The 57671-nt window shown below is 65.1% G+C and carries 46 protein-coding genes and 1 pseudogene (2 of these 47 cut by a window edge); 24 read left to right on the forward strand and 23 right to left on the reverse strand.

Going from position 1 to position 57671, the window contains the following annotated elements; genetic code table 11:
• On the forward strand, nt 1-628 hold the 3' portion of the coding sequence (locus VK92_RS31735) for an alpha/beta hydrolase (protein ID WP_048022507.1). 305 nt of this gene lie to the left of the window's left edge; only the last 628 of its 933 coding nucleotides appear in the window; its start codon lies beyond the left edge, outside the window; its stop codon occupies nt 626-628.
• Nucleotides 629-751: 123 nt separating this feature from the next.
• Here VK92_RS31735 and VK92_RS31740 read toward each other — a convergent pair whose 3' ends face one another.
• Nucleotides 752-1966 carry an FAD-dependent oxidoreductase gene (locus VK92_RS31740; RefSeq protein WP_048022508.1) on the reverse strand — a complete coding sequence of 405 codons (1215 nt, stop codon included), beginning with the start codon at nt 1964-1966 and terminating at the stop codon, nt 752-754.
• 166 nt (nt 1967-2132) lie between these two features.
• Between VK92_RS31740 and VK92_RS31745 the strand changes: the two genes are divergently transcribed.
• Nucleotides 2133-3077 carry a LysR family transcriptional regulator gene (locus VK92_RS31745; RefSeq protein ID WP_048022509.1) on the forward strand — a complete coding sequence of 315 codons (945 nt, stop codon included), beginning with the start codon at nt 2133-2135 and terminating at the stop codon, nt 3075-3077.
• 127 nt (nt 3078-3204) lie between these two features.
• Entirely contained in the window at nt 3205-3966 is a 762-nt protein-coding gene (locus VK92_RS31750) for an SDR family oxidoreductase (RefSeq protein ID WP_048022510.1), read from the forward strand.
• 80 nt (nt 3967-4046) lie between these two features.
• Here the strand turns inward: VK92_RS31750 and VK92_RS31755 are convergent, their stop codons facing one another.
• Complete coding sequence (locus VK92_RS31755; protein ID WP_048022511.1) at nt 4047-4832, reverse strand: AraC family transcriptional regulator; 786 nt, start codon at nt 4830-4832, stop codon at nt 4047-4049.
• Nucleotides 4833-5050: 218 nt separating this feature from the next.
• On the opposite strand from VK92_RS31755, the gene VK92_RS31760 reads away from it, so the two are divergent.
• The 6 genes and pseudogenes from VK92_RS31760 to VK92_RS40995 all read left to right on the forward strand — a co-directional run.
• The gene (locus VK92_RS31760; RefSeq protein ID WP_048022512.1) at nt 5051-6727 is read left to right on the forward strand and encodes a cyclic peptide export ABC transporter; all 1677 of its coding nucleotides are present in this window, start codon (nt 5051-5053) and stop codon (nt 6725-6727) included.
• Nucleotides 6724-7554 carry an ABC transporter ATP-binding protein gene (locus VK92_RS31765; RefSeq protein ID WP_082160830.1) on the forward strand — a complete coding sequence of 277 codons (831 nt, stop codon included), beginning with the start codon at nt 6724-6726 and terminating at the stop codon, nt 7552-7554. Before VK92_RS31760 ends, VK92_RS31765 begins: the two co-directional genes overlap by 4 nt.
• Entirely contained in the window at nt 7551-8525 is a 975-nt protein-coding gene (locus VK92_RS31770) for an ABC transporter substrate-binding protein (protein ID WP_048022513.1), read from the forward strand. Before VK92_RS31765 ends, VK92_RS31770 begins: the two co-directional genes overlap by 4 nt.
• The gene (gene fhuB / locus VK92_RS31775; RefSeq protein ID WP_231600540.1) at nt 8518-10542 is read left to right on the forward strand and encodes a Fe(3+)-hydroxamate ABC transporter permease FhuB; all 2025 of its coding nucleotides are present in this window, start codon (nt 8518-8520) and stop codon (nt 10540-10542) included. The genes VK92_RS31770 and fhuB overlap by 8 nt, the downstream gene beginning before the upstream one ends.
• A 191-nt stretch (nt 10543-10733) precedes the next feature.
• Nucleotides 10734-12896, forward strand: coding sequence for a TonB-dependent siderophore receptor (locus VK92_RS31780; protein ID WP_224052391.1), 2163 nt, complete (start codon nt 10734-10736; stop codon nt 12894-12896).
• Between the two features lie 117 nt (nt 12897-13013).
• Nucleotides 13014-13205: pseudogene (locus VK92_RS40995) on the forward strand (integrase core domain-containing protein); the annotation flags it as partial.
• Between the two features lie 196 nt (nt 13206-13401).
• Here VK92_RS40995 and VK92_RS31785 read toward each other — a convergent pair.
• From VK92_RS31785 to VK92_RS31795, 3 genes are all read right to left on the reverse strand, one after another.
• On the reverse strand, nt 13402-16500 hold the full coding sequence (locus tag VK92_RS31785; protein ID WP_048022515.1) for an efflux RND transporter permease subunit: 3099 nt from the start codon (nt 16498-16500) through the stop codon (nt 13402-13404).
• Nucleotides 16497-17618: an efflux RND transporter periplasmic adaptor subunit gene (locus VK92_RS31790; RefSeq protein ID WP_048022516.1), complete on the reverse strand. Its 1122-nt coding sequence runs from the start codon at nt 17616-17618 to the stop codon at nt 16497-16499. The genes VK92_RS31785 and VK92_RS31790 overlap by 4 nt, the downstream gene beginning before the upstream one ends.
• 76 nt (nt 17619-17694) lie before the next feature.
• Entirely contained in the window at nt 17695-18312 is a 618-nt protein-coding gene (locus VK92_RS31795; protein ID WP_048022517.1) for a TetR/AcrR family transcriptional regulator, read from the reverse strand.
• 96 nt (nt 18313-18408) lie between these two features.
• Here VK92_RS31795 and VK92_RS31800 point away from each other — a divergent pair, with 96 nt between their 5' ends.
• The 5 genes from VK92_RS31800 (at nt 18409) to VK92_RS31820 (ending at nt 24503) form a co-directional block, all read left to right on the forward strand.
• Nucleotides 18409-19875: an efflux transporter outer membrane subunit gene (locus VK92_RS31800; protein WP_048022556.1), complete on the forward strand. Its 1467-nt coding sequence runs from the start codon at nt 18409-18411 to the stop codon at nt 19873-19875.
• Between the two features lie 236 nt (nt 19876-20111).
• Nucleotides 20112-21044, forward strand: a complete 933-nt coding sequence (locus VK92_RS31805) for a helix-turn-helix transcriptional regulator (protein ID WP_165589121.1) — start codon at nt 20112-20114, stop codon at nt 21042-21044.
• A 375-nt stretch (nt 21045-21419) separates the two neighbouring features.
• Nucleotides 21420-22889, forward strand: coding sequence for a catalase (locus VK92_RS31810; protein WP_048022518.1), 1470 nt, complete (start codon nt 21420-21422; stop codon nt 22887-22889).
• A 66-nt stretch (nt 22890-22955) separates the two neighbouring features.
• Complete coding sequence (locus VK92_RS31815) at nt 22956-23597, forward strand: HD domain-containing protein (RefSeq protein WP_021156918.1); 642 nt, start codon at nt 22956-22958, stop codon at nt 23595-23597.
• Nucleotides 23598-23756: 159 nt separating this feature from the next.
• Nucleotides 23757-24503 (forward strand): glucose 1-dehydrogenase, encoded by a 747-nt coding sequence (locus tag VK92_RS31820; protein WP_048022519.1) that lies wholly within the window; start codon nt 23757-23759, stop codon nt 24501-24503.
• A gap of 390 nt (nt 24504-24893) precedes the next feature.
• Here VK92_RS31820 and VK92_RS39095 read toward each other — a convergent pair whose 3' ends face one another.
• Nucleotides 24894-25916, reverse strand: a complete 1023-nt coding sequence (locus tag VK92_RS39095) for a hypothetical protein (RefSeq protein ID WP_131723259.1) — start codon at nt 25914-25916, stop codon at nt 24894-24896.
• 503 nt (nt 25917-26419) lie between these two features.
• Here VK92_RS39095 and VK92_RS31830 point away from each other — a divergent pair.
• Together VK92_RS31830 and VK92_RS31835 are read left to right on the forward strand one after the other, a co-directional pair.
• A complete protein-coding gene (locus VK92_RS31830) occupies nt 26420-27340 on the forward strand; it encodes a LysR family transcriptional regulator (RefSeq protein WP_048022520.1) in 921 nt (306 codons plus the stop codon).
• Between the two features lie 161 nt (nt 27341-27501).
• Nucleotides 27502-27783 carry a hypothetical protein gene (locus tag VK92_RS31835; RefSeq protein ID WP_048022521.1) on the forward strand — a complete coding sequence of 94 codons (282 nt, stop codon included), beginning with the start codon at nt 27502-27504 and terminating at the stop codon, nt 27781-27783.
• A gap of 345 nt (nt 27784-28128) precedes the next feature.
• Here VK92_RS31835 and VK92_RS31840 read toward each other — a convergent pair whose 3' ends face one another.
• A complete protein-coding gene (locus VK92_RS31840; protein WP_021156897.1) occupies nt 28129-29187 on the reverse strand; it encodes a porin in 1059 nt (352 codons plus the stop codon).
• A gap of 456 nt (nt 29188-29643) precedes the next feature.
• On the opposite strand from VK92_RS31840, the gene VK92_RS31845 reads away from it, so the two are divergent.
• A complete protein-coding gene (locus VK92_RS31845) occupies nt 29644-30381 on the forward strand; it encodes a helix-turn-helix transcriptional regulator (RefSeq protein WP_048022522.1) in 738 nt (245 codons plus the stop codon).
• Nucleotides 30382-30444: 63 nt separating this feature from the next.
• Here VK92_RS31845 and VK92_RS31850 read toward each other — a convergent pair whose 3' ends face one another.
• From VK92_RS31850 to mdlC, 10 genes are all read right to left on the reverse strand, one after another.
• The gene (locus VK92_RS31850) at nt 30445-31128 is read right to left on the reverse strand and encodes an ABC transporter ATP-binding protein (protein WP_053076260.1); all 684 of its coding nucleotides are present in this window, start codon (nt 31126-31128) and stop codon (nt 30445-30447) included.
• Nucleotides 31129-31498: 370 nt separating this feature from the next.
• Nucleotides 31499-32731 carry an MFS transporter gene (locus VK92_RS31855; protein WP_196481676.1) on the reverse strand — a complete coding sequence of 411 codons (1233 nt, stop codon included), beginning with the start codon at nt 32729-32731 and terminating at the stop codon, nt 31499-31501.
• Nucleotides 32732-32864: 133 nt separating this feature from the next.
• Entirely contained in the window at nt 32865-33917 is a 1053-nt protein-coding gene (locus tag VK92_RS31860) for a carbon-nitrogen hydrolase family protein (RefSeq protein WP_048022524.1), read from the reverse strand.
• Between the two features lie 152 nt (nt 33918-34069).
• Complete coding sequence (locus VK92_RS39100) at nt 34070-35029, reverse strand: helix-turn-helix domain-containing protein (RefSeq protein WP_165589123.1); 960 nt, start codon at nt 35027-35029, stop codon at nt 34070-34072.
• A 68-nt stretch (nt 35030-35097) separates the two neighbouring features.
• On the reverse strand, nt 35098-36258 hold the full coding sequence (locus VK92_RS31870; protein WP_048022525.1) for an alpha-hydroxy-acid oxidizing protein: 1161 nt from the start codon (nt 36256-36258) through the stop codon (nt 35098-35100).
• 124 nt (nt 36259-36382) lie between these two features.
• Nucleotides 36383-37555 carry a 4-hydroxybenzoate 3-monooxygenase gene (locus VK92_RS31875; RefSeq protein WP_048022526.1) on the reverse strand — a complete coding sequence of 391 codons (1173 nt, stop codon included), beginning with the start codon at nt 37553-37555 and terminating at the stop codon, nt 36383-36385.
• Between the two features lie 114 nt (nt 37556-37669).
• A complete protein-coding gene (locus VK92_RS31880; protein WP_048022527.1) occupies nt 37670-39016 on the reverse strand; it encodes an MFS transporter in 1347 nt (448 codons plus the stop codon).
• Nucleotides 39013-39138: a hypothetical protein gene (locus VK92_RS43345; RefSeq protein WP_258025663.1), complete on the reverse strand. Its 126-nt coding sequence runs from the start codon at nt 39136-39138 to the stop codon at nt 39013-39015. The genes VK92_RS31880 and VK92_RS43345 overlap by 4 nt, the downstream gene beginning before the upstream one ends.
• A 141-nt stretch (nt 39139-39279) precedes the next feature.
• On the reverse strand, nt 39280-40716 hold the full coding sequence (locus VK92_RS31885; RefSeq protein WP_048022528.1) for an aldehyde dehydrogenase: 1437 nt from the start codon (nt 40714-40716) through the stop codon (nt 39280-39282).
• A 70-nt stretch (nt 40717-40786) separates the two neighbouring features.
• Nucleotides 40787-42376 carry a benzoylformate decarboxylase gene (mdlC, locus tag VK92_RS31890; protein WP_048022529.1) on the reverse strand — a complete coding sequence of 530 codons (1590 nt, stop codon included), beginning with the start codon at nt 42374-42376 and terminating at the stop codon, nt 40787-40789.
• A gap of 310 nt (nt 42377-42686) precedes the next feature.
• On the opposite strand from mdlC, the gene VK92_RS31895 reads away from it, so the two are divergent.
• Nucleotides 42687-43616: a LysR family transcriptional regulator gene (locus VK92_RS31895; protein ID WP_021156881.1), complete on the forward strand. Its 930-nt coding sequence runs from the start codon at nt 42687-42689 to the stop codon at nt 43614-43616.
• A gap of 172 nt (nt 43617-43788) precedes the next feature.
• Here the strand turns inward: VK92_RS31895 and VK92_RS31900 are convergent, their stop codons facing one another.
• Both VK92_RS31900 and VK92_RS31905 read right to left on the reverse strand, forming a co-directional pair.
• Nucleotides 43789-44883: a potassium channel family protein gene (locus VK92_RS31900; RefSeq protein ID WP_021156880.1), complete on the reverse strand. Its 1095-nt coding sequence runs from the start codon at nt 44881-44883 to the stop codon at nt 43789-43791.
• Between the two features lie 82 nt (nt 44884-44965).
• Entirely contained in the window at nt 44966-46300 is a 1335-nt protein-coding gene (locus tag VK92_RS31905) for an NAD(P)/FAD-dependent oxidoreductase (RefSeq protein WP_048022530.1), read from the reverse strand.
• A 224-nt stretch (nt 46301-46524) separates the two neighbouring features.
• Here VK92_RS31905 and VK92_RS31910 point away from each other — a divergent pair, with 224 nt between their 5' ends.
• The 4 genes from VK92_RS31910 to VK92_RS31925 all read left to right on the forward strand — a co-directional run bounded on the left by VK92_RS31910 (nt 46525) and on the right by VK92_RS31925 (nt 50105).
• Complete coding sequence (locus tag VK92_RS31910) at nt 46525-47379, forward strand: helix-turn-helix domain-containing protein (RefSeq protein ID WP_048022531.1); 855 nt, start codon at nt 46525-46527, stop codon at nt 47377-47379.
• 126 nt (nt 47380-47505) lie between these two features.
• A complete protein-coding gene (locus tag VK92_RS31915; protein WP_048022532.1) occupies nt 47506-49173 on the forward strand; it encodes an ATP-binding domain-containing protein in 1668 nt (555 codons plus the stop codon).
• A 160-nt stretch (nt 49174-49333) separates the two neighbouring features.
• Nucleotides 49334-49777, forward strand: coding sequence for a hypothetical protein (locus tag VK92_RS31920; protein ID WP_048022533.1), 444 nt, complete (start codon nt 49334-49336; stop codon nt 49775-49777).
• A gap of 91 nt (nt 49778-49868) precedes the next feature.
• A complete protein-coding gene (locus tag VK92_RS31925; protein WP_048022534.1) occupies nt 49869-50105 on the forward strand; it encodes a hypothetical protein in 237 nt (78 codons plus the stop codon).
• A 56-nt stretch (nt 50106-50161) separates the two neighbouring features.
• On the opposite strand, the gene VK92_RS31930 is transcribed toward VK92_RS31925, so the two are convergent.
• On the reverse strand, nt 50162-51721 hold the full coding sequence (locus VK92_RS31930) for a methyl-accepting chemotaxis protein (protein WP_021156877.1): 1560 nt from the start codon (nt 51719-51721) through the stop codon (nt 50162-50164).
• 231 nt (nt 51722-51952) lie between these two features.
• Between VK92_RS31930 and VK92_RS31935 the strand changes: the two genes are divergently transcribed.
• Nucleotides 51953-53467, forward strand: a complete 1515-nt coding sequence (locus VK92_RS31935; RefSeq protein ID WP_048022535.1) for an MDR family MFS transporter — start codon at nt 51953-51955, stop codon at nt 53465-53467.
• Between the two features lie 59 nt (nt 53468-53526).
• On the opposite strand, the gene VK92_RS31940 is transcribed toward VK92_RS31935, so the two are convergent.
• A complete protein-coding gene (locus tag VK92_RS31940; RefSeq protein WP_042973007.1) occupies nt 53527-54525 on the reverse strand; it encodes a quinone oxidoreductase family protein in 999 nt (332 codons plus the stop codon).
• Between the two features lie 131 nt (nt 54526-54656).
• Between VK92_RS31940 and VK92_RS31945 the strand changes: the two genes are divergently transcribed.
• Entirely contained in the window at nt 54657-55529 is an 873-nt protein-coding gene (locus VK92_RS31945) for a LysR family transcriptional regulator (RefSeq protein WP_048022561.1), read from the forward strand.
• Nucleotides 55530-55542: 13 nt separating this feature from the next.
• On the opposite strand, the gene VK92_RS31950 is transcribed toward VK92_RS31945, so the two are convergent.
• On the reverse strand, nt 55543-56628 hold the full coding sequence (locus VK92_RS31950) for a porin (RefSeq protein ID WP_048022536.1): 1086 nt from the start codon (nt 56626-56628) through the stop codon (nt 55543-55545).
• 119 nt (nt 56629-56747) lie between these two features.
• On the reverse strand, nt 56748-57671 hold the 3' portion of the coding sequence (locus tag VK92_RS31955; RefSeq protein ID WP_048022537.1) for an MFS transporter. It continues 441 nt past the right edge of the window; 924 of the gene's 1365 nt are visible here — the last part of the coding sequence; its start codon lies beyond the right edge, outside the window — the gene reads right to left on this strand; it ends in the stop codon at nt 56748-56750.

The raw sequence follows: 57671 nt of genomic DNA on the forward strand, positions 1-57671 counted from the left end.
CGACTGGGTCACGCAGGGCCGGCTGCAGGCCACCGCCGACACGCTGATCGAGCGCCGCGAGATTCCGCCCGTCGTGATCGTGATGCCGCAGGGCGGCACCGACTGGTACGTCGACCGCAAGGAGAAGATGCAGAGCGCGTTCCTCAACGACCTGCTGCCCGAAGTCGAAGCGCACTTCGCGGTGTCGAACCAGCGCGCGGGCCGTGCGATCGGCGGCGTGTCGATGGGCGGCTTCGGCGCGCTGCGCTTCTCGCTGCTAGAACCGGGGCTGTTCTGCGGCGCGATGCTGCTGAGCCCCGCGATCTACGCGAACGAGCCGCCGCTCAATTCCGCCGCGCGCTACGTCGGCGTGTTCGGCGACCGGCAGTTCGATCCGCGCGTGTGGCACGAACTCAACTACCCGGCGCTGATGCGCGGCTATTTCGCGCGCAGCTGGCGAATCCCGATGTTCATCGCGGCCGGCGACGACGACCTGACCATCCAGGCCGAATCGAGCGTGCTGTACACGCACCTGCGCCGCGCGCAGAACCCGGCCGAACTGCGCATCGTCGATGGCGGGCATACGTGGGACGTCTGGCGCGGGCTGCTCGGGACGGGGCTGAAGTACGCGCTCGAGTGCGTGAAGTGATCGCGCGCCGGCGCGACCCCGCCCGTTTTCACCCGGCCGGACGGTGACCGGCCGGCCGCAGGCCGTCGCCCCGTCCCATGCGCTGCGCACGCCGTCCCGGCGCGCCCGGGCCCGACGGCGGGTTCAAAGCCACGTGCCGCCCTGCCGCTCGTCCGGCTCCCCGGCGAGCGCATCGAAATCGTGAATCCAGTCCAGGTGATGCAGCACGCTGTCGCGCTCGGCCAGACGCGCATTGCGTGCCTGCGCGGCCGGCCCGTCGGGCAGGTGCAGCACATCGGCCACGGAAATCGACGCGTACTGCACCTTGCGCGTGCGGCCGCGACGCAGCCGCTCGTACGCTTCCTGCGCTTCGCGCCAGTTGCCCGGCCCGGCCTGCGCCAGTTGCGCCGCCAGCACCACCGCATCCTCGATCGACTGGTTCGCGCCCTGCCCGTGGTGCGGCACCAGCGCATGCGCGGCGTCGCCGATCAGCGTCACGCGCCCGCGGCTCCAGCGGCCGAGCGGCGGCCGATGGAACAAGCCCCAGCGCTGGCTGATCGGCACCGCGGTGATCATCTGCACCACCGCCGGATGCCAGTCCCTGAATACACGCAGTTGCTCGCCCTCTTCCGACGGCATCACCCAGTCGCGCGACGGCCACGGTGACGGATGACGCTCGACCAGCAGGAAATTCTGGTCGCCGTCGTCGCCGATCGGATAGTGCAGCAGGTGCCCGTGCGGCCCGATCCAGTACTGCAGCGTTTCGGGATCGGGCAGCAGGCTCAGCCGCGCGGCCGGCACCACGCCGCGAAACCCCGAACAGCCCGAATACAGCGCATCGTCGTAGCCGAGCATCCAGCGCCGCGTGATCGAGCGCGCGCCGTCCGCGCCGACCACGAGATCGGCGTCGATGCGCACGCCGTTGTCGAACACCAGCGTGACGCGATCGGCGTGCTGCACGAGATCGGTCAGCCGGTGGCCGAGATGGATGCGGTCGAGGCCGACCGCCTTCGACAGCACGGCCTGCAGATCCGCGCGATGCACGCCCCAGTACGCGCCGCCGAATTGCCGGCGATAGTCGGGCTCGCCGCGATGATGGCCGATCACCGCGCCGCTGCGGCCGTCGCGATAGACGAGCCCCGGGATGTCCGCGCACACCGCGTCGAAGGCCGCACGCAGGCCCATGCGTTCGTAGAAGCGCGTCGCATTGGCCGACAGCGCGACGGCCGCGCCGACTTCGCGCAGCACCTCCGTCTGTTCGTAGATCTGCGCGTCGATGCCGTGCTCGCGCAGCGCGAGCGCGAGCGTCAGGCCGCCGATCCCGGCGCCGACGATCGCAATCTTCAGGTTCGTCTGCATGGTGAAGGTGTCTCCGATATTCCGATGTGGGGTGTGCGACGTGCGCAGCGGCCATGCCGATTGCATGGGCCGTATCGGTATTCTCGGGAGCCGACTTTCATTCCACAATAAAATGAAATGAATCTGCATCATCACCGGATGCAATGAACCGGGCGAGGCAAAACCCATGGAACTGAGCGATATCGACCTCAACCTGCTGCTGCTGTTCCAGCGGCTGATGCAGGAACGGCGCGTGTCGAGCGTCGCCGAGCAGATGAACATGAGCCAGCCGGGCGTGAGCAACGCGCTCGCGAAGCTGCGCCGCCGGCTCGGCGATCCGCTGTTCGTGCGCGGGCCGGGCGGCGTGGTGCCGACGCCGTTCGCGCTGCGCCTGGCGGAACCCGTGTCGCACGCGCTCGCGACCCTGCACGCCGCGCTCAATCCCGAGACCGGTTTCGATCCGCTGCGCGCCACGCGCACGCTGACGATCGGCATGACCGACATCGGCGAAGTCGTGTTCCTGCCCGCGCTGCTCGAACACCTGTCGCACGCGGCGCCGGGCATCGCGCTCAATACCGTGCGCAACACGAGCATCAACCTCGGCGACGAAATGGCCGACGGCCGCGTCGATCTCGCGATCGGCCTGCTGCCGCAGCTCAAGGGCGGCTTCTATCAGCGCCGGCTGTTCGATCAGCGTTATGTGTGCCTGTTCCGGCGGGGGCATCCGCTCGAGGACACGCCGCTGACGGTAGACGCATGGCGCAATGCCGAACATCTGGTCGTGGTGTCGGCCGGCACCGGTCACGGGCAGGTGGACGAATGGCTGAAGCGCCGTCGCGTGACGCGACAGGTGCGGCTGACGGTGCCGCATTTCATGAGCGTCGGCTACATCCTGCAGCGCACCGACCTGATCGCGACGGTGCCCGAGCATCTCGCGCAACAGCTCGCCGCACCGTTTTCGCTGGGCTGGCGCGCACTGCCCGTCGCGCTGCCGGGTACGCCGATTCACATGCTCTGGCATGCGCGGGTCAACCAGGACGAGGGGAACCGGTGGCTGCGCGACGTCGTGGTCGATCTGTTTGCGCAGACCGGCACGCGGGCACGCAGGGCCGCGCCCGGCCGGACGAAGTAGTCAGCCGAGCGTGCGTTGCGATGTCGCCCGGACATGCGCGCCGCGCATTTCGACTACATTGCCGAATGCGGCGATGATCCCGGTCACCGGCCGCCTCGTCCTCTTTCAACCAGCAGGAAATCAAGCCATGTCTGTCTCGATGAAGAAATTCGCAGCCGTCACCGGCGCCGGCTCCGGCATCGGTCGCGCAGCGGCCGTCGCGCTCGCCCAGGCGGGATTCACCGTCGCGCTGCTCGGTCGCACGGAGGCCTCGTTGCGCGAAACGCAGGACGCGATCCGCGCCGCCGGCGGCGATGCGCACGCGTTTCCTGCGGACGTCACCGACGAAGCATCGGTCGACCGCGCGTTTGCGCAGATCGCGCAGCAGTTCGGCCGGCTCGACGTGCTGTTCAACAACGCCGGCCGCAACGCGCCGCCGGTTCCGCTCGACGAATACGAATTCGACGTGTGGAACGGCGTCGTCGCGACGAACCTGACCGGCGTCTTTCTGTGCGCACGGGCCGCATGGCGCCTGATGAAAACGCAAACGCCGCAGGGCGGCCGCATCATCAACAACGGCTCGATCTCGGCGCATGCGCCGCGCCCCGATACGATCGCGTACACGGCCACCAAGCATGCGGTGACCGGCATCACCAAGGCGCTGGCGCTCGACGGCCGCCGGTACAACATCGCGTGCGGCCAGATCGACATCGGCAACGCCGCGACGTCGCTCACGGAACGGATGACGCAAGGCGTCCCGCAAGCCGACGGCAGCCTCGCGCCCGAAGCGCGGATGGACGTCACGCACGTCGCGAACGCGATCGTCCAGATGGCGAACCTGCCGCTCGACACGAACATCCTGAACATGACGATCATGGCGACGGCCATGCCGTTCGTCGGGCGAGGGTAAGCGCGCGGCGACATCGAATCCCGTTCGGGCCGCCTGCGTCCGCGGCGCCGCATCGCCGGGCCGGCCCGAATCAGCCCTGCTCAGGTCGCCGCGAGATATCGCTGCGGCGATTCGCCCGTGATCCGTCGGAACATGACGATGAACGCGCTCGCGCTGCGATACCCGAGGTCTTTTGCCACCTGCGCAACCGACTGGCCGAGCGCGAGGCGCGTGATCGCTTCCGCGACGCGCATCTGCTGCCGCCAGGCCACGAACGTCAGCCCCGTCTCGGCATGCAGCCGGCGCGCGAGCGTACGGCCGCTCGCGCCGAATTGCTCGCCCCAGAAGTCCAGCGTGAGATCGCTCGCGGGGTCGTTCATCATGTGCTCGCACAGCTTGAGCAGGCGCTCGTCGCGCGGCAAGGGCACACCCGGCTCCGCGAGGCTCGGCGTTTCCGCCAGCACTTTCATCAGCAACGACGCGGCAAGCCCGGCACGGCTCGTGGCCGTATAAGTGTCCGCCCCGTCGACCACCGTGAGCGCGAGTTCTCGCAGCAACACCGACACGGCGACGACCGCCGGGTCTTCCCAAGGCCACGGAAACACTTCGGGTTCCACATAGACGCTGCATAGCGCGGTGTCGCCCACCGCGTGCAGTTCGTGATCGACGTCCGACGGCAGCCACACCGCCCGCGACGGCGGGAGCGTCCACGTTCGGGCCGGCGTGAGCACGCGGACGACGCCCTTGGCTGCAAAGACGAGCTGGCCATGGCGATGCTGATGCCAAGCCACGCGTTCGCCTTGACGGTAGTTCACGAGGGTCGCCGCCACTTGGCGCGGCAGCGGCACCCGCGCCAGCGGATAGCGCTTGAGCAGGAAGGCCTTCATCGGAGACGGTCGAAAGGAAGTGCGCCATGATATTTCAAATTCACCAAATTCTGTCAAAAATTCGATATCGTGTGTCTACCTTTCGGCTGCGCGAGGCATTAATCTCCTTATCCATCAACGGTTACGGCCAACCCCGTTCTTCAAATTTAATACGTCTCATTCTTATCTATGAGACACAACACGTGCAGCCAGCACGTCCGCACGACCTCCGACGACTTATGCCTCCGATTGCCTCATTGCTCCGCTACTCACGCTGGTTGCTGCCGGTCGCGCTGCTCGCGAGTCTCGCGAGCGGCTTCGCGAACGCGGCGCTCGTGGCACTCATCAACCAGGCGTTGCAAGCATCAGGCGCACAGCTGATGCACCTGGGCATGCGCTTCGTGCTGCTCGCCGCGCTGGTGCTCGTGACGCGCATCGGCTCGCAGGCGCTGTTCATGTATCTCGGTCAACGCGTCAAGGCTCAACTGCGCATGCAGACGATCGGACGCATTACCGCCGCGTCGTTCCGCGACCTGGAGCGGTGCGGCGCGGCCCGCGCGGTGGGCGCGCTGACCCAGGATCTCGACAGCATCGTCGTGTTCTTCGTGAGCCTGCCCTCCATTGCGATGCAGGGCGCCGTGATCGTCGGCTGTCTCGCGTACCTTGGCATGCTCTCGCTGCCGATCCTCGCGGTCGCGCTGGGCGTGCTCGGGGCCGGCACGCTCGGCACGCAGCTGGTGAGCGCCCGTGCGCTGCGTCATCTGCGCGCCTCGCGCGACCGCGAGGACACGCTGCTGAACCAGTTTCGTGCGTTGTTCGACGGCGCCAAGGAACTCAAGCTGCATCGCGCACGCGCGAACGCGTTCGTCGGCAGCGAGCTCGCACCGCACGTGGAAGCGGTGCGCGTGCAGCGCACGCGCGGCTATGTGCTGCACGCGCTCGCGGCAAGCTGGGGCAATTTGCTGCTGTTCGGCTTCGTCGGCCTGACGACTTTCGTGCTCGCGCATCTGTTCGGCGCCGACGCACACGTCATGTCGGGCTACGCGCTCGTGTTCCTCTATCTGATCATGCCCGTCGAAGGATTGCTCGCGGCGCTACCGTCGCTCAACTCGGCGCGCGTTGCGTTCGAGCGCATCGGCGCGCTCGAAGCGGCGCTGCCTGCCGAACCAGGCAATCACGCCGGTTCCGCCCCCGCCCCGGCCGAAGGATTCTCGCGCATCGCGTTCGAAGGTGTCGAGCATCGCTATGTGCGCGAAAGCGACGACGGCCTGTTCACGCTCGGGCCCGTCGATCTGACGTTCGACGCCGGAGAGCTCGTGTATCTCGTCGGTGGCAACGGCAGCGGCAAGACCACGCTCGCGAAGCTGCTCGTCGGCCTTTACGCGCCCGAGCGCGGCCGTCTGCTCGTCGACGGCGTCGCCGTGGACGACACGACGCGTGCCGCGTATCGACAGCGATTCTCGGTGGTCTTCAGCGATTTTCATCTGTTCGATTCGCTGCTCGGCCTGACCGGCGAACGCGAAGGGATGGCGCGTACGTTGCTCGTCGCGCTGCAACTCGACCACAAGGTGCGCATCGAGCGCGGCACGTTCTCCACGCTCGCCCTTTCGCAAGGTCAGCGCAAGCGCCTCGCGCTGCTGGTCGCATTCCTGGAGGATCGACCGTTCTACGTCTTCGACGAATGGGCGGCCGATCAGGACCCGGCCTTCAAGGACGTGTTCTATCGCACGCTGTTGCCCGCGCTGAAGGCGAACGGCAAGACCGTGCTGGTCATCACGCACGACGATCGCTACTTCGATCTCGCCGACCGTCTCGTCAAACTCGAGAACGGACGCATCGCCGCGATGACCGCGGACACGGCCGGCGCGGACAACGTGCAGCATACGGGCGGCAACGACATGGCGAGCGCGGCATGAGCGATATCGTGCGCGACGAAGCAGCCCGCTCCGCATGCGGCGACACCGGCAATGCCACGACGTTCTCGCTCGAACGCGTGTCGTACGTCGCCAGCGGCCGTCCCCTGCTGCAATCGATCAATCTCGCGATCGAACCCGCATGCGTGACCGGGCTGGTCGGGCACAACGGTTCGGGCAAATCCACGCTCGTCAAATTGCTCGCTCGTCAGCTCGCCCCCACTGCCGGCACGATTCGCTATGCGGGCAAGCCGCTCGCCGACTGGGGCGCACGCCAGTTCGCGCGCCAGGTCGCGTATCTACCGCAGCAGACGCCGCCCACCGACGGCATGACCGTGCACGAACTGGTCGCCCTCGGGCGTTATCCGTGGCATGGCGCGCTCGGACGCTTCGGGGACGAAGACGCCGCGCACGTCGAGCGCGCGATGCGTGCAGCGGATGTGCTCCGTCACGCCGATCGCCCCGTCGACGTACTGTCGGGCGGCGAGCGTCAACGTGCATGGCTGGCGATGCTGGTCGCACAGGACTGCCGCTGCATGCTGCTCGACGAACCGACGTCGGCGCTCGACCTCAACCATCAGCTCTCCGTGCTCGAACTCGTGCGCACGCTCTGCGCGACGAGGGCGATGAGCGCCGTCGTCGTTCTGCACGACGTGAACATGGCCGCGCGGTTCTGCGACCGTATCGTCGCGCTGCGCGAGGGCCGTCTGCTGATGCGCGAGCGCGCCGCCGACATCATGGACCCGGTACACCTCGAATCGATCTACGGCGTGCCGATGCGCGTGAGCGCCGATCCGGTCAGCGGGCGGCGCCTGGGGTTTCCGGCATGAACCTGCTCGTCGCGAATCCGCGCCGCCGGCAACTGCTCGTCGCGCTCACCGCGCTCGCCGGCTCAGGCCCATGGTTCTCCGCGCGATGCGCCGCTGCCGCGGTCACACGGTTCCCGCACCGCATCGTGGTGCTCAACTGGGAACTGACGGAAACGCTGCTCGCGCTCGGGCGCGCGCCCGTCGGCATTCCGTTGCCCGACTGGTATGCGAGCGGCATCGTGACGCCGCCGTTGCCGTCCGGCGTCGCCGATGTCGGCCTGCTCTATCAGCCGAATTTCGAGGTGCTGCTCGCGCTCGCGCCGGATCTCATCATCGTCACGCCGGCCCATGCGGCGCTGATGACGCCGCTCCGACGCATCGCGCCGACGCTCACGCTGGGCACATACATGAGCGCTGCACGGCCGCTCGAAGTGCTCTGCGACGAAACATCCGCGATGGGGCGCGCGATCGATGCGCCGCTATGCGCCGCCGAGCTGATCGCCGCCGCGCAACGGGAATTCGCGTCGGCGGCCACCCGGATCGCGAGCACCGGGGTTCACCCGGCGCGCGCCGTGATCGTCGCCGAAGCACTCGACGAGCGACATTTTCGCGTCTACGGCACGGGTAGCCTGTTCGACGACGTGCTCGCGCGCATCAGTGTCGACAATGCCGCCCATCCTCGCGACGCGGCGAGCCGCGCGGCCTCCACGCCATGGCGCACTTCCGTAACCGGTTCGGCCACCGTCGCGCTGGAACGCCTGTTCGATGTCCCGCATGCGGACATTCTGCTGATCGGGCCGCTGCGCGCCGACGTGCGTGCCGCGCTGAGCCGGAGCCCGTTGTGGCGTGCGCTGCCTGCCGTGCGCGAGAAACGCGTCGCAGTACTGCCGGTGATCGCGGCCTTCGGGGGACTCGTGTCGATGCAGCGCTTCGCCGCGGCCGTCTCGATCGCCCTCGCCACACTCGAGCACGGCGGAGGCGGCCTTGCGTAACCTCGTGCTGGCCGGACGCGTCGCGCGGACAAGCGATCGGCGCCTGGCGCTGGTCGGCGCCATGGCCGTACTCGCCGCCTGCCTCACCGCCACGGACGTGCATCGCGCACTGGCGGGCGCATCCTTTTGGCACGCGCTCGCGGCCACCGCCGACACGCAGGACGTGGGGGCCTTGCTCGTCCACTACAGCCTGCTGCCGCGCGTCGCGATGACGCTGCTGTGCGGCGCCGCACTCGGTCTCGCGGGCACGCTGATGCAACAGGTGCTGCGCAATCCGCTCGCCGAACCCATGACGCTCGGGGTGTTCCCGGGCGCGTATCTCACGCTGTCCGTCGCGACGATCTGGATGCCCGGCTGGTTGGCCATGGGTCGAAGCACGCTGGCGCTGGCGGGCGGCGCGGCCGCGATGCTCGTCGTGTTCGCGCTGGCATGGGCGCAGCGTATGTCGCCGCTCGGCGTGATCCTCGGTGGCATGGTGGTGAACCTGTACTGCGGCGCAATCAGTCTCGCGATCTCGGTGGTGCATTTCGACAGGCTTGCGGGCTTGCAGATCTGGGGCGGCGGCGCGCTCGACCAGAACGGCTGGCAACCGACGCTGCATCTGGGCATGCAGCTCGCCGCCTGCGCGGGCGGCGCCGCACTGCTCTATCGTCCGCTGAATCTGTTCGACGCAGGCGATACGACGGCGCGCCATCTCGGTGTCGCGGTCGGATGGGTGCGCGGCGCCGCGTTGTTCGTCGCGGTCGCGCTCACGGCGTTCGTGGTCGCCGAAGTGGGCGTCATCGGCTTCATCGGCCTGGCCGCACCGTTGCTGGCCCGCCTGGCCGGCGCGCGGCAATTGCGCGCGCGGCTCGTGTGGTCACCGCTCACCGGCGCGGCGCTGCTGTGGCTCACCGATGAAATCGTGCGCACGGCCGCGCGGGCCGACCTGTTTTCCGCGCACGTGATCGCAACCGGAAGCGCGACCGCGATCGTGGGCGTGCCGCTGCTCGTCGGGTTGCTGCCGCGTTTGCGCACGCGGCCCGATGCGCATGCGGCAGCGGGCCCCCGGCAGGATCGCCGCGCGCCTCGTGCGATCGCGCTGGTGTGGGCCATGCTGCTGCCGCTCGCCTGCCTGCTGTCGCTGGCGGTCTCTCGCGGCCCCACCGGCACGAGCGTCGCAACGCTCGCGCAAATCGAAAGCCTGCTGTTCTGGCGCGGCCCCCACCTCGTCGCGGCGCTGGCGGCGGGCGCCCTGCTGGCAGTCGCGGGAACATTGCTGCAACGCATGAGCGCGAATCCGATGGCGAGTCCCGACGTGCTCGGTGTGGGTTCCGGCGGCATGTTCGGCATGGTCGCCGTGCTGTTTCTCGGTCACCGCCTGGTTCCCGCCGCGCTGGTGGCAGGCTGCGTGGCCGGCACGTTCGCGACGTTGGTGCTGCTCGTCTGGTTCGGACGGCGCGCGCGATTCGCGCCCGAGCGCCTGCTGCTCGTCGGGTTGTCGATCAGTGCGCTGTTCAACACGGTAGTCGGCGCGCTGATGTCGAGCGGCGATCCGCGCGCGGGCGTGCTCGTCGATCTGCTGATCGGATCCACCTACTACGTCGCGCCTGGCATCGCATGGAGCGTCGCGGCACTGGCGCTCCTCACGCTCGCCGTTGCACCGCTGACCGGACGCTGGCTCACCGCTCTTGCGCTCGGCACGGACGTCGCGGCGAGCGTCGGCGTGCCCGTGGGTCGCGCGCGCTTCGCATTGCTGCTGCTGGCGGCCATGTCAACGGCGGCGGCTACCGTGATTGTCGGGCCGTTGTCGTTCGTCGGGCTGATCGCGCCGCATATCGCACGGTTTTCCGGTGCGCGCCGCCCCGTGCCGCAGCTCTATCTGGCCGCGACCCTCGGCGCGCTGCTGATGGTGACGGCGGACTGGCTCGGGCGGCAGATCGCTTTTCCGCAGGAAATCGCGACCGGCCTCGTCGCCACGCTGCTTGGCGGACCGTGGCTCGTCGCGCTCGTGATGCTGCGCGGGTTGCGGCGGTAATTGCGTCACGGGTCGCGGGATCGGCCACGATGTCGGTCCGGCAATTGTTCGGTAGTGCATGGATTCAAGACAGACGAGGCCGTCAGATGCCCGTCGATAAAGATCGTCCCCCCCATTTTTCAACCCGCCGCTGGCGGGAGGAAGCAGTTCGACGTTTTTCAACATCGGGATGATCAACCATGACAACGAGAATGGACCACCCTCGCGCGCGGCGCGCGACGACGGGACGATGCAGCGGTGCCCCGCTCGCCTTTTCGGCGCTGTGCCTCGCCTCCTCGTGGGCGAACGCGCAAGGCTCGCCCGCCCCGGTTGGCGACACGCTGCCCGTCTTGACGGTGGTGGGCACAAAGGACGCCGACGCGACAACCGAAGGCAGCGGCAACTACGCTGCAAAGTGGGCCACCATCGGCGGAAAAGTCGCGCAATCGATCAAGGAGACGCCGAACTCGGTCTCGGTACTCACGCGCGAGCGGATGGACGACCAGAACGTCACGACCATCCAGCAGGCGTTGCGCTCCGTGACCGGCGTCAGTTCGATCGACTACGGCGACGGTACCGCGTACTTCCGCGCGCGCGGCTCGCAGCTCGGCATTGAATTCGATGGCGTCCCGACACTGAGCGGCCTGCAGTACCAGTTGCAATTCGATCTGGCGATGTACGACCGCGTCGAAATCCTGCGCGGCCCGGCAGGCTCGATCGATGGCATGGGCGAGCCGGGCGGCGTCGTCAATCTCGTGCGCAAGCGCCCCCAGGATCAGTTCCACGTCGGCACGGAAACGCAGGTCGATTCGTTCGGCAGCGTGCGCCAGATGATCGACGTCACCGGGCCGCTGAACAAGGACGGCACGCTGCGCGGGCGCGCCGTTCTCGTGGGCGGCACCGGTACGCAATCCATAGAGCGCACGCGCAGCAAGGAGGTAATGGCCTATGGTGCGCTCGATTGGGACCTCACGCCGCGCACGACGCTGTCGTTCTCGGGCGGCTATCAGGTCTCGCCGATTTCCGGCATCGATTACGGTGCGGGCGGCGTGCTGAACAGCACGCGTACCGCGCTCACCGGGCGTGTGCCGAGCGAATATACGCGGAACTTCAGTCCGAGCTGGAACTACGCGTACACCTCGTTGCAGGAGGTCAACGCCAACCTCGTGCATCGGTTCGAAAACGCGTGGCAATCTTCGACCACGCTGTTCTACCGCCACGAACTCTCCAAGGCCTACTACGCGTACTCCGGCCCCGGCGCGACCGCAAACGGCCTCGCGCGCTTCGGAGACCAGCGGCAGCGCACGAGCTATGACTGGTTCGGCGCGGACACCAACGTATCCGGCCCGGTGCGCCTCTGGGGGCAGACGCATACGCTGACCATCGGCGCGAACTACGCCGTGATGACATCGGGCGCGCAGTCGGGTTACCGCGCGTTGAGCGGCCCGTACGGTGGCGCCTACAGTCTCTACGATCCCAATGCGGTCCCCGCGGTGGACGTACCGTACACGTTCGGCACCAATCACCGCACCGTGCAATACGGCGTCTATGCGCAGGCGCGTATCAAGCTCGCCACGCCGCTGACGCTCGTGCTCGGCGGCCGCGAGGCGTTCCTGCAGGACCGCACGCAGTCGACGTTGCCGAGCGTCGCGGACTGGACGACCAACGCACAGGTCAATCATCGCTTCCTGCCGTCCGCCGGCTTGCTGTGGGACATCGTGCCGTCGCTGACGGCCTATGCCAACTATGCGCGTTTCCTCGATGCGCAAACGCAAGGCACGTACTCGGGGCCGGGCCTGCCGCCGCGCTCGGGTGAGCAGTACGAAGTAGGCGTAAAAAGCAGCCTGCTCGATGGCCGCCTGAATGCGAACGCCGCGCTGTTCCGCATCAACGACGACAACCGCGCCGTTGCCGATCCTGCCCATCAGTTCTATTACGTGGCCGCAGGCAAGGCACGCAATCAGGGTATCGAACTCGAACTCACTGGCCAGCCGACGCCGGACTGGAATCTCTATGCTGGCTACACGTATCTGAACGCACACTACGAGAACGACTCGCCCGATCTCACCGACGGCACGGATCCGAAGCATTTGTTCAAGCTGTGGACCCGATATACGCTGTCGCAAGGCCCGTTACGCGGATTCTCGATCGGGGGCGGCATGCTCGCTCAAACGCGGATTTCGCGCGGCGTCGAACAGGGTGCCTATGCGGTTTTCGACGCACAAGCGGGATATCGTTTCAACAAGCACGTGACGGCGTCCTTGCAATTGAATAACGTGTTCAATCGCAGGTACTACATTCGTCCGCCCAGCACCTACTACAGCGTATTCGGCGATGCGCGCAACGTGATGTTGACCGTGCGTTCGGATTTCTAGGGGCCGCCGCGCGACGAATACGTCGCGCGACGTATGGTGACCCTGATCCCACGGAATAGCCTGACTTCTTCAAAAGTCACCCGCCTTCAAACATCCGGATCCGGACCGATTCTTCGAAACGGATTCGTCGAAAGCTTCAACGGCAAACTGCGAGCCGAATTGCCAAACCGCGAACGGTTCCGCAGTCGCGCCGAGGCCAAGGTGCTCATCGGACGCCGGCCCCACAGCGCCCATCGCTACCGACCTCCGGCCACGGTCCGTCGAGCCTCGCTGGATTCCGGCAATATCGATGCGAAACTCACTGCCTGATTGATCACGGAATTCCGCCGCAGGTCGCATTGTTCGTGCACGGCATTTCGCGCCAACCGGCGCGCGAAGCGTGCGCCACTGCCCGAAAAAATGAATCGTGGCCATTGCGCGAAGTTGCTTTCCGGCCGGACGCGTCGTGTTGCTGCTTCACATCGACGGCCCCGGGCGAGACCATCATCGCCCGGGGCGCACATGTCTACGTAGTCACGCTGACGCTGGGTTCGAGCGCAGAGTGACTTTCCCCTGCCCCAGGCCGGATCTTGAACCAGATCGAGTACATGGCCGGCAAAAACACCAACGTAAGAATCGTTCCGGCGAACGTTCCTCCGATCAGCGTATAAGCCAGCGTGCCCCAGAACACGGAATGGGTCAGTGGAATGAACGCCAGCATCGCGGCAACCGCCGTCAGGATCACGGGCCTCGAGCGCTGCAGGGTGGCCTCCACTACCGCATCGAACGGCGCCATGCCCGCACGCGTGTTCTCTTCGATCTGGCCGATCAGGATCAGCGTGTTTCGCATCAGGATGCCGGAGAGCGCAATGAGCCCCACCAATGCGTTGATGCCGAAGGGCTGATTGAACAGCAGGAGTGTCGGCACCACGCCGATCAAACCCAGCGGGCTGGTCGCGAACACCATCATGGTCGCGGCAATCGAGCGCGTCTGGAAAATGATGATGAGCAGCGTCAGCGCAATCATGATCGGGAACAGCGGCGCGAGCGCATTGGTCGCCTTGTTGGCCTCCTCGATGGAGCCGGCCTCCTCGATCCGGTAGCCGCCCGGCAGCTTCGCGATGATCGGCTGCAATTGCGCGAGCATCGCGGTCGATACGTCGGGCGGTTGCAACCCTTCGGCGATATCGCCGCGCACGGTGATCGTCGGCGTTCGATCGCGACGGCGCAGGATCGGATCCTCCATGCGGATGTCGACCTTGCCGACCTGCGAGAGCGGCACCCGCTGCCCTGCGTTACCGATCAGCGTGAATCCCTCGATCCGTTGCGGGTCGAGCCGGGTGTCTCCCGCCGAACGCGCGACCAGTTCCACCGAACGAATGTCCTCGCGCACGTGCGTGACGGGAATGCCGGTCAGCAGGAATTGCAGTTGCTGCGCGACCGAGCTGGACGTCAGCCCGAACGACCCGAGACGCGTCTGATCGAGCGTGAAATGCACGGTGGGAACGCGCGGCCCCCAGTCGGCGTTCACCGTTCGCATCATCGGGCTGGCGTTCATGGTCCGCTCGACCTGCGCGGCGATGGTGCGCAACGTCCCCGCGTCCGGGCCCATGACCCTGAACGCGACGGGGTAAGGCGAGTAAGGGCCGAACACCAGCTGCGTGACGCGAACCTGCGCGCCGGGCACCAGTCCTTCGGCGACGACCTTGCGCAGACGGAACTTGAGCGCTTCCCGCTGGTGCTCGTCGTTCGTGCGGATCACGATCTTCGAGAAGGACGAATCCGGCAGTTCCGGAGACATGGCCAGATAGAAGCGCGGCGCGCCCTGCCCGATGTACGAGGTCACGATCTGCGCTTCCGGCTGCTTCGCAAGCCACGCCTCGACCTTTTCCGTCGCCGACGTGGTCTGCTCGATCGAAGTCCCGTAGGGCATCTGCACTTCGACGAGCACCTCCGGGCGATCGGACGTCGGGAAGAACTGCTTCTTCACCAGCCCCATGCCCATCACGGCGATCACGAACGATGCCACCACGATCCCGGCGACCATCCACTTGCGTCCGATCACGCGCCCGAGGAAACGGCGAAAGCGCTGGTAGTTCCGCGTGTTGTAGATCGCTGCGTGGCCGCCTTCGATCACGGCAATGTCGGGTAACAGCTTGACGCCGAGGTACGGTGTGAAGACGACGGCCACGACCCACGACGTGATCAGCGCGATGCCGACGATCCAGAACATGTTGCTCGTGTATTCGCCTGCCGTCGAGCGCGCGAACCCGTTCGGCATGAAACCGACCGCCGTGACCAGCGTGCCCGACAGCATCGGCGCGGCCGTGTGGCTCCACGCGTAAGCCGACGCCTGGACGCGGTTGTAGCCCTCCTCCATTTTCACGACCATCATTTCGATGGCGATGATCGCGTCGTCGACGAGCAGGCCCAGCGCGAGAATCAGCGAACCGAGCGTGATGCGGTCGAAGCTCTTGCCCGTGGCGGCCATCACGACGAAGACCCCCGCGAGCGTCAGCGGCACCGCCGCCGACACGACGATGCCGACGCGCCATCCCATGCTCGCGAAGCTCACGACCATCACCACGAGCAGCGCGACGAAGAACTTGACCATGAATTCGTCGACGGCCGAATGGATATTGACGGCCTGGTCGGTCACCTTCGTGAGGCTCATGCCCAGCGGCATCCCGGCATTGATCGATGCGACCTCCGCGTCGAGCGCCTTGCCGAGGTTGAGCCCGTTCCAGCCGTCCCGCATCACGACGCCGAGCAGCAACGCCGGTTCGCCGTTGTTGCGAATCTGGAACGTGGCCGGGTCTTCGTAACCGCGTTCGACGGTCGCCACGTCGGACAGCTTCAACGTGCGGCCCTGAACGACGATCGGCGTGTCACGAATGGTCTGCAGCTTGTCGAACGCGCCTTCGACACGAATGAATACCTGCGCGCCCGCCGTATCGATCGAACCGGCCGGCGTCAGAACGTTCTGGTTGTTCAACGCGGCAAAGATCTCCTGGGGCGTCACGCCGAGCGTCGCGAGGCGGTCATGCGAAAACGAGACATAGATCCGTTCCGCCTGCTCGCCGATGATGTTCACCTTCTTGACGCCCGGCACATGCAGAAGCCGCTGGCGCAAGCCTTCGGCGTCGCGCACCAGCACTCGTTGCGGCTCGCCTTTTGCCTTGAGTGCGAACAGCGCGAACGTTACGTCGGAGTACTCATCGTTGACGAGCGGGCTAATCACGCCGGGCGGCAGGTTGCCCGCTTCGTCATGCAGCTTCTTGCGTGCCTGATAGAACTCCTCGGGCACGTCCGCGGGCGGCGTACTGTCGAGCAAGGTCACCGTGGTGAAGGCCAGCCCCGGACGCGTATAGGTCTCGGTCCGGTCGTACCAGCGCAGTTCCTGCATGCGCTTTTCGAGCGGCTCGGCCACCTGGTCCTGCATTTCCTGCGCGGTCGCGCCGGGCCATGCCGTGATGACCGTCATCGACTTGACGGTAAAGGGCGGATCTTCGGCCCGCCCCAGTTTCAGGAAGGCAACCACGCCGGCGATCGAGATCAGGATGATCAGAAACAGCGTGACCGAGCGCTCCCGCACCGCGAGCGCCGACAAGTTGAAGCCGCTCATTGCGCCGCTCCTTGCGCGGAGACGGATGCCGCGATCATCTTGTCGTTGGCGAGACGTACATGCTCGCCGTCGTGCAACAACTGGGCTCCGAGCGCGACGACCTGGTCGCCGTCGCGAAGGTCGCCCGTCACCGTCGCACTGTCGTCGCTCAACGCGATGACACGCACCTTGCGCCAGGTCACGCGCGACTGGGCCCGGTCGACCGTCCAGACCCCGGTGCCCGTGCCCGGATCGAACACGGCGCCGACCGGAACCACCATGCCGGCGGGTGCGTGGCCGGCATCGCCGTCAAGATCGAGCGTCACGGTCGCGCCGAGCGGCGCATTCGACAGCGCGCCCTGGAGGACGTACCGCGCCTCGTAGGTCCGTGTCAGCCGATCGGCGGAGTCGGAGAGCTGACGCAGGACGGCGGGAACAGGCTTCTGGGCCGCGCCGTACAGCGTCGCCTCGGCGATCGAGCCGGATGCGGGACGCAGCGTCTCGGGAAGCTGGACGACGGCCTCGCGGGGGCCGGCATGCGCGAGCCGCACGACGATTTGTCCCGGCGCGACGACCTGGCCGGGCTCCGCCAGCGTCTCGACCACCACGCCGTCGGCGTCCGCCATGACGACAGCGTAGCCGGACGCATTGTTGGCGAGCACGGCCTGCGCCTGCGCCGCGACGAGCTGGGCCTTGGCGGAGTCCGCGGCTGCCTTCAGCTGGTCATAGGTCGACGCCGAGACCGCGCCTGCCGCGACGAGATCCCGATAGCGCGCCTCATCGGCGGCCGTCTGCGTCGCGCGCGCCTGCGCGGCATCCACGAGCTTCTGCTGCGCACGGGCCTGCAGCCCCAGGTCGATCGGATCGATGCGCATCAGCGGCTGGCCGCGCTTGACCGTCTGGCCAGCGTCGACCAGCCGCTCGATGACCTTGCCCTGAACCCGGAAACCGAGATCGCTCTGAACGCGGGCGCCCACGACACCCGAAAACGACCGGCTCGCCCCTGCCGCGCCGTGAACGGCGCTCATACGTACAAGTGGCGCCTCGGTACGCGGATCGGCGGCCGGATGCTCGCCGCATGCCGCGAGCGCAAGCGAAGCCACGCCCAATGTGTAGACAAAATGATGGCGCCGGAACATGAGGTCCCCTCTCGCAAAGAACAGGAGCCCTCATTCTGATACCAGTGACCAATTCAGTCAACAGTCACAACACGATTCATGGAGCGAGACTTCTGAGGACCAGGTTCGCAAGCTGGGTCGTCGCCTCTTCCGCACCCTCGAGGTTGTACTGGAGCAGCAGCGGATTGAAATAGGGCTTCATCACCAGGAAGATCGCGTTCACCGCCTCGTCCTGCGGGGTCTTGCGTTCGAATTCGCCGGTTTCGCGCCCGAGCCGCAGGATCTCGGCGACGAGTTGCCGGATCTGGTCCTCATAACCCTGGACCGATGGCCAGGGTGATGCGGCCGACACGGCGGCGATGTCGTAAAGCTTGCGATCCTGGAAGAAGAGCTCGCTTCCGGATGAAAGCAAGGTCTTGAACATACAGCGAAATTTTTCCGTCGCACTGTGTACGCCGTCGATGTTTTCCCTGACGGCGGTGATCATCGCCGCGAGGCGATTCGCGCAGATGACTTGACCGATCGCCTGTTTGGAATCGAAGAATTTGTAGATATAGGCTTTTGAAAACCCGATTTCCTTCGCGAGGTCGGAAACGGTGGTCTTTTCGTAGCCGTAGCGGCTGAAGTATTCCGTTGCGGCGTCGACGATCTGGGCGCGAACTTCGTGGTCCGAGGGGCCGCGGGACGGGGAGGCGGAGGGAGTCGGTTTGTTCATGTCTCAAGCTTAGCCCCTCACTCGCGAGTTGACAACTTGTGACCATATTGTATATTGGTCACACCATCCGCCCTCCGTTGCGCTCCCGAAATGATCATGCCCCTGCACCGTTCACTTGTTCTCCTGACCAGCGTCGCCGCCCTTTCGGCGTGCGCCGTGGGTCCCGACTACCACCGCCCGGATGCGCCGCTGGCGCAGCACTACATGACCCAGCCGCCCGCCGGCACGGCAAAGGCTCCGGTTGCCGATCTGTCCGCGTGGTGGGAAAGCTTCAACGACCCGCTGCTCACGCGTTACGTTTCGCTGGCGCTGGCGCAGAATCTGGACCTGGCCCAGGCCGTCGCGCAAATCACTCAGGCGCGTGCGCGCCTCGGCACGGCCAACGCGGCGCTCCTCCCGTCGGCTTCGGTTTCCGCGTCGGCGGCCCGTGCCTATCAGTCCGTCGACACGCCGTTGGGCCAGTTGCTCAATGCCACGCCGGGTTACGCGCGCTGGGGCACCGAGTACGAAACCAACCTGGAGGCCGGTTGGGAGATCGACATCTTTGGCGGTCTGCGCCGTCAGCGTGAAGCCGCGCTCGCCGATTACTCTGCGACGCAGGCGGCGGCGGTCGCCACCCGCCTTGCCGTCGCGGCCCAGACCGCTGATATCTACGTCACGATCCGGGGGCTTCAGACTCGCCTGGACATCGCGACCCGGCAGGTGCAGACGCAGCAGGCGCTGCTCGCGGACGTGAAACTCCTGTATTCGAAGGGTGCGGCGGCCGACTATCAGGTTCAGCAGGCGCAAGGCGCGCTCGACCAGGTTCAGGCCGGCGTGCCCGTCCTGCTCGCGGCGCTCGATGCAGCGTCGAACGCCCTCGACGTGATGCTCGGCTCCCCTCCCGGCACGCACCGCGCGGAGCTGAGCCCGCCGTCCGTGATCCCCGTTGCGCCGTCGCTCGCGGAAATGGGCACGCCGGCCGATCTGCTGCAAAGACGTCCCGACCTGATCGCCGCCGAACGTCACCTCGCCGCGGCCAATGCGCGCATTGGCGCCGCGATCGGCGAGTACTACCCGACGGTCTCGCTGAACGCCTTCCTCGGCAGCGCGACCGCCGCCGCCACCGGCACGTTGTTCTCGGGCGGCGCCAACCAGGCGGCCGGCCTCGTCGGGCTGCGCTGGCGCCTGTTCGATTTCGCACGCATCGGCGCCGATGTCGAAGCGGCGAAAGGCGCCGACGCGCAAGCGCTCGCGGCCTATCGGCAGGCCGTGCTCCGCGCGTCCGAGGACGTCGAAAACTCGCTCTCGTCATTGGTGAACCGACAGGCGCAGGCGGCCACGCTGTCGCATGCCGAGTCGTCGTTTTCCCGCGCCAAGGATGCGTCGATGACCGCGTACCGCAGCGGTGCGGCGAGTTTCATCGACGTATTGCACGCCAACGAGACGCTGCTCCAGGCCGCCGACGCGCGTGCGCAAGCGCAAACGGAATCCGCACGTGCGGCGATCTCGACGTTCAAGGCGCTCGGCGGCGGCTGGGATCCGGCAGCGCACGTCGGGCAGACATCGCTGACTTCACGCTGACGAAGCCGCCCAGCATTGGCGCGCGCGACGAAACCCACGCACTTTCCGGGTTCGCGCGAGTGCGAACCGCACCATTGCCGTGCGCGTCGCGCCCGCAATCGAGCAGCGTCTCGCGCGTCACAGCACCCATCGCGCGGCCGTCATCGAATTGCGCTAAATTGGGCCTGATTTCGTTTGAACCCGCCGTCGGGTAAAGGCACGCAATGCCCGTACGGGCGCACTCCAGGGCGCGAAGAATGAACGACAAGGATCCTGTCGATTTCGGGCAACCCGTTGCAGACGACACGCTCGCCAGACGGTTTCTCCTGCGAGATGCGCCCACCGTACGGGCCGGCGTTTTCTCCCACGGGCAACCGATCTCGTTCACCCGGTTGATCAACCCGCGGCCCCAACCGGGGCGCTCGCTCACGCCGCAGCCGGAAGAAGCCTTTGTCTTCCAGATGCCGCTGATACTCGGCCCCGATCCCGGCCTCCGTTATTCAAGCGGCAACCTCGATGCTTCCGCATCGTGCCGTCCCGGCAGTTGTTATCTGCTCGACCTGCGCGCGAGCCCGACGCGCCGTCTCGACATGCCGTTCGATACCATGCGGCTCTATCTGGCCCAGGGCGCGATCGAGGAGTTCACCGATCAAAAACGGCGCCGGCGCATAGGCGGGCTCGTGCAGCCGCATCTCGGCGCCAGCGACCCGGTGCTGTTCAGTCTGTCGCATACGCTGCAGGCGGTCCTGCAGCAGCCCGACCTGACGAGTGCGCTGTTCATCGATTACCTCGCGCTGGCGTTTTGCGAACACGTTGTCACACGCTATGGCCGAGCCGATCCGGCGCTCCGGCCACGCCGCTCCGGACTCGCTCCGTGGCAGATGCGGCGCATCGAGGATTATTTCGCGTCCCACCTGCACGACAATCCGTCGATCGCCGATCTCGCGCGCGAGTGCAATCTCTCCACCAGCTACTTCGGCGAAGCCTTCAAGCAGACCACCGGCAGCACGCCCCATCAGTGGCTGCTCAAGCGCCGTATCGAGCGCGCGAAATTGCTGTTGCGGGAAACCGATGCGAGCCTGGCCAGCATCGCATCGGACTGCGGATTTTTCGACCAGAGTCATTTTTCGCGCGTGTTCTCGCGTCTCGAGGGATGCGGGCCGAAAGACTGGGCGCAGCGGAACCGATAGCACCGGACAAATGCAAACGTCGTGAGCGGCGCGCGTGCGCCCGCTCGATACGCGTCGACTCACCACGCCCCCCGCCTCCCGATCCGAATTCAGCCACTGCCCCCGGTATTCGACGGTCGTCCGCGAATCGTCCAACGAATCGTTGTTTTATACAAGATCGCGCGGGCACCCCGCAGGTACGCTTCTCTCACATCGAATCGCCGATGCCTCCGTGGCTCGTCACTCGTTGATCGGGTGGCCATCGCGGTCCGGACGTTTCATTTCGGCGCACCTGCCGAGACAGCACGTAGGTTTTCCCGTAAAGCCCCGCGCGGCCGCCCGCCCCGAAACGGCATGGCGCTGCGCCGGTCCCCCCAACCCTCCTGGAGTCGACGCATGAAGAATCGCGATACGTCTGCGCGTCTTGATCACGCAACGGGTGCGCCCGTCACCGACAATCTGAACATCGAAACGGCCGGCCCGCGCGGTCCCGCGCTGCTGCAGGATATCTGGCTGATCGAGAAACTCGCGCACTTCGACCGCGAGGTCATTCCCGAACGACGCATGCATGCCAAAGGATCGGGCGCGCACGGCGTATTCACGGTGACGCACGACATCTCGCGCTACACCAAGGCAAAACTCTTTTCGGAAGTCGGCAAGGCAACGCCGGTATTCATGCGCTTCTCGACCGTCGCCGGCGAGCGCGGCGCCGCGGATGCCGAGCGCGACATCCGCGGCTTCGCGGTGAAGTTCTATACGGAAGAAGGAAACTGGGACATCGTGGGCAACAACACGCCCGTGTTCTTTTTCCGTGACCCGCTGCGTTTTCCCGATCTCAACCATGCGATCAAGCGCGACCCGCGCACGGGACTGCGCAGCGCAAACAGCAACTGGGACTTCTGGACGCTCCTGCCGGAAGCGCTTCACCAGGTCACGATCGTCATGAGCGACAGGGGTATCCCGCGCAGCTATCGCCACATGCATGGATTCGGCAGTCATACGTTCAGCCTCGTCGATGCCGACAATCGGCGAACGTGGGTGAAATTCCACTTCCGTACACAGCAAGGCATCGCGAATCTGACCGACGGCGAAGCCGAACAGCTCGTGGGCAAGGATCGCGAAACGCATGGCCGCGACCTTTACGAAAGCATCGAACGCGGCGACTTCCCGCGCTGGACCCTCTTCATTCAGGTGATGAACGACGATGAAGCCAGGGCGCTGCCGTTCAACCCGTTCGACCTGACCAAGGTCTGGCCGAAAAGCGATTTCCCGTTGATCGAGGCAGGCGTGCTCGAATTGAACCGCAACCCGGGCAATTATTTCGCCGAGGTCGAGCAGGCGGCGTTCTCGCCCGCGAACGTCGTGCCCGGCATCGACTTTTCGCCGGACAAGATGCTGCAGGCGCGGCTGTTCTCTTATGGCGACACGCAACGTTATCGGCTGGGCGTGAACTTCAATCACATTCCCGTCAATGCGCCGAAGTGCCCCTTCCACAGCTACCACCGCGACGGCGCCATGCGCACCGACGACAACCTCGGCGGCACACCGTCCTACTACCCGAACAGTTCCGGCGAGTGGGAAGTGCGGCCCGGTCTTCACGAGCCGCCGCTGCGGATCGAAGGCGACGCCGCACATTGGGACCACCGCGTGGACGTCGATCACTTCGCGCAGCCCGGAAATCTGTTTCGCCTGATGAGCCAGGCGCAACAACAATTGCTGTTCGATAACACCGCTCGCCAGATGGCCTCCGTCCACGCGCATATCCAGGAGCGCCACATCGTCAATTGCGCGAAGGCCGACCCCGAGTACGGCGCGGGCGTTCGCGAGGCGCTGGCAAGAATCGGGGCAACGACTGCGACGAAGTAGCCGGCCATTCGCGTGCGGCGTCCGCCACGACGCCGGCATCCGCTCACATTTCGATGGAGAACCGTCATGTCGCAGGTCATTCAGGATGTCGCCGTGCCCGACAGTCAGCTTGCGCGGGAAATTACCGAGTTCGTGCGCGACACGTCCACCCCGCTACTCTTTCATCATTCGAGCCGCGTCTATTTGTTCGGCGCCCTGGAGGGCGCGCGCCGCGGCCTGAAATTCGATCCGGAACTGTTGTACGCGGGCGCCATGTTCCATGACATCGGCCTCACCGGCGCGTACAGCAGCGCCACCGAACGCTTCGAAGTCGACGGAGCCAATGCGGCCCGCGAGTTTCTCTCGGGCCGGGGCATCACCGCGGCCGACATCGATCTCGTCTGGACGGCCATTGCGCTGCATACCACGCCCGGCATTCCGCGCCATATGCACCCGGTCGTTGCACTGGTGACCGCCGGGGTCGAGATGGATGTGCTCGGACTTTCATACCACGCGTTCTCGCACGAGGAACGCGAAGCCGTCACGCGTGCGCATCCGCGTCCGCCGCACTTCAAGGAAGAGATCATTCAGGCGTTCTACAACGGCATCAAGCACAAACCGGAGACCACGTTCGGCAACGTGAAAGCCGACGTGATCGCCGACAAGGAGCCTCATTTTCATCGGGGGAATTTCTGTTCCGTCATCCGCAACTCGGCATGGCCGGGTTGACGATGCAGTGTCCCGCGCATCGATGCCCGGCCAGTCGCGCCGCGCCAACCGATCGCGACCGCATGCTGGTCCGCATAGGCAGAAAACACCGGCGATCGCATCGTGCGAGGCGGCAGGCCGGTGTCCATCAACGGAATCATTCACACTGAGGTGAACATCATGGGCAAGCTTGCAGGGAAAGTCGCCGTTGTAACCGGTGCGTCGAAGGGTATCGGCGCCGCCATCGCCAAGGCGCTCGCGGCAGACGGCGCGTCGGTCGTCGTGAACTACGCAAGCAGCAAGGCCGGCGCGGACGACGTCGTGTCCGCCATCACCACGGCCGGTGGGAAAGCCGTTGCCGTGGGCGGCGACGTGTCGAAGGCGGCCGACGCGAAAGGCATCGTCGATGCGGCGATCGAAACGTATGGCCGCCTCGACATCCTCGTCAACAACTCGGGCGTCTACGAGTTCGCACCGATCGAAGCGTTCACGGAAGCGCAATACCGCAGGCAGTTCGACATCAACGTGCTCGGGGTCCTGCTCACGACACAGGCCGCCGTCCAGCACCTCAGCGAAGGCGCCAGCATCATCAATGTCAGCTCGGTCGTCTCGACGCTCACACCGGCGACGACCGCCGTCTACAGCGGCACGAAAGGCGCGGTGGATTCCATCACCGGCGCGCTCGCACGTCAACTCGGGCCGCGCGGTATTCGCGTGAACACGATCAATCCGGGCGTGATCGTGACCGAAGGCGCGCAAAGCGCCGGGGTGATCGGATCGGAGTTCGAGCATTCGGCGGTCAGCCAGACGCCGCTCGGGCGCGTGGGCAGACCGGACGACGTCGCATCGATTGCGGTTTTCCTCGCCTCCGACGACGCAAAGTGGCTGACGGGCGAGCACATCGTCGCCAGTGGCGGCATGCGCTGACGCAGGTTCGCGAAACCGCGGGCGTACGGTCGGCCTCGACATCGACAAACAGAAATGTGACGGTCGTTCCGGATCGCCCGCGGTTCAGTACGTTGCCGCGTGAAATCGAAGCGTGACGACTGCAGTCGCTGAAACGAAACGACGATGCCCACACCTCCAGAAGCGTGACCCGCATGCGCGGGTCGCTGCTCGCCGCCACGCTGCAAACCGGCGGACGCCGGTGCGACAAGCCGTTTGCGATCGCCAGCTCGACATCATGCTCCGTATTGCCCTGCCGCCACAAAGCAGCCATTCGAATCGCGGCTTAAAGCTTCAACTTTCTATTTGCCCACTCAACGCACGTACGCTTTATCCAGACGCACTCTGCATTGCCAACTGCCCAAGCGGGATTCATGTCAAAGGCAAAACGCGCCGGGCAACGGTATAACCAAGCGAAATTTCCACATCAGGTGCATGTTGACAGACATCGGGATCGTTCCATGCACTTGCCAGCGGTAGCCAGCCTGACAGAAAGCCTGTTCCGCCGCAGATGGCGCCCCCACCGTCGCCGCCGAACGTCAGTCCTGCCTGGGTCGTCAACTCCATCTTGTACGGATCGGAGGCAATGTGCAGACCGAATGCGTTCTCGACGCGATGGAATTCCCAGTCACGACGAAAGCCAGCCTCTGGCCGTTCAAGCTGGCCGGAGGAGAGAGCCCACTGGCGTCGCCACGTGGCTTCCTCGGGGCTGATGTCGGTTGGATAGCGATCGCAGGGCACATGATCGCCCCACCGAAACAGCGTGGTCGCGCCAGTACCGCAAAGATATTCCCATTCGTCCGGAGTCGGCAGACGGAATCCCGCTTCGATGAAGTTCGTCGCAATTGCCGCATGTGACAGGTCGTTCTCATCGGCCCGCTCAGCGATGATGTGACCGCTATCGGTGACCGTCACACGGGTGGTGACGTCACCGAAGCTGGTCACGCCGCGCGGATGCTGCTGCAACAGCGCCTGCACTTCTGCATCTGAGGAATCGATCTGCCGCCAGCCCACCTCCGCGTATTGATTTTCGACCAGTAGCGGAGCCACTGTTGCGGTCCTGATCTCGCTGGTACGGGCGTCGACATAATCGTGCAACGATTCTTCGATGCCGTATTCCTGAGCGGTATCCCGCCAGCTTTCGATCATGTCGGGTGTCGGTGTCCAATTGGCCACATCAAAGCCTAATTGGACGGTGTTGCCCGGAATTAGCGAGAAACGTGCTGTCCCTAGAGTGAACTGAGCTATTTCACATTGTCGGCCCGCGAGCTCGAATGAGCGAACCGCGTCGAAAGCAAACCCGGTGGGCAACACTTGTGCAAGTTCGTACGATGCGTGCTCTCGTTGAGAAGGCGATGCATGCTGCCATTCGGAAAAATTGTCATACAAAGCCATCTCTGAACTCTCTTGGTGAAGTGACTGTGTCTTTTGCCATGAAATGGTATGACTCTAACTCGGCCCCAGAAATGATAAGTCGCAATCGCGGGCGAGACTGCCAAAAACTGTCACGAATGGTGTTCGTTACAGGTCGAATTGTCGGCGATGTGGAGCGCAATGGCGGATGTCCATAACTGGCCGAATAGCGCCAGACGTTCGCCACCCTGCTACCGCCCTTCGAATCCGAATGGATTGAACTCCGGCATTGATAGACTTGTGCCCGACGCTTTTCGCCCCTGAACACCTCGTATCAATGCCCCCAAAGTCCAGCCAGGCTGACGTGCGTGATTTGAGGAACCAGTGGCAAAGCGTCTTGGCGGCTGCCAAAATGGCGCCCCCCGCAGCCGCCTGAGCCACGACGGCGAGCGTGCCAAGTAGCCGCAGCCGCGCGGGAAGTCTCGACCAGGCGGCACCCCAAGCCCTGCGTCGATCATCAGAGGCGTATCTAACAGGTCATCGCTTTGAAATTGTCATTTGAAGTTCTCGAAGTGCTCGATGCCATAGACCGGACCGGCACGTTCGCGGAAGCGGCCTCGCTGCTTCATCGCGTACCGTCTGCACTGACTTACCTGGTGAAAAAGACAGAGGCTGATCTTGGCGTCGCCCTGTTTGATCGCAACGGCCGGCGTGCGCAGCTGACGGAGGCTGGGCAACTGCTCGTCGAGGACGGTCGTCGTTTGCTGCGAGCCGGGCAGAATCTGGAAAGCAAGGTTCGAAGCGTCCATGCGGGTTGGGAGGCTGAGCTCAGGCTGTGCGTCGACGAAATACTTCCGTTGCCTTCGTTATGGCCGTACGTGCGTGCCTTCTACGAACTGAATATGACGACGCGGCTCCGTTTCTCGACCGAAGTGCTCGGCGGCGTATGGGACGCGCTCGTGACGGGGCGTGCGGATATCGCGATCGGCGCCGCGGGAGAGCCGCCACACGCACCCAACATTGCAGCAAGGCCCATCGGCCTGTTACGTCACGCTTTCGTCGTGGCGCCTGATCATCCGCTTGCCGTGAACGAAAAGCCACTCGACAGCGGCGCAATTTCAAGTCACCGCGGCGTCATCATCAGCGATACGTCGCGTGACCTCGAGCCGAGATCGGTGGCCATTCGTGATGGACAACCGGTCATCGTCGTACCGAACCTGGCCGCCAAAATCGATCTCCTTTGCGAAGGCATGGCCGTCGGCATGCTGCCCGCGCCCGTCGCCGAGGAGTTGATCCGCCAGGGCAAGCTCGTGGAGTGCCAGGTAACAGGCGTGCGGTCGCACACGAACTGCTACCTCGGCTGGCGCGAGGATAAGACAGGGCGTGCGTCGAGATGGTGGATCGAACAACTGGATCAGGTCGATCTGATATCCATGCTTTTCAGCGCGGGCCGCATCGCTACCTGAAGCAGATGCCCGTCTCGCACCTCGGCGCCGACTCGCCGGATGGGGAGGACAGGAGGCCATAAATTATGGCTCGAAGATGTCTACGAAAGGCTGGCCGGTCCAGGCGCCATCTGCTCGGAACCCGGACGGAGTCAACTTAATTTCGTTTGCAGGATGGTGATATGCATCAGCTGGAAAAGTACTATCCCGGTGACGCGAGTTGGCAACGGTTCGTTGCCGTATTCGGCAATTCAAAATCCAGGCAAGAAGTCAGGGATCTCGCGCAATCACTCAATGGTGACATCGACCTCGCGACAGTCATCTATGAAGTCGTCGGCCCAGGCTACGGCAAGTGGATCCACGAGAAGGTGCCTGCGATGGACGATCTCACGGCGGTCGATTGCATCCGCGACCCAGAGCTGCTGAAACGGCTGCGCACGACCTTGATGCGTTTCCCCAGTTAGGACCTAACTGGATCATTTGGTGATGCTGACCTGCCCCCTGCAAACAGGGCCAACCGGAGTCTAGTAAAGTTCAGGCGATCTTTGCCTTGTTTGGGTTGCGAGAATATGGATTTCGCCGCAATTGAAGATGGGAATCGAGTCGAGACAAGCGAATCTCAGATAGATCGGCCAACGCAGCGGTAACTTGTAAATATGCTGAGCGCGTGATGCCCGCGACGAGGCAAGCCTCAGCGTTGACTCCGACAAAGGGATGTCGATCCCTGCGGCCATCGTCGACGGCCGCAGGGAATCACCTGCGTTGCCCAACCCAATACACGATATACATGCAGTTTTCACTCGACAGATTTAGAACTTGTGGCGAATGCCGATCCGTGCCGCAGTCTGAAAACTCGTGCTGGACGGTGATCCGAGCGCTGCTTCGATTTGCGCGCCGTGTGCATGATCGTGCGCGAGCGCCCCGACGAAATACACGTCCGTTCGCTTGGAAATGAAGTAATCCGCCCCGATGGTCACCTGGTTCGCGCTGCCGACGCCGTTGTTGCGCTGTTGGAACTGGAACCCTGCTCCAAGCGAAATATCGGGCTTGACGAAGTAAGTCATGCCTCCGTCGTAGGTCAGCGCCCGAGCCTGGGTGCCGCTGCTCAACTGAACATCGGTCACGACACCAAAAATCTGCGCTTTCCCCAGGCTGTAGGTTGCACCGCCGGCGTATTCGGTCAAATTCGCGGAGCTGGTCGCGTTATGCTGCTTGAAATACGACAGCGATGCGGCGAGCCCGCCTTGGCTGTAGTTCAGCAGAAAGTTCATCGAGCTGTTGGTGCCCAACGAGCCGGCGACGTTGCCGAAACCGTACATCGCCCCGACGCTGAAACCCGAAATCGTCGGCGAAAGATACTTCACCGAGTTATTGACGTTGTCGCCCCACAGCCGGTTGTCCAGCGTATAGCCGCCAGCCGCATATGCCGGAATGCCCCACGCGAGGATCCCCGCTGCCGTATTTCCCGCAATCGAGTACGCCGGAAAGATATCGCCGATGAAGTCGTATTGCCGCCCGAGCGTCAGCGTCCCGAACCGCCCGTCAACGCCGACGAAGGCTGCACGATTGAACAGCAGCCCGCTTTGCGCCAGGGCCCCGTTGGAAAGTTGAAAGCCGCTTTCGAGCGTGAAGATCGCCTTGAGCCCGCCACCCAGGTCCTCTTTACCCGTCAGCCCCCAGCGATCTCCCTGCGAAGACCCGGACGCAAACTGCACGAGCGCGCCATGTCCGGTGCTCGATGTCGCATTGTTCGTGTACGTAATACCCGCATCCACCAGCCCGTACAGCGTCACTGAGGACTGTGCATGTGCCACGCCGCATCCGACCGCGGCGCACACCACCATGCTTCGCTTGATGACCGTATTCATATCGCTTTCCTAATTTTATGCGTAGCTTTCGTTGACGAAAATGACTGAGGAAAACGTCCCGCTGGAAATGCATCGGAATCGTTTGGTCAATGGGCAGGCGTGTCCGGGTAATCCTCCAGCTTGCCTCGCTACAACGAACGGTCTCAGCACGTCCGCTTCCCACTGCGCGTCTACTCTATGAGCACCGCTTTTTGAGCCCCATCGTTAGAAATATCGACAGGGAAAACTTGGCCTGAGCCCGCGCTCAAGAAATTCAGGCGCCCTCGCGAACATCCCTTCCGATCTGCAATAGGCAGTGGACCTGACTGCGGCATGAATACAACGGGCAGGCAATGGCAGTGAAGTTCGTTGCTGATCGGGATTTTTTGCCCTGCTATGCTTGATGTGTAATGCGAACCAGTCTTTCGAGGCTGTTACGCATGCTGTCTCCCGATTCCACCTACCGATGAGGCACCCTTGAAGCCACAAGTTCACGATCTCACGCTCGCCGAACTCCGACTTTTCGGTGACATCATCGGGCGGCTCGAAGAGCTCGGGCCGATCGTGGATGTCAGGCGTGTCGTTTTGTCAGACTTGACCCGGCTGCTGCGATCCGATTTCTGCGTCTCCTACAACTGGGATGCCGAAAAAGGGATGTACGCCGACCCGATTGCGGTCAATGTCGACTCGGATCACGTGCGTCGCTACACGAGCTGGTACCAGCACAATGACCCGATGACGGCGCAACTCTGCAAGCGGCGCAGGGCCACGTTGGTGGAAGAAGTGATGGACCGGCCTGCCCTGGAGAAAAGCGAGTTCTATAACGAGTTTCTCGCGCACGACGGTTTGCATCACGGGATCAACGTGTTTGTCTTCGACGGCGAACGCCAGCTCAGCGACCTGAGAATCTGGCGAACGAGGAATCGGCCTGAGTTCGAGATGCGCGACAAACTCGTGCTCGATGCGATCGAGCCGTTCCTTTGCCGCGCGATCAAACGCCGGGCAGGCAGCGCGACAGGGCTCACGGACCGTGAGAGCGAGATCGCCCAGCTGGTCGCAAAGGGTTGTACCGATCAGGATATCGGCCGCCTTCTCTGCATCAGCCTGTCGACCGTGCGCACCCATCTGCGGCGGATCATGGACAAGAAGGGATTCTCCAACCGCGCGGAGCTTGCTGCCTCCGTCGCCGCGGCCGGAACGACCCTGCCGTCATGACGATTGAACGGCGCGATCGGCGGCCACGTACGCGCGACGCGGCGAATCGTCCGATACAAGAGACTAAACCGCCAGTACCGCTTCGAGCCGGTCGCGCGACACATCGATCGAGTCGCCCGACAGCACGACCTCTCCATGATCCAGACCGATGAAATGGTCGGCGATCGACGTGAGAAACGTCAGATTCTGTTCGACGACCACGAACGCCGCGCCTTCCTCGATTCGAGACCGGATCACGGATGCCATCCGCTCCAGGTTCTCCTGCTGAACACCTTCCGACGGCTCGTCGATCAGCGTGAGCGGCGAACGCTCCGCGATGATCCTGGCGAAGGAAAGCAGCTTCTTTTCACCACCGCTCAACTTCCCGGCCGGTTGGAACAAGCGCTCCTTCAGCCGCGGAAAAACCCGGAACAGATCGTCGTATGCGTCCAGGCTTCGGGTCTTGAATCCGAGTGTCAGGTTGTCCGCGACGCTCAAATTGTCGAAGACGACCCGCTCCTGCGGCGCATAGCTCACCCCCAGACTTCGCCGTTGATGCGACGGCACGTTGCCCACTTCGCCACCGTTGACAGTGACCGTACCGGACGCGGGCTGGATGACGCCGGCCAAAGCGCGCATGAGCGTCGACTTGCCCACGCCGTTGCGGCCGAATACGCCCAGGACGCTACCCGAGGCCACCTCGCCGCTGATCCCCTTGAGCACCATCGTGTCGCCGTAGCCCGCGACGATCGACGAAAACCTCAGCATTGCTTCTCCCCGGCGCTCGCTCACTTTCTTCCTCCCGAGTAGACGGCCTTGACGTCTTCCGACATCTTGATGCCTGTTGACCCACCAGAGCCTGAACGTATTCCAGGCAGGAGATCTCGCGCCGATCAATCGCATCTTTTGCGTCGACGACTGAACGCTGCGGAAGGGTTGGCATCTACGTCTCTCTTACGTTTTGGTCTTCGTAGAATGCGCGCCCGCTTTTTTGTATCGCATCGTTGGAATTGACGACGCTGTCAACCCTCGCAACGTCGCCTTACCGCCCCCGAAACCGCCTCCAGGCCGCCGTCAGCGGCCTGGATCGCGCGATTCCCCGCAAAGGCCTGAAATCCACCGGCACTTCGCCAGACGTTCAGACCGCGTCCATGTTCGAGACTGAACGCTTCGAGGTCGCGGTGGGCACCGTTTCCTCGAGAAACATCCCCACGAGCGCGCTAACCAACGACACGCCCCCGACGATCAGCATCGGATAACCAAGACCGAATGTGTCGGCGAGCCCACCTGCCACCACCGGCATCAGGACCCCACCGATGAGTTCGCTGACAGCGGTGGGAACGCCTACGGCGGAGCCGGTCAGCGTGGACGGCACGGATTCGCAGGGAATCACGGCAAGAAAGAGCGGTGCGATGCCGAAGCCACAAATCCCGGCGGCAAAGAGGTTGCAGAACATGACGATCGGAGACGCGTGACAAAGAACGAATGCCAACATCAGGATTCCGTAGCAAGCCGCGGAAACGACGAGCACGATACGCCGACCAAGCCGATCGGACATCGCCGGAACGGCGATCATCCCGATAAACCCGCCGAAACCCCATCCGGAGATGATCAGGCCGACCGTGCCGAGGCTGAGGCCCACTACCTTGGTCAGATAGAGCGCGACAAACGTCGAGAAAACGAACAGGCCCGTCTGGAAAAGGGAGCCGATGACCGTGGTCAACCAGATGTTCTTGTATCTCAGCACGGTCAAGGGGCTGGCCGATGCCGATCGCGCCTGTTTATCTCGACTTGCCTCCGCCTTTCGCATGGTCTTGCCGATCAGGAACGTCAGCAGAAGCCCCGGGATACCGAGAACGAAAAACACCCACTCCCAGCGCATATGCATCACGAGCTGGGTAGCGATAATCGGTCCCAGGCCGATACCCAGAAGGGGAAAGAACGACTGATGGATGCCCAGATTCAAGCCGCGCCGACGCGGTGTCGATATTTCATCGATGGTCGCGACGCTGGCACTGAAGACGCCCCCCTCTCCGACGCCAAGGAGGCCGCGCACGAGCAGCATGCTGTGGAACGACTTGGCGACCCCGGTGAAGGATGTCATCACCGAGAAGAAAATCGAGGACCCGAGCAGAATCTTGCGACGCCCGTGGCGGTCGGACAGGCTTCCGAGCACCCATGTCGAAATGGCCCAGGTCAACGCGAGCACCGAGGCGATGGCACCTGCCTGCGTGTTGTTCAGTTTCAGTTCCGGCAGCAGAACCGGGAACAGGTACACGATGACCAGACGGTCGAGACCCACGATGCCGAACAGCACCGCAAGAAAGATGACCATCTTCCATTCGTAGTTTCCGCCTTCCTTGTATTTCATATCGCCATCCTAACTATATCGTCGTGACTGAATGACCGTTGTTTCGAAGAAAAACCGCCAGGCCTACCCGGCCGCGAAACGAAACCCTCCGACCGGCCCGCCATGGAACGACATGGCGAGCCCGATGGTCCCGCTACCGATCTCCGCCGCTTCCCGCCAACCCGGACGGGCAGCCGCCGTCCGATGAAGCGGGATCATCGGCGGCCGTCTCCGCCGGCGTTCTGTCGAGTATCTCGGCGACAGGGGGGCGCGGTCGCCGGTCGATCAGCAATCGCAGCACGTCGGGCCGCGAGTAATGCCCCACAGGATCGAAAACGCACTTCGAAAGCGATTGCGTGCCGAGGTCGATATTGGCGTAGAGCAGGCCTTCCGCGGTTTCGTCGATCTTGTCGAACAGCTCCGCCCCGTCGGGCCCGTATCCCACGCTATGGCCACCGCCCGCCCGCAACAGCTGACGTTTGTCCTCGGTGTCGCAAAGATGCTCGACCATCTCCTCGGTGACGACTGTCGACGGCGCGAGGACGAAGCATCCGCCTTCGACGGCATAGGTCCGCGAAACCGCGTTGTTCACCTGGTAGCTCAATGCGCTGGCGAATTCATAGAGGGAAAAACTCGGCCACGCGGCAACGTGGACTTGTTCGCCTTGCGCGTACATGGCGGCTTTGGTCAAAGGCTGTACGTGTTCGGCACAACACAGCGCGCCGAGCTTGCCCAACGGACTGTCGATCACGGTCAGGCCGCTGCCCTCCCCGTCACCGAAAACCGTCCGTTCGAGGTGGGTGGGCTTGAGTTTCTGTCGTTGCAGCAGGGTTTCGCCGTCGGGGCCGATGATCCATTGGGAGATATACAACGAATGGCCCTTGCGCTCCGAGAGTCCCATCACGACCGTGATGCGGTTTTTCCTCGCTGCGTCCCTCAGCGCATCGGCTTCCGGACTGTCGTAGCTCAGCGAATTGTCGAAGTAGCGCTGAACATAGCCCTTGCTCATATACCAGGCCGGAGTGCCGAGCCAGATGTAGAACGGGTAGCCCGGCAGCCACACTTCGGGGAAGGCGATCAGGGCGGCGCCGGCCTGCGCCGCCTCTTCAATCAGGCGGATGGACTTTTCGATTCCGGCCTGAAGATCGAGGAACGCCGGGGCGGCCTGCACGACAGCCGCCTTATATTGGGGATGGTTGAGAGCCAAGATACTCCTCCACGACTCGCGGGACGGGACGCCCGCAACGTTGTAGAGGAAGTGTCCGGGGCCAATATGGCGGACGCTTGACTCTGACAGAACAGGATTTTTACTTATGCTGCCAGCCGGCGGGATTACCGCGCGGCCCGCTCAGGGGCGATTCAACCAACGTCGCGATGCGTCGCACGGTAGTCGCGCGCGGACATGCCGAAGCGACGTCGAAACGTGCGACTGAAATGCGATGCATTATTGAAACCCCAAGCCATCGCAATATCGGTAATCGAGCGGTTGGCGTACGCGCGTTGCCGAAGCCACTCGCCGCACCCGTCGAGTCGGGCCGTAGAGATGATCTCGCCGATCGACTCTCCGACCTCGGCAAACAGCCGGTAAAGATAACGGCTCGATACCCCCAGTTCGTCGGCGATCTGTTCGGGTCCGAGTTCCGGTTCGCGAATACGGTCATGGATCAATGCACGTGCGCGAAGCAGATGCATCTCTTTCACGTTGGATTTGGGCAGCGAAACCGTGTTGAAATAATCCGCCAACGCCAGCGCGACCAGGTTCGCGGACACATCGCCAAGCCGATCGCAACCGGTCATGGCGCCTTCGTCCGCCGAAAGCGCCCGGTGCAGGGACGCGATATGGTCCGCCGCGATCCGGCGTACCCCGGTGGCCGCGGGAATCCTCACCGCGGTGTGCTGCCGGCCGCACGGCACCCATTTCTCCAGTGCCTTGCGGGGAAAGCGGATCGTGTAATGTTGTCCGGAGAAATGCCAGACGAAACTGCGCGACGAATCGAACAGCACCATGTCGTCGGGGCCGACGAACGCGGTGCGGGCATCCTGCTCGATCGCGCCTCGCCCTTCGGTCTGGATCGACACGAGCAGGTAGTCGTCCGCCGTGCGCCGCACTTCGTCCCAGTCATGCGCCGCGACGTGATCGACCGCCGAGATCCGCGACACACACACGCCGTCGGTGTCCACGCTGGAAATCTCGCCATGAAATCCCTGCCCGGATTCGGTCCTGAAAACCATCGGGACGCAACTGGCTCGAACCTGATCCGACCATGCCAGAAGCCTGTCGTCACGATGGTAATGATCCGTGGTCGTCACTTGATTCATGGCACGAGGTTCCGGTGGCAGATACGCGAGAGCGTTATCCCGGACCATTGCGCATCCAAAATCCGGCGTCAATGCGCAATACCCCAGGACGGACGCTTCGAAACGTAGCTGCGATCGAGCGCCTCCACCGAGCGACAACCGATGAGGGCAAGCGTCCGGTCCGTTTCCCGTTTGATCATCTCGATGACGTCGCTCACGCCGGCTTCCCCTCTGGCCGCCAACCCGTATAACGTAGCGCGCCCCAGCATCACGGCTTGGGCCCCCAGCGCGATCGCCTTGACGACGTCGGCCCCCGTCCGTATGCCGCTGTCGAGCATGACCGTCGCGCCCGCGATGCGCTCGACGATGTCCGGCAGCACGTCGGCTGTCGCCGGCAGGTCGGCGAGTTGCCTGCCGCCGTGGTTCGAAACGATGACGCCGTCCGCGCCGAGCGCGACACACCGCGCGGCATCGTCGGCCGTCACGATGCCCTTGACGAGGAGTTTGCCCGGCCATTCGTCCCGCAGACGGCGCAGGTCGTCCCAACCGAAACTCGCATCCATCTGCCGGCGCAGGATCGCGGCCTGCGAGGCCGTATCCGATGCATCGTCCGTCGCGAAATTCCTCAGCTCCGGCATGCCATTCATCAGGTAAGACCAAAGCCAGCGCGGGTGCGACAGTCCGTCGACGACCGCACGTGCACTGGCCTTGAACGGCATCGCAAAGCCGTTGCGAAGATCGCGTCGGCGAAAGCCGTTGACCGCGACATCGGTGGTAAGGATCAGGGTCGAATAACGCGCCGAGCGGGCACGATTGACCAGGCTCTTCGCGAGGTTGCGATGAACGACGTACAGCTGAAACCACAGTTCTCCGTCGGCCCCCTTTGCCACCTCTTCGATGGACATGTTGGAAGCCGTCGATAGCGCAAACGGAATACCGGCCTTGCCCGCCGCGCGCGCAAGCGCGAGGTCGCCCCTGGGCCAGAACGCGCTGTTGAGGCCCGTCGGCGCGATTACCAGCGGTAATGGAATCCGCCGGCCCAAGAGCGTCATCGACTGCGCTCGCGTGCTGACATCCGACAGCCTGCGCGGCAACAACTGCAATCCGTCAAACGCCGAACGGTTATGCGTCAATCCCGACTCATCGTCCGCCGCGCCTTCCAGATAGTCAAACACCATGCGTGGCAGCCGCCGTCTGGCTGCGTCACGATAGTCGCTGACGGAGAAAATGCCGGGAAATCCTGTTGTCATGATTGGGGTACTGTCAGATTGAATCGTGATGCGAAAAGTTCGAGGCGCGCTGCACGCCGGTTTCGCGCGTCTCTCTCGACCGTTCGATGCCGACGACAGCCGAGTAACGACGCAAAGTCGAAAGCTAGACGACGACGCTCCCAACATAGTTTTCCGCCATGGACCTCGCCGCAGTTTCGGACGTGGTCACGTGCTCGAGCTCGGCAACCTGCAACTGCTGTTCGAACGGCGAGGCATCGTCGAGGCGATGCATCATGCGGGTCATCCAGTAGGAGAAATGCTCGGCGCGCCAGATCCGCTTCAGCGCAAGCTCACTGTACGAAGCGAGTTGCGCTTCATCGCCGGTCCGGTAATACGCGTCGAGTCCGCTGCTCAGGATCCGTACGTCGGAGACTGCCAGGTTGAGACCTTTTGCTCCGGTAGGAGGAACGATATGAGCGGCGTCGCCGGCAAGAAACAATCGGCCGTGCTGCATCGTCGTCGAGACGAAGCTCCTCATGCCGACGATATTCTTCTGAAAAATCTTCCCGTCGACAACGCATTGACCATCGGCGGAGTCGACACGTGCATGCATTTCGGCCCAGATCCGGTCGTCGGACCAGTTGTCGACCGAATCTTTCGGGTCGCACTGGAAATACATGCGCTGAACTGTCGGCGAACGAGTGCTGACCAATGCAAAACCACGATCATGACGCGCATAGATCAGTTCGTCCGCGGACGGCGCACCTTCGACCAGAATGCCGAACCAACCGAACGGATAGACGCGCTCGAAATCGCGGCGAACGCGCTCGGGAATCGCCGAACGGGACACCCCTTGCGAACCGTCGCATCCGATAACGAAATCACAGTCCAGCGTATGCGATTGCCCTTGATGCATGAACCGTATCAACGGGGCCGACGTGTCGATGTCGTGAAGCGAGACATCCGCGACACCAAACAGGATAGAGCCGCCCGCGGCAACGCGAGCCGCCACCAGATCCTTGATGACTTCGTGCTGCGCATAGACGGTGATGGCCCGCCCGGTCAACGCCTTGAGGTCGATGCGCCGCCGCTTTCCGTCGAACGCGAGTTCAAAGCCGTGATGCAACGCACCTTCCGCCTTCATTCGTTCACCGACACCGGACGCTTCGAGCAGGTCCATCGTCCCCTGCTCGAGTACACCCGCCCTGATCGTCGATTCGATCTGCTCGCGTCCGCGGGTTTCGAGCACGACGGACTCGATACCCTTCAGATGCAAAAGATGAGAAAGAAGGAGGCCGGCAGGACCGGCGCCAATAATGCCTACTTGAGTGCGCATGCTATCTCCAACTGAAGGTACTGCCAGACGCTTTCCGTCATTCGGTTGAACATGAGCGACGTCGTTACGTGCTCTGCGCGGAGCGCGTAACCTACGTCACCCTCGACACTGATCTCAAGCGCCCTTGATGGGCGGAATATGGCGACGCACGATCATCAGGCAGATGAACACCATCGCCATCGCGGCGCCCAGCATGCCCAGGTACGCAGACGCTCCACCCTGCGTGATCACGAAGGCCCCCGCGAACGCGCTGAGAATCGCGCCGAGCCGCCCAAACGCGAGCGCGGATGCGGTCCCGGTCGCGCGAATCTCGGTGGGATAGACATACGCGCAAAGGGCATACATCGTCGACTGAACCGCGTTCACGAACAGACCGTGCAACCCGATTCCGAACACGAGCAGCGTCGTGTGGGCAGAGACGTCGAGACCGCGCAGGAAAAGTGCGCTCGCGCACGCCATCAGGCAACAGACGAGCAAAGGCCAGCGTGATCCGAACCGACCGATTGCCACCGCGCAGCTTATTGCGCCGAATACGCCGCCCAGGTTGTAGGCGGTAAGACCCGAACCAGCCACCGAAGGGCTGAGCCCCTCCCCTGCAAGCATCGTCGGCAGCCAGCTGAATGCGCTGTAGACCGCGATCAGGTTCATGAAGAAAGCGACCCAGATTGCAATCGTGTCGCGGCCTTGACCGTCCGCGAACAGCGCACGAAAGCCTGGACGCTGTACCGCCTTCTGTTCCTTCTGATCGGCGAACACGGCGTCCGGCTGAACCGAGCGGGACATGCGGGTCAACAGGTGACGCAGTTCGTTCCAGCGTTCCTGATGACGCGCAAGATAACGTGGCGATTCCGGCATGACGAAATACAGCAGGAGCGCCAGTGCGACGGGAAGCGTGCCGCCGATGAGAAAAAGTCCCCGCCAGCCATAGTGAGGCAGCACGACGCTCGCGAACAGCCCCGCAAGCATGCCCCCCAGCGGTACGCACACGATGGTTGCGGTCACGGCGAGCGTCCGCCGGCGAGCAGGCGTAAATTCCGCCGTCATGGTCGTCGCGCTCGGCAGTGCGCCGCCGATACCCAATCCCGCAAAAAAGCGCAGGATCGCAATGGTCGTGACGTCCGGCGACAGCGCGATCGAGCTCGTCGCCAGGCCAAATACCAGCACGCTCCCGATGATCGCCCAGCGCCGACCGAACCTGTCCGCGAACAGCCCGGCGAACGCGCTGCCGATGCCCATGCCGACGAGGCCGGCGGCAACGGCGGGCGCAAATGCGTTGCGCGTGATGCCCCATTCCTTGATCAGGCTGGGAATGGCGAACCCGATGAGTTGCCCATCGAATCCATCCATCACGATCGCAAGTGCGGCGAGCAGGACGACCGTTCGCTGGAACGCCGAGAACGGCCCATCGTCGAGGGTGCGGCCGATGTCTACGGTCGGCAGACGCGGATTACGATCGTTCATTTCGCGCTCCCGGCCCGGCCGGCGAAGTCCGAATCGCAGTCCTGAGCAATTGGTTTTCCGACGTGACGGTCGGACTCGAACCAGGTGCGATCGAGCGACGACTCGAAATTGATGACAGGCATTGCAGTCTCCTTAAGCCGATCGCTCGTCGTTCCAGGAGCGAAGGCATCTCAACGGTATCGGGTTGTTATTGTGTTCGTGCCCACCATCCGGAAGCCCATCGCATCCATGGCGAGCATCACGCGCGCTGACCGCGGCAACGATCAGAACGGATAGTGACGAGGCGTCGTTTGCACGGTGATCCAGCGCAAATCGGTAAATTCCGCGACTCCGGCTTTGCCGCCGAAATGCCCGAAACCACTGGACTTCATCCCGCCAAACGGCATCTGCGCCTCGTCGTGAACCGTCGGGCCATTGACGTGGCAAAGCCCGGACTCGATCCGCTTCGCTACCGTCAACGCCCGCGCGACATCACGGCTGAAGACCGCCGCCGACAGACCATATTCATTGTCGTTTGCGCATGCGATGGCCTCGTCGTCTCCATCGACGCGGACGATCGCCTTGACTGGCCCGAACGACTCCTCCCGGTAGATATGCATGTCCGCCGTCACGTGATCGAGCAACGTGGCCGGCATCAGCGTGGTCTCGGATTTCCCGCCGCACACCAGGGTCGCGCCTTTCGCCAGCGCGTCGTCGATCAGGTCGTTGCATCGCCTGACGGTCGCCATGTCCACGACGGAGCCGAGGACGGCCGGGCCCTTTCTCGGATCGCCAAGCGGCAGGCTCTTCGCCTTCTCGGCCAGACGCGCGACGAATTCATCGGCGATCGCCGTGTCGACGACGATGCGTTCGGTGGACATGCAGATCTGGCCGGAATTGGCGAACGCGCCGAATGCCGCGCCTTGCACGGCGGCGTCGAGATCGGCATCGTGAAGCACCAGAAACGGCGCCTTTCCGCCGAGTTCAAGTACCGAAGGCTTCAGATACTTCGCGCACTGGGTCGCGATGATGCGGCCGACGCGCGTCGAACCCGTGAAGTTCACCCGTCTGACCGCGGGCTCGGCAATCAGCGCTTCGACAATGTCGCCGGCATTCGCCGGCGCGTTCGTGACGAAGTTCACGACGCCACGCGGCAGTCCCGCGTCCTGCAATGCCTCGATGATGAGGCCGTGGGTCGCGGGGCAAATTTCGGAACCCTTGAGCACGACGGTATTGCCGCACGCCAGCGGCAACGCAACCGCACGCACGCCCAGGATGACGGGCGCGTTCCACGGCGCGATCCCGAGCACGACGCCGGCGGCCTGCCGAACGCCCAGTGCGAGACTGCCGGGCACATCGGACGGAATCACTTCGCCCGAAATCTGCGTGATCATCGCAGCCGCTTCGCGCAGCCCGTCGGCCGCAAGCTTGACGTTGAAATCCGCCCACAGGCGGGACGCGCCCGTTTCGGTTGCCATTGCCAGCGCGAAAGCGTCGCCTTTTTCTTCGAGCGCATCCGCGGCCCGATTCAGTAGAGCGCGTCGCTCGCCGGGGCCCATCGCCGACCATGCGGGAAACGCGGCGGCCGCCGCATGCACCGCCGCTTGTGCATCGGCGACCGTCGCGGCCGGCGCCGTCGAGGCAACCGTGTCGTCGAGCGGGTTGCGGCGCTCGAATGTCGCGCCGTCGCGAGCCATCGCACGCTCGCCGTTGATCAACATCGTTACCTGATTCACTACCGTCTCCTGGAATATTCTTGAAAAACCGGCCTGCCGAATCACCGGCTCGCGGTCAGGCCACGACAATTTCGACGACGCGTGTTTTTCCCGAAGACAACGCGTCTTCCAGCGCGGGCTTCAGCGACAGCGCGTCGCTCACTCGAACGCCTTCGCACCCCATGCTGTGGGCTAGGGAAACGAAATCCAGCCCTGGCAGGTCGGTGCCCTGTACCGGATCCGATGCGGCGAAGCCGAACACGGGCGCGAATTCCTGCAAGGCGGCGTAGCGCGAGTTATTCAGGATCACGAATGTGATCGGAAGATCGAGCTGGACCGCGCTATAGATCGCTTGCGGCGAATACATCGCCGAGCCGTCGCCGATGAGGCCGATCACGCGGCTGCCGGGTCTGGCCAACGCGACGCCCACCGCGGCGGGCATGCCGTAGCCCAGACCGCCGCTTGCCATCGTGTAGAACGTCTGACTGCGCGTGAACGGCAGATAACGTTGCATGACGGGGCGCGAACTGGGCGCCTCCTCGACCACGATATCGGTAGCGCGGCGGACCTCGGACAGCGTCTGCAACGCATAGGCGACCGACATGACCGCGGTGGGCTCGGCGCGCTCGACGGCCTCGCGAGGCGCCGGCAGCGGCCGGCCTCGCGGCGCCGGACGGGCGAGCAGGTCCGCAAGCCCCAGGCGAATGTTCGCCACCACCGACGTGCCGACCGGCGTCCACGCGGCGGTGGCCGGATCGTCGATGAGCTGGTACAACGCCGCACCGTCAGGCACATGCGGCCCACTGCCTTCGACGTGATACGCAAACGCCGGCGCCCCGACGACGAAGATCAGGTCATGCCCGTGCAGAATCCGGACGATTTTTTCGCGCATCGCCGGAAGGAATCCGGCGAAGAGCCGATGATCTTCAGGGAAGCTGCAGCGCGACGACATCGGCGCAACATAAACCCGCGCGTTGTGGCGCTCGGCAACCTGGATAATCTCGCTCCAGGCATCGGCGCGATCGAGTTCCGCGCCGACGACGATGGCCGGCCGCTGGCAGTGATCCAGCGCATCGCCGATCTCCGCGATCCGTTCCGGATCGGGGCGCGACCGGGTGCTGACCCGTGTCGCCTCGACGAAGTCGGCCGGTTGATCCCAGTCGTCGACCGGAATGGAAACGAACACCGGGCCACGCGGCTCCTGCATCGCCACGTGGTACGCACGGGCGAGCGCCAGCGGCACATCGGCGGCTCGAGCCGGTTCGATGCTCCATTTCACGTAGGGGCGCGGCAACTCTGTTGCCTGCGATGCCGACAGAAACGGTTCGAACGGCAGGATCGAGCGGGCCTGCTGGCCGGCGGTCACGATCAGCGGCGTGCGGTTCTTGAACGCCGTGAAGATGTTGCCCATCGCGTTGCCGACGCCGGCCGCCGAATGCAGGTTGACCAGCGCGGCGTTGCCGGTCGCCTGGGCATACCCGTCCGCCATGCCGACCACGACCGCTTCCTGCAGGCCCAGCACGTACCGGAAATCCTCGGGGAAGTCGCGGAACATGGGCAGTTCGGTCGAGCCGGGATTGGCAAACACGGACGTCATGCCGAGGCGCCGCATCAAGTCCACGACGGCATCGCGAACGGTCGGCTGCCCACTTGTGTTTCGTTGCATCTCGAATCCTCTGCGGTTCGCCATTCGGGCTGGCGGTGATTGGATGAGCCGCAGTATGGGATTCGATACCTTGTTTGAAAATTGCCAATAATGCTCAAAGTCATTACATTTAAGCATGGCGTCATCGAGTGGCCTGACGGGCCCATTCAGGCCGGAAGCCTTACCGGGCAGGGCTGAGCGCCGCCAGCACCGGTTTTCCGGCAGCCGCCGCGAGCGTACGCGGCGGTGCCTTTCAGGGAAGACACCTAGCGCCGTCCAACTCGGGACCCTGCTCGCCCCCCTTTATTCCCTTTCAATCAGGTTCGCCGCGATGAGTTTCAATCTGCAGCAGTTGACGATGTTCACGACGATCGTGTCCGCCGGTAGCCTGGGACGAGCCGCGACGCTGCTCGACATGACCCAGCCCGCGCTGAGCAGATCGATCAAGCGGCTCGAGGAATCGGTCGGGGCGCCGCTGTTCGAGCGCCACACGAAAGGGATGCAGTTGACCGCGCTGGGCGAGGCATTGATGCCGCATGCCATGTTGCTGCAACGGGAAGCCGAACAGGCGCGCGAGGAACTGGACGCGATGCGCGGCCTCGCGAAAGGCGTCATCAAGGTGGGCGCGGTGGGCAGCATCGCGAGCCTCGTGCTGCCGATGGCCATCGCGTGCGTGCTCGAGAAATGGCCCAACCTGCGCGTCGAGGTGATCGAAGGCGTGTGGGATCGTCTCGTCGAGGGTTTGCTCGCTTACGAGATCGACCTGGCGCTCTGCACCTCGGGAATCGAAACCGACGAGGTCGCTGCGCTCTCCGATTGTTCATGGACCGACCGGAGTTTCGTGGTCGCGGCGACCGATCATCCGTTGCGCTCGACGCGCGGTCTGCGGCTCGAAGACACCCTGACACAACGGTGGGCGCTCACGCCCAAGGGAACCGGACCGTATGCCCACATGCAGGAGACCTTCAGGGCCCGCGGCCTGCCGATGCCGGCCATTGCAGTCGAGACCCGTTCGGTGACCGTGCTCAAAAGCCTGGTAGCACGATGCGGCTTCGTCTCATGGATGGCCGAGCCGATGTACGACACCGAAAGCAAGGCTGGCGTCATCGACGCTCTGGATATCGAAGGCCTGGATGCGCAACGCACGTTGACGGCATTCCGGCGCCGGCGTGGCACGCTACCCGCGCCCGCCGTCAAGCTGCTGGACGAATTGCGTCACCTGACGGGGTCTTTGCGCAAGGACGGGCAAAGCCTGTCTTGATGGCCGCGAATCGCGGCGTGCCCGCGATTCGTGCGTTTTGGCGTGACCCGACGCATACCCCGCCTTGTTCAATTGAAGTCAGTCCGGGTCTGGCGCCGCGTTTGCACGTTGATGCGCCGTCGCCAGCAGTCGCCACCCAGGGAATCCTGATGAAAATGCATTGGTTCAAGCATCAAACATCCGGATCCGGAATCCGCGCCGACTGAATCACAACCAGCGTATCCCCTGCCTCGATCCTGCAAGGCGGATCCTCGTAGAACGAAAAAATCTTCCCGCACCGATCGAGCCCGACGACGATCGCACCCGGCACGACGTTCGTCATGCAGCCGACCTCTTGCGGCATCGCCTCGCGCTCCAGCAGCGTCGCGCGCCCGCGCGTCGACAGCATGTCGTTCACGAACGGCACGATATAGCGGCTATGCACGGCGTCCGCGAGCAGCAGCGCGCCGATCTTCGTCGACGACACGATCACGTCGGCGCCCGCCTGCCGCAGTTGCCGCTGGTACAGGTTCTCCTGGATCCGGACGACGATCTTCGTATCGGGCGCGATGCTGCGCACCGACAGCGTCAGCAGGATCGCGGTCGGATCGTCGGTCACCGAAATGATCACCGCCTTCGCCGAACGCACCTGCGCCTGCTGCAGCAGATCCTCGTGCGCGGGATCGCCGAGCAGCCCCGTCACGCCGAGCGACGTCGCGGCCTCGAGCGCCTGCTGCTGCGAATCGATCACGATGACCGTCGCCGGATCGACACCGCTCTCGAGCAATTCGCGCACCGCGATCGAGCCCGACAGGCCATAACCGCATACGACGATGTGATCGGACAATTGCTTTTGCAGGCGTTTCATGCGGAATTCCTCGACGACGCGCTGGATCACGAACTGATAGGCCGTGCCCAGGAAAATGAACCAGATGACGATGCGGATCGGTACGATGAAGAACGCATCGATGAGTCGCGCCCGTGCGGTGACGGGCACGATGTCGCCGTAGCCGACCGTCGCGACCGTGACCATCGTGAAGTACACGAGATCGGCGACGGTCATCGGCGTGCTCTTGGTCGAATCGCGCAACCCGTCGCGATCGAGATACAGCACGAGGAACGCGAGCGTGCACAGCAGCACGACCGCGCCGAGACGGAACAGCAGCGTGCGGCGCGGCGACGTCGCGGGACGCGTGAACAGCGTGCGTGCGCGCGGCGCCTGCCACGGATTGCGCGCGCGACGCAGGCGTGAGCGCAACGAGCGGCGCTGGGCGGAGGGCGATGCCAACGGGGAATCTCCTGAAGGATGCGGGCTCGATTCTACGATGGGTCGGCCGCGACCGGCCGACGTCATCGCATCGACTCGTCCGTTACAGCATGCTGCGCGGCCGCACCATCGTGCCGTCGACGAAGCGCTGCGCGCGAAACGCCGACAGGTCGAGCGACGGCGCGCCGGTGTCGATCCATTCGGCAAGCAGCCGCCCGACGATCGGCCCCATCGCGAAACCGTGGCCGCAGAACCCCGTCGCAATCGCGAGCCCGGACGGCGTGCCCGGCGCGTCGATCACCGGAATGCCGTCGGGCAGCACGTCGATCAGGCCGGCCCAGGCCTCGACGATCTGCGCGTCCTTCAGCGCGGGGAAGATCGTCTTGAGTTTCGCGAGTGCACGCGGCGCATGCGCGCGATTCGGCTGCGGCTGCGGATCGCGCGGCTCGATCGGCCCGGTCGCACCGTTGATGCGCGCAAGCGCATCGCGCCAGACAGCCCCGTTCACGTGCAGCCGGAACTTGTCGCGCTGCGACCAGAACTCCGGCCAGAACAGGCTCAACCCGCGCAGGTGGCCGAGCGTCAGGTCGACGTCGACCTGCATGTCGTCGGCGAGATTGATCGCGCCGTTCTTGCGCTGCCGGATGCCGAGGCCGTGCCCCCATACCGTCGATGCCGACACCGACGGCACCACATTGGTGCGCATGCAGGTACCGCGGACGGCCTGCTGCGGCAGCCGGATGCCGACGCCGTCGAGCAGCCGGAAGCTGGTCGCGCCCGCCGCGCAGATCACGCGCCGCGTGCGGATCGTGCCGCGCTCGGTCACGACGCCGACCACCGCGCCGCCGGCCGTCTCGATCGCGGTCACGCCGCAGCCTTCGAAGAAGCGCGCGCCGGCCTCGACCGCACGCGCGGCGAACGCGGCAGCCACCCGGCGCGGCTCGGCCTGCCCGTCGGTCGCGGTATACAGCCCGCCGAGCGCGCGTGCCTGCGGCGAAAGGCCGCTGACGCGCTCGTCGATCTGCGCGCGCGTCAGCGTGCGCGTGTCGAGTCCGTGTTCGCGCGCGACCGCGAGCCAAGCGTTGAACGACGCCCAGTCCGTTTCGTTGTCCGCAATATAAAGACAGCCGCCCTGCCGCCATTCGAGATCGAAACCGAGGGTTTCCTCTAACGCTTCCCAGATCCGCATGCCGGCCATCATCAGCGGCACCTCGGCAGCTTCGCGGCCCTGCTGCCGCACGAAGCCCCACGCCCGTGTCGACTGCTGCCCGGCGATACGCGACTTGTCGAGCACGACGGCCTTCAGGCCGCGCAGACCCAGGTAATACGCGGCTGCGCAGCCCATGATGCCGGCGCCGGCGATCACGACGTCGGCGTCGGCCGGGAATGGCGAATCGCCAAGGGTCAGGGTATCGTGCAGCGGATAGGTGGTCGTCATTGTTTCCTGTCAGGGGTTAATGCATCCGGATACGGGCGGCGGTGGTAACGTCGTGACACACCTTTCACACAAACGCACCTTTCACCACGCTGAATAACGACCATTTTGCGGTAAAGTTATCTTTTCCGCGCGTGGCCGGTCGGCTCGCCCCTGGACGTCACGAAGACTGTCCGTCGAGACTGCCGCAAGGCGTCGTTCTGAACGTCACGATCCGTTCCCGTAGCATGACCACTGAAGCAATCACCACGGATTCCCTCGCGGTTGCCGAGCGCGTGCGCGAGCTGATGACCCGCAACGGCATCGGCAAGCGCCAGCAGACCACCGAGCTGTGCCGCATCCTCGACCTGAGCTTTTCGCAAGGCCATCGTAAGCTGCGCGGCAGCAGCCCCTGGACGCTCGCGCAGATCAAGAAAGTCGCCGAAGCGTACGGCGAACCCGCCGCGCAGCTGTTCGGCGCGCAAACGCTCGACCCCGGCATGGTCGGCGCCTATTCGCAGGAGGCCGTACTTTATGCGGGCGTCGCCGAGATTCCGTGCACCGCATGGATCGGCGCGCCGCTGGAAGCCGGCGCGCGCCCCGAATTCGTCGCATATGAGCAGAACGCCCGCTGGCGCGTGCTGCGCCACACCGGCGTGCTGTACCAGAACGCGTACGACGTGCACAAGATCGAGATCTATCCGCGCCGCGCGGAGAGCGACAAGCTCGTCGTCGCGGTGATCGACCCCGATCGCGTCAGCGCGACCGAGCTGTGCCGCTATCTCGAACGCCAGGGTTTCGCGACGGCCGCATTCGACGGCCTCGCGCCGTTCGTCGACGCGCTGCAGGGCCAGGCGTTCGACGCCGTCCTGACCGAATGGCTGTTCGACGACAGCACGGCCGCCACCGCGATCAAGGCCGTGCGCACGTCCGACAACCCGGGCGCGCCGATCTTCGTGCTGACGGGCGACCTGCTCACCGGCCGCGCGAGCGAGGCCGACATCAGCGAAGTGATCCGCGCGTTCGACGTCGTCTGCTACGAAAAACCCGCGCGCATGGCGATCCTCAGCGCCGATCTCGCGAAACGGCTCGCACGCGGGTAACGTCCCCGGGCCGTTCCCCGTCCGGACGGCCATCGTCCGCGCGGCACGGCGGTCGTGAACAGGGTCGTGGATCAGTACAATAGCCGCACCCGTTCACGCCCACGCCGGCATCCGCCGCCCGACGCCATGGCCCGCCTCATCCCCGACGACTGGAAAAGCCTCGCCGCAACCGGCGCGGCCGAACGCGAGCGCGAAACGCTCGCGGCCCTCGAACACGCGCTGCCCGACGGTTACACCGTGTATCACGGCGTGCACTGGACGCGCGCCGACCAGGCGTTCTCGGTGTTCGGCGAGGCCGCGTTCGTCGTCGTGAGCCCGGCCGGCCGCGTGCTGCTGATCGAGCAGAAAGCCGGCTTCCTGCGCGAAACGCCGAAGGGGCTCGTGAAGGTCTATCTGCAGAAGGAACGCAACGTCCCGATCCAGCTCGCGCGCACGCAGGAAACGCTGCACCGGCGCCTGACGGCCGCGCTCGGCGCGGGTGTCTACGGCGTCGAGGCGCTGCTGTACTGCCCCGACTACTCGATCCGCGACGCGTCGATCGCCGGCGTCGCCGCCGACCGCATCGTCGATGCGTCGCGCAAGGCGCAGCTCGCGCAGGTGATCCTGCGAATCCTGCCCGAGGACGACGAGCACTTTCCGAACGCGCCGAAACTCCACCATTTCCTCGCGGACGAGCTCGCGCTCACGCCCGATACGAGCGCGCTCGTCGGGCAGGCGGGCACGCTTGTCACGCGGCTGTCGGGCGGGCTCGCCGCATGGGCGCGCCAGCTCGAATTCGCGCCGTTCCGGCTGCGCGTCACCGGCACGGCCGGCTCGGGCAAGACGCAGCTCGCGGTGCAGGCGATGCGCGATGCCGTCGCGGCCGGCAAGCGCGTGCTCTACGTGTGCTTCAACCGGCCGCTCGCCGACTACATCACGCGCATCGCGCCGCCCGGCGCGAAGATCGCGAATTACCACCAGCTGTGCGACTGGGTCGCGCGCGACGGCGGATATACGCCGGACTTCCAGGAGCCCGGCGAATTCGAACGGCTCGAGGCGCGCTTCGCGCAAACGCCCATTTCCGAACGCTGGCGCTTCGACGTGCTGGTCGTCGATGAAGGACAGGATTTCCATGCGCCGTGGGCGGCCGCGCTGGAACGCCTGCTCGTGCCGGACGGCGCATGGTGGTGGCTGGAAGATCCGCTGCAGAACCTGTACATGCGCGAGCCCGTCGCGCTGCCGGGCTGGGTCACGCTGAAGGCGCTCACGAACTACCGGAGCCCGCGCGACCTGCTCGAATTCGTGCGCGACATCGTCGGCAGGGTCGAGCCGCTCGCGGCCGAGCTGCGCTCGGGCAGCCCGTTCGACGGTTCGGATCCGTCGGTGTCGGCGTACGGGGAAGAAGGCGCGTCGCAAGACGCGTTGGCCGAAGCCTGCGTCGACGCGACCAAGCGGGCGATCACGCACGCGCTGTCGCTTGGCTTTCGCAAGCAGGACATCGCGGTGCTGTCGTATCGCGGCCGCGAAGGCTCGGTGCTCGCGCCGCTCGACCAGCTCGGCCCGCACCGGCTCAAGAGTTTCACCGGCAAGTACGACCTGTTCGGCAACCCGGAATATCGCGAAGGCGACGTGCTGCTCGATTCGATCTACCGCTTCAAGGGCCAGTCGGCGCCGTGCGTGATCCTCACCGAGGTCGACTTCGACACGCTCGACGCGCGTGCCGCGCGCAAGCTGTTCGTCGGCGCGACGCGCGCGACGATGAAGCTGCTGATCGTCGCGTCGTCGCGCGCGGCCGCGCAGCTCGCGGCGGGTTGAAATCGCTTTAGATTTCGGCAGGCAAGCCACCTGGAACAATCCCGTTTCTCCGGGCGCATTGACGTTCCAACCAAGACGAGACACGGACGAGCCGGCCGCAAGCGTCGCGAACGACACGCACAGAGCGCTGGATTACATACACCGGCAGGGGATTTCATTCATGGGCAACGTGACTTACCAAAGCGTGATCGGGCTCGACGACATGCCGACCTTCCACGATGCCGAACTCGTCACCATTGACCATCGTCCGACTGCTCGGGAATTGCGGCTTCGGTTCCGCCGAACCGACGGAGGCATCGGCACGTTTCGCTTCACCGGCGTCATCTCCCAACGCGTCATCGATTTTGCGGCACAGAACGTTGTGTCACGCCTTTTGATATCCCCTGCATACGCGTTTTCGGCGGCCGACGTATGCAAGTGGCTGAAGTGGATGAACAGCCGGGAAGATTTCGACGCGGGAAGCGTCGACGGGGCGCTGCTCGATCGATATCTGGCCGATTTCGACGTGAATCGAAAGGCGTTGTTCGTACTCGAGCCGTCATGCGGCGCGGAAGTCGCCGTGCTGTGCGAGGCGATCGGGTTGAGCCTGGGACCGGAGGTTTGAACTTGCGACAGCATGAAGTGGCAAGCGAAGCACCTGGGCGATCGCGCCAAGGCGCATGTCAACATCGGACCGGTAAACAACGCTTCGGATCATGGCCACACATCCGCTATTCAACCTGCTCGACCGCCTCGGTACCGCGAAGATCCATTACGCGTTGAGCCGCAACCGCCCCGACAGCGTGCTGGTCTCGATGACGGTAGTCGCAATGCGCGTCGAGGTGGACGTATTTCGTGACGGACACATCGAAGTGTGTACGTTCACGGGCTCAGAGGCGCCATCGGACCTCCCCGACCTGCTCGACCGGATCATCCGCGAGCACACGGACTGATCCGCGAGACGGGTTAAGTCGACCGACCAGCCCGCCCCCCTGCACCACGCCGTCGCTCACGCCACCCGGAACGCCCCCACCGCGCGACGCAACCCGTCCGCCTGTTCCTCCAGCGAAGCCGCCGCGGCCGCAGCCTGCTCGACGAGCGCCGCGTTCTGCTGCGACACCTGGTCCATCTGCGACACCGCGCGGTTCACCTGTTCGATCCCGTCGCGCTGCTCGTTCGACGCGGCCGCGATCTCCGTCATGATGCCCGTCACGCGGCCGATCGCCTGCTGGATGTCCTGCATCGTCGTACCGGCCACGCCGACGAGCCGCGAGCCGTTCGCGACGCGCTCGACCGATTCGCCGATCAGCGTGCGGATTTCCTTCGCCGCCGACGCCGAGCGTTGCGCGAGCGTGCGCACCTCGCCCGCGACCACCGCGAAGCCGCGGCCCTGCTCGCCGGCACGCGCGGCTTCGACCGCCGCATTCAGCGCGAGGATGTTGGTCTGGAACGCGATCCCCTCGATCGTGCCGATGATGTCGGCGACCTTCTGCGAGCTCTGGTCGATCTCGTTCATCGTGCCGATCACCTCGCCGACCACGGTCGCGCCGCGCGTGGCGATCTCACTCGCAGTGTCCGCGCAGGCCTGCGCCTCCACTGCGTTGTCCGCGTTCTGCTTCACGGTCGCGGTGAGCTGCTCCATGCTCGCGGCCGTCTCCTGCAATGCGGACGCCTGTTCCTCGGTACGCTGCGACAGGTCGGTGTTGCCGGCCGCGATCTGGTGCGTCGCCGTCGAGATCGCCTCGGAACCCTGGCTGACCTGGCGCACGGTGTCCGCGAGGCTGCGCTGCATGCCGGTCACGCCGTTGACCAGTTCGGCCATCTCGTCGCGCGACGACCAGCGCACTTCCGACGTCAGGTCGCCTTCCGACAGGCGACGGAAATGCGACAGCAGGCGGTTCACCGGCTGCGTGATCGCGTAATGCAGGCCGATCGCACAGCCGAGGCACGCGGCCAGGCCGAACGCAATACCGGCGATTGCGCCCGCACGCATCCAGCCGTAGTAGGTCTGCGCGGTGTCGTACACCTCCTTGCCGCGTGCGCCCTGGTACGCATCGAGCGCATCGGTCGCCTGCGTGAGCGCAACCGACAGCGGCGGCGCGACCGACATCAGCAGCCGGTCGGCCTCGTCGCGGCGACCGTCGCGGACCGCGTCGATCATCGGCTTCAGCGCCTGCCCGATCAGCGCCTGGCGCGCGGCATCGAGGCGGCTCGCGAGCGGGCCTTCGTCGCCGTCGTGCGGCATCGACGCGTAGCCGCGCCACGCGGTGTCGGCCTTCGCGAGATAACTCTCGGCCTTCTTGACGAGATCGGGCACGTCCGGCGCTTCCGGGTGCAGCAGCGCGCGGTCGAGCGTCGTGCGCACGATCGTCAGGTTGAGACTGGCCGCCGACAGCGCGGTCTTCGCCGCCAGCTGTTGCGTATAGGCCTCGTCGAGCGCGCGGTTCGAGCTCTGCATGCCGGCGAGGCCGATCAGCCCCGACACGACGAGCAGCGCGGCGACAAGGCCGAGCGTGGAGAAGATCCGCGTGCGGATCGAGAAACGGGAAAACAGGGCGTTCAGGTTCATGACGGGACGTGAGCGGTGAAAAGTGCCGCGGCAATCGGTCCGCAGCACGCTGTATTACGGTTTGCCTGCAAAAAACTTGAGCCCGGCCCCGCTTTCCGGCTGATCCCGGTCAATTTTTCGCGTCGGCAATCTACTGTTACCGTTGCAACAGATCGAGGCTGGGCAGAAATTGACTGGTCAACTATCCGTCGTTATAGTTCGAACCAATTCCCTGCCATGGCAGATATATCGATGACCACCGACACCCTCCTCACTCCGCCGGCCGCCGAAACGGCCCGCCGCGACGCGCCGACCGGGCTGATCGTCGCCGCGCTGCTGCTCGTCATGCTGCTGTCCGCGCTCGACCAGACGATCGTGTCGACCGCACTGCCGACGATCGTCGGCGAGCTCGGCGGGCTCGACCAGTTGTCGTGGGTCGTCACCGCGTACCTGCTGTCGTCCACCGTCGTGCTGCCGCTGTACGGCAAGCTCGGCGACCTGTACGGCCGCAAGATCGTGCTGCAGGCCGCGATCGTGCTGTTCCTCGCCGGCTCCGCGCTGTGCGGCGTCGCGCAGGACATGACGCAGCTGATCGTGCTGCGCGCGCTGCAGGGGCTCGGCGGCGGCGGCCTGATGGTCGTGACGATGGCCGCGATCGGCGATCTGGTGCCGCCCGATCGCCGCGCGCGTTATCAGGGGATGTTCGGCGGCGTGTACGGCCTCGCGACGATCGTCGGCCCGCTGCTCGGCGGCTTCCTGGTCGAGCACCTGTCGTGGCGCTGGGTCTTCACGATCAACCTGCCGCTCGGCTTTCTCGCGCTCGCGGTGATCGGCATGGCGTTCCGGCCGCACACCGCGCACGTGAAGCACCGGATCGACTACATGGGCGCCGCGTTCCTCGCCACCGCCCTCACCTGCGTGATCCTGTTCACGAGCGAAGGCGGCTCGCTGCTGCCGTGGACGTCGCCGCAGCTGTGGATGACGCTCGTGCTCGGCGTCGTCGCGATCGGCGGCTTCATTTACGAAGAACGGCTCGCGGCCGAGCCGATCATGCCGCTCGAACTGTTCCGCCATCGCACCTTCGTGCTGGTCAGCCTGATCGGCTTCGTCGTCGGCATCGCGCTGTTCGGCTCGGTCACGTTCATTCCGCTTTACCTGCAGGTCGTGAAGGGTTCGACGCCGTCGCAGGCCGGGATGCAGCTGTTGCCGATGATGGGCGGGATGCTCGTGACGTCGGTCGTCAGCGGCCGGCTGATCTCGCGGCTCGGCTCGTACCGGATGTTTCCGATCCTGGGCACGCTGACCGGCGGCGTCGCGATGGCGCTGCTGTCCACACTGACGCTCGATACGCCGCTGCACACGATGTATGCGTACATGGCGCTGCTCGGGATCGGGCTCGGCATGGTGATGCCCGTGCTCACGCTCGCCGTGCAGAACACGGTCGAATTCCGCCACATGGGCGTCGCGACGTCGGGTGCGACGCTGTTCCGCTCGATCGGCGGCTCACTCGGCGTCGCGGCGTTCGGCGCGCTGTTCTCGCACGGGCTGCAGTCGCGGGTGATGGCTGCGCTGCCGGCCGGCACGGAGCTGCCGCCCGCGCTCGGCCCGGCCGCCGTGCACCAGTTGCCGGATGCCGTGCGCGACGCGTATCTGCATGCGTTCGCCGGCTCGCTGCACGTCGTCTATCTCGCGGCGGCGACGGTCATCGCGATCGCGTTCGTGCTCGCGTGGTTCGTCGAGGATGCGCCGCTGCGCAAGCACAACTGACTGGCCGGTGAACCGCGATGCAGCCGCCGGGCCGCCTCGCGATTCGCCGCCACCCGCCGTTACGGCACCAGCACGACCCCGCCCGTCGTCGCGCGCGACTCCAGCAGCCGGTGCGCATCGGCCGCCTGTTCGAGCGGCAGCCGCGCGCCGATCTCCACGTGCATCCCGCTCGCCAGCCGTTCGAGTGTCGCGCGCGCAGCCTCCCGATAACCGTCGACGTCGCGCGCGATGAAGCCGAGCACGCTCGGCCGCGCCAGCGCGATCGAGCGCGCCGGCCCCAGTTCGTCGAGATCGAACGTGTGCCGTGCGCCGATCGCAGCCACCTGCCCGATGCTCGCGACCATCCCGAACGGACGGACTGCACCGAGCGTGCGCGTCAGCACGTCGCCGCCGATTCCGTCGATCGCGTAATCGACCCCGGTGCCGCCGCCGAACACGCGCGCCGCCGCGACGAAATCCTCCTCGCGATAATCGACGACCGCCTCGGCGCCATGCGTGCGCACGAGCGCGGCTTTCGCGGCCGACCCGACCGTGCCGATCACCCGCGCGCCGAGCGCACGCGCCCATTGCGTCGCCAGCAGTCCTACACCGCCGGCGGCGGCATGCACGAGCACCGTGTCGCCCGCGCCGACCTGCCGGACGCGATGCATCAGCATGTAGACGGTGATCCCTTTCAGCAGCCCAGCGGCCGCTGCGTCATCGCTCAAGCCGTCGGGGATCGGCACCACGCGCTCGGCCGGCATCGTGCGCAGGTTCGCATAGCTGCCGGTCGGCATGCCCGCATACGCGACGCGCTGGCCGGGGACGAGATCCGTCACGCCCGGCCCGACTGCGTCGATCACGCCGGCCGCCTCGACGCCGAGCGCGTCCGGCAGCGCGGGCAACGGATGCGCGCCCGTCCTGAAATAGATGTCGACGAAATTCACGCCGATCGCGGTCTGGCGAATCCGTACCTCGCCGGCGTCGGGCGGCGCGACGGGTGCATCGACGCGGCGCAGCACGCCGGCGTCGCCGTAGCGGTCGATCCCGATCCGGATGGCGGTCGTGGTTTGGGTCATGACGTTCCTCGCAATCGAATGAAGTGACACGATCATCCCATCGTGCATAATCGATCGGAATTCCCTCTGATCGCCCATCTACTGTGCAAAATTCGACCGATCGAGCATCCCCGGCCGCGGCCGTGCCGCCGATGAGCTGGGACGACATCCGCTACTTCCTCGCGGTGATGCGCGGCGGCAGCCTGTCGGCGGCCGCGCGGACGCTGCAGGTTCAGCATTCGACGGTCGCGCGCCGCATCGACGCGCTGGAATCCGCGCTCGGCATCCGGCTGTTCGACCGGCTGCCGCGCGGCTGGCCGCCCACCGACGAAGGGCTGCACCTTGCCGAGCACGCCGCACGCCTCGAAGCGGACGCGCATGCGTTCGCGCGCGCCGCCCAGGGTGCGGCGGCACTCGACGGCGTGGTACGCGTATCGGCGTCGCCGGTATTCGCCAGCCATTTCCTCGCGCCGCGCCTGGCCCGCGCGCAGCGCGCGTGGCCGGCGCTGCGGATCGACCTGATGGGCGAGATGCACGCGGCGAACCTGTACGCGCGCGAAGCCGATCTCGCGGTGCGGCTGTCGCGGCCGACCGAGCCGGGGCTCGCGGCGCGCCGGCTCGGCACGATGCGCTTCGCGCTGTGCGCGTCGCCGGAATGGGCGAGCGCGCCGCCCGACACCTGGCCGTTCGTCGGCTACGACGACGCGCTCGCGCAAACGCCGCAGCAGCAGTGGCTCGAGCGTTTCGCGGCCGGGCGCCGTTTCGCGTTCATCGCGAACGACCTCGCCGCGCAGCATCGCGCGTGCGCGGCGGGCGCCGGCGTCGCGCTGCTGCCGCGCTTTCTCGTCGACGATCCGGCCGCGCAAGCCGGTACGCCGCTCGTCGAACTCACCGCCGCGCCGCGTTGCGATATCGAGCGCGAAATCTGGCTCGTCGTCCACCCGGACGTGCGCCGCTCGCCGCGCGTACAGCATGTCGCGGATGCGATCGCCGAGGCGGTGCGTGCGGCGGATGGGCGGCTCTGACGCCCCGGCCTCGTCAGAACCGCTGCTGCAGCCCGGCCATGATCCCCAACTGGCTCTGCCCCGTTTCGACCGTGCCACCGGCGGCGACCGCCTTGCCTGCGGTCGCGCCGTTCAGCATGTAGCCGACCGACGTGTAGACGCGTGTCCGCCTGGACAGCTGATGGTTGGCGCGCCCGGCCAGCAACGTCGCGTTCGCGTTGCTCGCGGGCCCGCGTTGCAGATAACGCGTGCCTTGTGCATCGAACGTGACCGTGGGCGTCATCGCATAGGCCACGCCCGCGAAGACGATATCGGTCTGCAAATGGCCGGCCGCCGCGACGTTGTTCCTGATCCATCCCGCACCGAGCTTCGCGCGCCCCATCACCGCATAGCCGCCGACGACGCCGTGTGTGCTCGTATGGGCGCTGCTGTCGAGCGGTGCCGATGCGCCGGCCCCGCCGCGCTTCACGTCGTATGACACTGCAACGCCAAAGCGCGCCGCGTCGTAAGCGACCAGCGCCGTATATTGCCGGCAGGCGAGCGGATTGCCCGGCACCTGCCCCGCGCAGCCGGTCGCGGAAGGCCCGGCCGGCCCGGCGGCATCGCGGCCGAAGCTGTAGGTGCCGCCGATCGTGAGCCCGCGGAACTTGCCCAGGTAACCGATCGCGTTGTCGCTGCGCGCATTCGGCAGATAGGCGTCGAAGTTGCCCGGCGAATGAATGGACGGCCCGATCACGTCGGCATTGGCCAGCGCATGGGCCGTCATGTTCATTTGCCTGCCGAGCGTGAGCGTTCCGTATGCGCTGCTCAGCCCCACGTTCGCCTGCCGGCCGAACAGTCTCCCGCCGTAGTTGAGCCGACCGGTGCCGGGCTGAAAGCCGTTCTCCAGCACGAAAAACACCCGGTTGCCGCCTCCCAGGTCTTCGGTACCCTTCACGCCCCACCGCGAAGGCAATTCGCCGGTCAGATGCGGCATGCCCACCGCCGATCCGCCCTTCGCCGCATGGTTGTAGTACGAAATGCCGGTGTCGACGATGCCGTACAGCGTCACACTGCCCTGCGCCTGTACGATGCCCGTCGTCGCGGTCAGCGACGATGCGAACACGCGCCACCCCAGCATCGCCTTCGACGCCCTTGAATCGAGATGCATGACTGACTGTCCCCTTCACAGGATGCGGGCCGCGGCGTCGCCGTGCGCGAACGGCCGACAGCCGCGCGCCGGCGCCGCGGATAAGCCGTTCAGGACTGCCGGGCGGACGACACGTGCCGTTCGGCGGCCGAAGCCGCCAGGCCGTGGCGCGACGCCGAGCGCCGCTGATCGATCAAGCCGACCGCGACGGCCGCCACCAGCGCGGGCAGCCCGATCGCCATGAAGTTCTGCGCCAGCGGCAGGTCGATGCCCACCAGCACGCCGATCACGATCGGCGCCAGGATCGCGCCGCTGCGGCCCACACCCAGCGTCCAGCCGATGCCGGTCGACCGGATCGACATCGGATAGAACTGCCCCGCGTACGCGCAGTTGACGATCTGCGTGCCGATCGTCGACGCACCCGCGAGGCCGACCAGCACGAACAGCAGCGCGGTCGGCATCGGGTAGCCGAGCAGCGTGATCGACACGGCGGCAAGGAGGTACATCGACACCAGCACCGTCTTGATCGGCAGGCGATCGGCCAGCCAGCCGCCGCCGATCGCGCCGGCCATCGCGCCGGCGTTCAGCACCAGCACGAACGTCAACGCCGAGCCGAGGCTGTAGCCGGCGCCCGCCATCAGCCGCGTCAACCACGAACTGAGCGCGTACACCATGAACAGGCACATGAAGCACGCGATCCAGAACATGACCGTGCTGAACCCGCGGCCGTCGTCGAACAGCTGCCGGACCGGCGCGTTGCCCGTGTGGTCGACGCGCGGAACGACATAACAGTCGCCCGGTTGCCGCCGATAGGCGGGATCGAGGCGCTGCGCGATGCGCGCGAGTTCGTCCGTCCTGCCGTGCCGGATCAGGAACGGCAGCGATTCCGGCATCCATTTCATGAGCAGCGGGACGAGCAGCACCGGCGCGCCCGCGGCGACGAACACGGATTGCCATCCATGGGCGTCGATCATCCCCTTGCCCATGACCGCCGCCAGCATGCCGCCGACGGAATAGCCGCTGAACATCATCGT

The organism is Burkholderia sp. LK4 (assembly GCF_001043615.1).
GTDB lineage: Bacteria > Pseudomonadota > Gammaproteobacteria > Burkholderiales > Burkholderiaceae > Burkholderia > Burkholderia cepacia.

Coding starts and splice junctions, on each gene's coding strand:
- VK92_RS31835 (WP_048022521.1), top strand. CDS start 27,502: ATGCATCAGCTGGAAAAGTACTATCCCGGTGACGCGAGTTGGCAACGG.
- VK92_RS31895 (WP_021156881.1), top strand. CDS start 42,687: ATGAGTTTCAATCTGCAGCAGTTGACGATGTTCACGACGATCGTGTCC.
- VK92_RS31820 (WP_048022519.1), top strand. CDS start 23,757: ATGGGCAAGCTTGCAGGGAAAGTCGCCGTTGTAACCGGTGCGTCGAAG.
- VK92_RS31800 (WP_048022556.1), top strand. CDS start 18,409: ATGCCCCTGCACCGTTCACTTGTTCTCCTGACCAGCGTCGCCGCCCTT.
- VK92_RS31740 (WP_048022508.1), bottom strand. CDS start 1,966: ATGCAGACGAACCTGAAGATTGCGATCGTCGGCGCCGGGATCGGCGGC.
- VK92_RS31875 (WP_048022526.1), bottom strand. CDS start 37,555: ATGCGCACTCAAGTAGGCATTATTGGCGCCGGTCCTGCCGGCCTCCTT.
- VK92_RS31755 (WP_048022511.1), bottom strand. CDS start 4,832: ATGAAGGCCTTCCTGCTCAAGCGCTATCCGCTGGCGCGGGTGCCGCTG.
- VK92_RS31925 (WP_048022534.1), top strand. CDS start 49,869: ATGGCCACACATCCGCTATTCAACCTGCTCGACCGCCTCGGTACCGCG.
- VK92_RS31880 (WP_048022527.1), bottom strand. CDS start 39,016: ATGAACGATCGTAATCCGCGTCTGCCGACCGTAGACATCGGCCGCACC.
- VK92_RS31795 (WP_048022517.1), bottom strand. CDS start 18,312: ATGAACAAACCGACTCCCTCCGCCTCCCCGTCCCGCGGCCCCTCGGAC.
- VK92_RS39095 (WP_131723259.1), bottom strand. CDS start 25,916: ATGGCTTTGTATGACAATTTTTCCGAATGGCAGCATGCATCGCCTTCT.
- VK92_RS31905 (WP_048022530.1), bottom strand. CDS start 46,300: ATGACGACCACCTATCCGCTGCACGATACCCTGACCCTTGGCGATTCG.
- VK92_RS31810 (WP_048022518.1), top strand. CDS start 21,420: ATGAAGAATCGCGATACGTCTGCGCGTCTTGATCACGCAACGGGTGCG.
- VK92_RS31940 (WP_042973007.1), bottom strand. CDS start 54,525: ATGACCCAAACCACGACCGCCATCCGGATCGGGATCGACCGCTACGGC.
- VK92_RS31840 (WP_021156897.1), bottom strand. CDS start 29,187: ATGAATACGGTCATCAAGCGAAGCATGGTGGTGTGCGCCGCGGTCGGA.
- VK92_RS31930 (WP_021156877.1), bottom strand. CDS start 51,721: ATGAACCTGAACGCCCTGTTTTCCCGTTTCTCGATCCGCACGCGGATC.
- VK92_RS31945 (WP_048022561.1), top strand. CDS start 54,657: ATGAGCTGGGACGACATCCGCTACTTCCTCGCGGTGATGCGCGGCGGC.
- VK92_RS39100 (WP_165589123.1), bottom strand. CDS start 35,029: ATGAATCAAGTGACGACCACGGATCATTACCATCGTGACGACAGGCTT.
- VK92_RS43345 (WP_258025663.1), bottom strand. CDS start 39,138: ATGCCTGTCATCAATTTCGAGTCGTCGCTCGATCGCACCTGGTTCGAG.
- VK92_RS31745 (WP_048022509.1), top strand. CDS start 2,133: ATGGAACTGAGCGATATCGACCTCAACCTGCTGCTGCTGTTCCAGCGG.
- VK92_RS31765 (WP_082160830.1), top strand. CDS start 6,724: ATGAGCGATATCGTGCGCGACGAAGCAGCCCGCTCCGCATGCGGCGAC.
- VK92_RS31790 (WP_048022516.1), bottom strand. CDS start 17,618: ATGTTCCGGCGCCATCATTTTGTCTACACATTGGGCGTGGCTTCGCTT.
- VK92_RS31805 (WP_165589121.1), top strand. CDS start 20,112: ATGAACGACAAGGATCCTGTCGATTTCGGGCAACCCGTTGCAGACGAC.
- VK92_RS31850 (WP_053076260.1), bottom strand. CDS start 31,128: ATGCTGAGGTTTTCGTCGATCGTCGCGGGCTACGGCGACACGATGGTG.
- VK92_RS31950 (WP_048022536.1), bottom strand. CDS start 56,628: ATGCTGGGGTGGCGCGTGTTCGCATCGTCGCTGACCGCGACGACGGGC.
- VK92_RS31770 (WP_048022513.1), top strand. CDS start 7,551: ATGAACCTGCTCGTCGCGAATCCGCGCCGCCGGCAACTGCTCGTCGCG.
- VK92_RS31855 (WP_196481676.1), bottom strand. CDS start 32,731: ATGAAATACAAGGAAGGCGGAAACTACGAATGGAAGATGGTCATCTTT.
- mdlC (WP_048022529.1), bottom strand. CDS start 42,376: ATGCAACGAAACACAAGTGGGCAGCCGACCGTTCGCGATGCCGTCGTG.
- VK92_RS31915 (WP_048022532.1), top strand. CDS start 47,506: ATGGCCCGCCTCATCCCCGACGACTGGAAAAGCCTCGCCGCAACCGGC.
- VK92_RS31780 (WP_224052391.1), top strand. CDS start 10,734: ATGGACCACCCTCGCGCGCGGCGCGCGACGACGGGACGATGCAGCGGT.
- VK92_RS31750 (WP_048022510.1), top strand. CDS start 3,205: ATGTCTGTCTCGATGAAGAAATTCGCAGCCGTCACCGGCGCCGGCTCC.
- VK92_RS31815 (WP_021156918.1), top strand. CDS start 22,956: ATGTCGCAGGTCATTCAGGATGTCGCCGTGCCCGACAGTCAGCTTGCG.
- VK92_RS31935 (WP_048022535.1), top strand. CDS start 51,953: ATGACCACCGACACCCTCCTCACTCCGCCGGCCGCCGAAACGGCCCGC.
- VK92_RS31760 (WP_048022512.1), top strand. CDS start 5,051: ATGCCTCCGATTGCCTCATTGCTCCGCTACTCACGCTGGTTGCTGCCG.
- VK92_RS31885 (WP_048022528.1), bottom strand. CDS start 40,716: ATGTTGATCAACGGCGAGCGTGCGATGGCTCGCGACGGCGCGACATTC.
- VK92_RS31870 (WP_048022525.1), bottom strand. CDS start 36,258: ATGACAACAGGATTTCCCGGCATTTTCTCCGTCAGCGACTATCGTGAC.
- VK92_RS31920 (WP_048022533.1), top strand. CDS start 49,334: ATGGGCAACGTGACTTACCAAAGCGTGATCGGGCTCGACGACATGCCG.
- VK92_RS31785 (WP_048022515.1), bottom strand. CDS start 16,500: ATGAGCGGCTTCAACTTGTCGGCGCTCGCGGTGCGGGAGCGCTCGGTC.
- VK92_RS31910 (WP_048022531.1), top strand. CDS start 46,525: ATGACCACTGAAGCAATCACCACGGATTCCCTCGCGGTTGCCGAGCGC.